Here is a 57,671-nt window from a genome sequence, read left to right as displayed (position 1 = left end):
CATTGGAAACAGCAAGGTTCTATACATCCAATGCCCTCCATAACCTTGAGCGTCTGAAGCGACTGGTTCTTCCAGGCTCGCGGATGGATACCTATCTGACCACCATGTTCGGGGTAAACAGCGTCGACGCCAAGCTTCTCGGCAAAATAGAAAAAGCAATTTCACCGATATGCCGGGCATTGGCCAACCCCACTTGGGGAAAACAGAATGGGGAGCGCTTTGTAGTCGGCCATTTAAAATATCTGGAGGATAGGGCCACAGCCTTTGTGTTCGACGGCTCGGGCGCCAAAAGGATTTATCTCACCCAATTCTTTTTCCACATGGAACTGGGTTGGTATAGATCCGCCGTACCACAGCCCTTCGATGTTGACGCCCATGGTCAAGGAGCGGTCATTATTCACGAGATGTCCCATCTGCTTACGCACACGATCGATATCATCTACCTGGACACCATGAATCCCTTTCTGGATTTGATCTCGACGGTAAGCCACCTCGGACAGAAGAAATACGACGAGCAAAAAGAGTTGCAGGAGGAGGGTCTTTCGCTGGCGACGCCAAAATCCAAGTTGTTTACGGATTGGGATGAGACGACCAACACGTACAAAAGCATTGATCAGTTGCCTGGACACAAGGAGGTCGCCAGGGAAGTCCTGAAAACGATTGGTGCCCGGAACATGGACGCGGCACGGGATGCCTTCCTCGACCCGACTTCTGCAGACAAACGTATCGACGTCATCCTGCGCAACGCCGATTCCATTACGCTGCTGATCTGCGAGTTGGGACGCCAACTCGATCCGAGCCCTCCCCATTGATCTTTTTTTCACGACGCTTATGAGACAGTCCGATGCAGGAGCGAATGCGCATACCTTTCAAACACGAGAAAAACCGGGCAGTTACTGCGCAAACGCCATCATCGCTGTTCTCGACAATGGCTCCCGAGGGTTAGAATGCGGCAAACCAGGAAGAGTCAATGACCGAACGTACACTCTCGGAAGCCGAATACGACGCCATCACCGATGCGGCCGCGCATTGGTGCATGCGTTTGCATGCTGACGACTGCACGGATGCCGAACGGCTGGCGTTCGAGCATTGGCACGACGCTGATCCCCTGCACGCTTTCGAATACGGAGCCATGCTGGAGATCTGGGGCACAGCTGAACACCTGCCGCGCGTCGAGCCTGCGCCTGCTGCTTCGAACCGTCGCCCTCGCACGCGTTGGAGCCAACTGGCCGTCGCCGCCACGGTGCTCGCGCTGGGCGTGCCCTTGGCCGCTTTCACCGGTTGGAACCTGGGCTGGGTGCCGAACACCTATCAACGATTCGAGGCGGGCGCGACCGGACGGCAGGTCACGCTGGACGATGGCAGCCAGGTGGAACTCAACCTGGGCAGCGAACTGGTGTTTGCCAATTACAAGCATGAACGTCGGGTGACGCTGAAAAAGGGCGAAGCTTTTTTTGACGTTAGCCACGACAAGCAGCATCCGTTTATCGTTCGGGCAGGCCAGGGCCAGGTGCGCGTGACCGGTACCCGTTTCAACGTTTGGTTGTATCAGGATCAGGTCAAGGTCACGCTGCTGGAAGGTTCGGTGTGGGTGACCAGCAACAAGGCCTCCAATGCCAACGGGGCGCAGCTGTCGCCCGGCATGCAGGCGAGCTACAAGGCAGGCGACTACCAGCCGCAGGTCCGTGAGGTTTCCGCCAACGATAACTCGCTGGCGTGGCGCAACGGCAAACTGGTCCTCGACAACCTGGCCTTGTCCGACGCGTTGCCGCTGATCAACCGCTACCTCGATCATCCGGTCATGCTGGCCGACAACACCACCGGCACCCTGCGCATCGGCGGGATCTACAACCTCAACGAGGTGAAGAACCTCGTGCCATCGCTGCCCAAGGTGCTGCCGGTCTATCTGACCCAGAACAAGGACGGCAACCTGGTGCTGAACGCTATCGGCCCCCGACCGAGCAAAAACTGAAAAGCCGCGGCCCCTTCGGGTCGCGGCTTTTGTTCATGGTCGCAATTATTGCGTCACGACCCTGCTCACTGGCTCATCCTCACGAATGGTCACTGCCTGATAATGCGGATCGGCCTTGATCTGCTGCTCGGTGAAGGGCAACGCACTCAACTGTCGCTTTGAAAATGCCTGGGTCTGATCCACCGAATAAGGCGATGAAGGATCGCTGGAAAGCGAGAATGCCAGCAATCCCTGGGCCTTGGGACCGTTGCCATCAAACGTCACCACTTGCAGATAACTGCTGCCGCTGACCACCTCCCGCTTACCGTTCGCACCCGGCACGCTCTGGATCGCGTTGTAGATGCCCAACTCGCCAGGTCCGCCATGAATGGGTATGCGACGGTCAGCACGGCTGGCGACCTGAACATCCTGCCATTGGCTGTCAGCCGGAAGTCCGGCTTTTTTCACCGATTCCAGCGATGCGCGCATGGCCTGACGCAACGCCTCGGCAACGGAGGGCCGCTCGACTGCCAGGCCACGCGGGGTATGTTGTGGATCCTTCGGGTCGAACGCCACACGCCAAAGGCCAGGCACCGGCTGCAACGCCTGCATGATCTGTTGGAAATGAACGAAACCCACGCCGGTGTCCAGGCTCGCGGTGCGATCCCAGCGTTTCAGGCGAGTGCACACCTCGGTCAAAGGCAGCGCGTCGGGCCCCAGGTCGGCGGCGCAAAAAGCCAGCAGGTCTGGCATGACCTGATCGGCCAGGTATACCTGATCGTCCATGACCAGACGCTGCAGGTCACTCGCTGTGACCGGTCCCGCCTTGGCCAATTGCGCCAGGCTGTCCAGGGCAAAACGCGCCCGCAGCCCCAGCGGCAGGTCTTGCTGGCTGACGACTGGCGAATAGCCGGACAAGGGCTGCGCGGGGTTGACCAGCCACGCCGAATCGTTGGAATTTTGCACATAGTCGCGACGCAGCAATTGCGGAAGTTTATCCGCTGCGAAGATGCCCTTCTGGGCAGTGCCGGCGTCCACGTCCCAGGCACATTCGCTGCGCGATCCATCCAGTACAATCAGTTTCTGTCCAGCCCTGGGATCGCTGCAGCGGGCGAGTTTATTGGCGTCGACGTTCGGCACCACGGACACGTTCATGTACAGACTTTGTCCCTGATCGTCCACCGCCAGGGTGTTGACCCAGGGGATGCCCTGGATCCGCTGGACCGAATCCTGCAGGTCCTTGAGCGTGACGGCGCGGTTCATCGCGTACCACTGCGCCAGCACCCGGTCGTTTTCCAGGTTGGCATCGCGCAGGCTGTAGGCGAACCGGTTGTCCCAATCCAACTTCCCGGGCCATTGCACGATCGGCCCGAACTGCGAACCGTAGACCACCCGGGAAACCGGCTTGACCTGCCCATCGGCTTGCCTGGCGTCCACCGTGACCGTCTGTTGGCTCATCGGCACGGACTTGCCGTCCAGCAGATAGTGGGTCGGATCCTTGGGATCCAGTTGCAGGCGGTACAGCGTGAAATGCTTGGACGTGTCGACGGTATGGGTCCAGGCCAGGTGCTGGCTGAACCCGATGTTGATCATCGGCAGGCCCGGCAACGCTGCCCCCATGACGTCCAGCTTGCCCGGTATCGTCAGGTGCATCTGATAGAACCGCATGCCTCCCACCCAAGGGAAGTGCGGGTTCGCCAACAACATGCCACGCCCGTTGAATGACCGTTCGCTGCCGATCGCCAGGGCGTTACTGCCGCGCTCCAGGGCAAAGCGTTGTTGGTGTGCCGCCGCAACCGCGAAGCCGGACGTCGAAACGGCCGCCTGCGCGGTGGCCTTGGGCGGCTGCGCGCCGGCCAAGGCCTCGGCGAACTGGCCGACGCCGCCCTCCACCAGCAGGCGCCGGGTCAGCTTGACGAGATCCAGCGCGGTGATCGGCCGAACCCACTCGCTTGCACATTGTTCCGGCAGGCCTTTCGCCTTGCGTTCGGCCAGCGCACGGTTGTAGCCGGCGGCGTAACCTTCGACCAGTTGCTGGACCTGGGGCGTCTGGGCCTGCCAGAAACCGGACACCGCTTGTGGCGTATTGAGCCAGGTGAAGAACAGATCGCTGGCACGGTTTCCCCGCTGCTCGACAGTCACCTGCTCCGGGCCGAAATAGCGCGAGCGCTGCCCATTGACCGTCACGATCTCGTTGGCCAGCAGGCACAGGTTGTCCTGCGCATACGCATACCCGATGCCGTACCCCAACCCCCGCTCATCCTGGGCGCGAATATGCGGCACGCCAAAACTGGTGCGACGAATTTCGGCAGTGGCCTGCCCGGCCTCGCCTCGCGCGCTGACGACGGTACTCAAGCCCAGGGTCAACCCCAGCAAGGCACCGGCGAGACAAAACCTCGATAACTGCCCGGACATTCCCACATTCACTCCTGATCAAAAGCGCTCAAGAACCCGGGCCGTAGAAACCGGCGGCCTGGCCTGAAATACAACGGCGACGTGCTTGAACGCAAAAAGCACCTTCCTTGAGAACGAACCGGATGAAAAAAAATTAACGGCCCGGCGACCCGCCTCTACAGGGAATTGAGCGTGTCCAGGCAATTTTTTCACATCATCCCCTTCATGATTGGCCGCTCTCGTTCGTCCTATTACAGGAGAGCATCCGATCTTTTCTGACAGGCTGGTATGGAGTCTTTTACATGCATAACGCGCAAGTACCCATGGAGGGTAAGCCAGGTTCGTCCCGTGTCACGCCGACCGCGTCCAATGGCGTCTTCGGGTCAGCGGAGCGAGGCAGCAACGAGCAGATCAAGCGCCTGCTCAAGAGCTACGGACTCAGGACGAGCCTGATTCGCCTGAAGGTCATCGACGCCTTGCTCAAGGCCGCCGATGAAAACCGTCGACTGGGTGTGCGAGGTGTTCACAGCCAGTTGTTGGGGTTGGACATTCCCTTGTCCTTCCTGAGCGTGCGCGAAGTCCTGAAGCGCCTGTGCAGCGAGGGCGTGGTCACGCTCAATCTCGATAAAAGCTACAGCTTGCATCACCAGGCCGTGGCCCGGCTCAGCGCCAGGGAATGAGCGGCGCTCAGGACTTGACCTTGCGCCGCATCACGCCGTTGATCACCACGACGATGACTGCCACGGCAATGGCGATGTATTGAAACAGCTGCTCGCTGATCATGCCCTTGCCTTGCATCCAGGACAGTCCGAGCATGATCGCCAGGACGACGACAACCACCAGAATCGAGTATTTCAAACGTTGCGAATGAGTCATTTGCCAGCTTCCTGAAGTAATTCGTTCTGCCTTTCACCCGTTTTCCAGACACCGTCTTGCCAGTGTCACGGGGCGATGCAGCGCCCTATGGTACCGCCGCCCGAGTAACACGCGCGACTGCGGTAGCGGGAAATCATCAACGGCTTCATCGGCCACCTGAATATTTACCATCTCGCTGCGTAATCTTCCTCTGAAGGACGCCTCCTACAAACACAAGCGCACTTTCCCCTGCCAACAAAGGCAAAGGCGTCTTCCGACCGTGCATATCGCCAACGTACTCTCGAAAAAGAAGTGATTTCTTCTTTTTTGAAACCAACGTTGGGAACCCATGCAAACTCAGCCAAGCACTCTTTCACCCCTTCGCCTGGCAGGCTTCTGCCTGGCGATCGCCCTGTTCGAATGCCTCACTTACATGGCCAGCGACCTGGTCATGCCGGCGATGCTCATGGTCACCCAGGACCTCGATGCGTCCCCGGACCAGATTCCCTACGCGTTCAACCTATATCTACTGGGCGGCGTCCTGTTGCCGTGGTTGATCGGCCCCCAGTCGGATCGCCAGGGACGACGCCCCTACATGCTCGTCGGTTGCGCCGGCTTCGTGCTGGCGTGCGCTGCGATCACCCAGGTCAGCAGCATGCACGGCTTCAATGGGCTTCGCCTGATCCAGGGAATGGGCCTGGGCTTCGTGATTGCAGTCAGCTATCCCGCCATCCAGGAAATATTCCCTGAATCCGCTGCCGTGAAAGTCATGGCGTTGCTCGGCAATCTCGCCCTGCTCTCGCCCCTGCTTGGGCCGTTGGCAGGCGGGCTGCTGTTGCAATGGTTGTCCTGGCGCGAACTGTTCATGTTGCTGGCCGGCCTCGGGCTGGTGAGCTGGCTGGCCCTGTGGTGGTTCATGCCTCGGACGATCCATGGGGTGCCCGCCCATGCTCGAGCCTCCAGTGTCGAAGCGTTCGACTTGCGTTCGCTGGTCCGGCGATACGGCGCCCTGCTCGGCCATGTGGGGTTCATGTCGGCCAGCGTCGCACTGGGGCTGATGAGCTTGCCGCTGATTGCCTGGATCGGTCTGTCGCCCCTGCTGCTGATCCAAGGCCAGGGCTTGTCTCCATTGGCGTACGGAATCTGGCAGGTTCCGGTTTTCTCGGCGGTCATCCTCGGTAATTTCATCCTCAATGCGCTGGTGGACCGGGTCGGTGTGCGCCAGGTGCTCCATTACAGCCTGTGGCCCTTCTGTGCCGGTCTGGTCGCGCTGATCGTCGCCAGCCCGTTCACCCTTTCGCTGCCCGTATTGGTCAGTGGCCTGTCGCTGTACGCCATCGGGCTCGGCATGGGCAATGCCGCGCTGTATCGGCTGGCCCTGTTCGCCAGCGACGACAGCAAAGGCCTGGTATCGGCCATGGTCGGGATGATTTCCATCGCGGTCATGAGCGCGACGGGCTCGCTGCTGGCCCTGCTGGGCGCCGGAGCGAGCCTGGAATCCTTCGCGCTGATGGTCGGCATCGCCGGTCTTGGCTGCCTGCTTGCCTTGCGCCTCTTCGCCTCGCGGCCAACCGCCCAAGTCTGAATTCGCTGCTCCAGAGGAATACCCGATGATTCATTTTCCACACGCAGATGCCCTGTGTGCATTGCCCCACCCGTATGCCCTCGATTCGGTTCCCGTGGGCCTGTTCGACAAAGCCATGGCGGAAATCAGCCTCTTCCACAGCCATCACACACCTGGCTATGAACACTGGCTCAACGCCAACGGGCTTTCGGTCGATGACCTCGAACACCTGGCCGACTGGTCGCGCCTGCCACCGATCTACGCCAGCTACTTCAAACAGAGGATGCTGCTCAGCCCCACCGCCGAAGGCGCACTGGAGCTGACATCCTCGGGCACCAGCGGCCAGAAAAGTCGCATGCGCTATGACGAGCGCAGCATGGCCGCGGCCCAAGGCATGGTCGCCAACATCTTCGAACATTACGACTGGTCCACGCCGGACGCGCCATGCAATTACCTGCTGTTCAGTCATGAGCCCGAAGCGGCCAATCGGCTCGGCACCGCGTATACCGACCAGTTCCTGTGCCGATTCGCCCCGGCCAACCGCGTTGCCTACGCGTTACGACGCACCGGAAAAGGTCATGAATTCGACGTGTTCGGCGTTATCAGCGCCCTGCAATCCTTCGCCGAGGAAGGATTGCCGGTGCGGATCTTCGGCTTCCCGGCGCTGCTCTGGCATGTCCTTGAGCGTATGCGTGAAACCGGCATGCAGGACCTCAGGCTCGCGCCCGGCTCGCTGGTCTTCCTGGGCGGCGGCTGGAAAAAACAGGCAGCCGAGGAAATTCCTCGTCAGCTGGTCTATGCACGCATTACCCGCCAATTGGGTATCGAGCCCCAACGCTGCCGCGACGGTTACGGTGCAGTCGAACACGCGGTGCCCTATATCGAATGCGCCCGCCATCGATTCCACGTGCCGGTCTATTCGAAAGTCTTCGTGCGTCACCCTTCGGATTTCAGCGTCCAGCCGTTTGGCGAGCCAGGGCTGCTGTCGTTCGTCTCGCCCTACATCTCGTCAAGTCCCGCCCACGCCGTGGTGATGAGCGATCTGGCGACCCTGCACCCGGCCAACTGCGAGTGTGGCCTGCAAACCCAGTGGTTCGAACTGCATGGCCGGGCCGGCACCCGTGCGAGCCGAAGCTGCGCGATGGCCGCTGCCGAAATGATCAAGGAAAACTGATATGTACCTCATCAACGGTCGGTTGACTGCCGAGCTGACATTCGACGCCGCGCTCGAGCGCTTGCAAGCCCAACTCCCCGCCCTGCTGGAAGCCCCGCCTCGCAGCGAAGAGGTGCTGGGCTGTGCAGCGGCGTTCGTTCAATGGCTGCCCACGGCAGCCGCAGGGCCACTGCTCGACGAGGATCAGCGCCAGGCCCTGGTTGCCTTCTGCGGGCGGCCCGCGCTGGAGCTCAAACTGGAGCGAGAGCTGGGCGCCGACAGCCGCTCGCTGCGGCGAATCGACTACAGCGACGGCTCCTTCGAAAGTTGGCAGCCCCTCGGCCTGGTGGTGCACGTGACGCCGAGCAACTCACCGTTGCTGGGCTTCTGCGCAGCGCTGGAAGGCCTGTTGGCGGGCAACGTGAACTGGTTGCGCCCCAGCACCCGTGATGGCGACCTTACGGCGCGGCTGCTGGCAGCATTCGTCGGGTGCGATGCGAGCGGGCGATTGCGCGACTACCTGGCGGTGTTGCCCGTCCCCTCCCGGGAGGTCGGCCGTATCTTCGCACTGGCCCAGGGCGTCAGCGCATGGGGCGGTGAAACAGCCCTGAAGGCGCTGCGCGAACAGATGCCAAGTGGCTGCCGCTGGATTGACTGGGGTCACCGGATCAGCTTCGCCTACATCACGCCGTTCGCTGCCACCGCACAGACCCTGGATGCCCTGGTTGATGAAGTCTGCCGCCTCGATCAACAAGCCTGTTCCAGCCCGCAATGGCTGTTGGTAGACAGCGATGAGCCTGCGCAGCTACAGGCATTGGGCTGCGCCCTGGCAGATGCCTTCGCACGCCGGACCGGGCACTGGCCCATTCTGGAAGCCACCGCCGCAGAAGCGTGCGAAATCACCACCCGAACGGCACTGGCCCGCCTGGATTACAGCTTCGCGAACGAAACCGGTCAGGTCTGGGCCGGTGACGGCTGGCGCATCCTCTGGGAACACCATCGCGACCTGCAACCCTCTCCGCTGTTTCGAACATTGCTGCTAAGGCCAGTGCCCGAAGCGATGCTCGCTGAAGCCCTGCTGCCATGGCGCAATGTGCTGCAGAGTTGCGCCCTCGTCTGTGAGCCAGGGCGAGCACCTGCGTTGGCGCGCCGCCTGATAAGCGCCGGCGTATCCCGTATCACCTCCACGACCGAGATCCAGCAGGGCTATGACGGCGAGCCCCACGACGGGGTCTATGGATTGCAGCGATTGAGTCGTCGGGTATCGGTCGGCCTTGAAGCCCATGCTGCGAGTCACCGTGTCACGCTGGATGCGCCTGCGGCGGCTTTATCGCCAGGCGCCGGCACGCCGATCATGGACAAGGCCGCGTTCCTCGCCCTGCCCCCGGCCCCTGAAGCGCAACTGTTCTTCCGCTCGGGCGGCAGCAGCGGCGCCCCTGTGCTGTCGCCCTACACCTACCGCGATTTCGATCGCCATATGCGCGCCGCCGCCGACGGGCTGCGCGCGGCGGGCCTTGACCCGGCACAGGATCGGGTCATGAACCTGTTCTACGGCGGCAGCCTGTACGGCGGATTCCTCAGTTTCAGCAAGATCCTGGAACAGATGAACGTCGTGCATTACCCCATGAGTGCGCCACCGGACGATAACTTCGAAGAAATCGCAGCGCTGATCGTCGCTCACCGTATCAACACGCTGGTCGGCATGCCAAGCACCTTGCAGCGATTGTTCTCTTCCCAGCGTGCGGCACTCCAAGGCTACGGCGGCGTTCGGAAAGTCATGTTGGGTGGCGAGCACCTGGGGCAAGAGAGCCGCACGTTGCTCCAGCAATGCGGCGTCACCTGCATTCGTTCGGCGATCTACGGCACCGTGGACGCAGGCCCGCTCGGCCATGCCTGCATCGACAGCAATGACGGCGTGTTCCATCTCATGGACTGCATCCAGTCCCTGGAGATCGTCCATGTAGAACAGGATGCGCCCGTCGGTCCGGGGGAAACCGGTCGCCTGCTGTTCAGCTCCCGCATACGCCAGGCGCGTCCGCTGCAGCGATATGAGGTTGGCGATCTTGGACGCTGGGTGCCCGGCCCCTGCTCGTGTGGCCTGGAGTCGCCGAGATTCGAGCTGCATGAACGCCACGGCCGCCTGATACGCATTGCCACGGAGTTCATCAATACCGGCGAACTGGCCGAACGGGCGCAAGCAGCCGTCCAGATCGTGCTCGACCATGAAAGCAGCGGTTGCGAGCGACTGCTGATTCGTACCGATGGCGACCCCGTCACGGTGCGACGCAACGTGTTGGCAATCGCACCGCTGCGCACGTCAGTCAATGCCACGCTGCTCGTCCTGGATGTCCAGCACTGCCCGCTCGAACATTTCGAACGCAACAAACACAGCGGCAAAGTCCCGCTGGTGATCGACAGCAGAATCCCCACCAGTCGATCTTGCCCGCCAATCAATAAGCCGACCTTAAAGCCTTGAGAAAATCCTGATGAGCGCGTCTTTACCCTACGAGCAATGGCTCGACCATATCCGCACGCATTCGGCGTTCTATAACGCTCAACTGCGTCACCTACCCACGCAGGGTTGTGGATTCAACCAATTGCCGGTCGTCAATCTCGGCGAATATTGGAAAGGCAGTGACGATCTGGATAGCTGGCCAGTGCTGACCGATCACGTGAAGAACGCACTGGTTTTCAAGACCGGGGGTACGACCAGCCAAGGCAAGCTGTCGGTGTATACCCACGCAGAATGGCAACTGATGCTCGATTGTTTTGGCCAGAGCCTGTCTGCCCAACTGGCTGCTGGGGATCGCATCGCCAATCTGTTTTTTTCGGGAGACCTCTACGCCAGCTTCTTGTTTATCCACGGTGCCCTGTGCAGCGTCGACGTCGCGATCACCGAGTTTCCCTTCACCGGCTCGGTGGAACTCGACGTGCTGGCCGATGCCATCACCGCGCACCGCATCAACGTGCTCGTGGGCGTCCCTGCGCATTTGCTGGCCTTCGCCAGCCATCTCATCGCGCAAGGCCGCGTGTTGCCGCAGATCACCACCGTCCTGTTTGGTGGCGAGAATCTCTTCGAGAGCCAAATGCCGAGATTGAAGCGCGTCCTCCCCAATGCGCGCTTCGCGTCCATCGGCTACGCCAGCGTTGACGCCGGCCTGGTGGGCGCCAGCACGCCTGATTGCGGCTTGGGCGAGCACCGGGTGTTCGACCAACACACACGCGTGGAAATTATCGACGACCTGAGTGGCAACGTGATCGAGGGGTGCGGTCAAACGGGGAACCTGGTGGTGACGAACCTCACCCGAACCCTGATGCCCATCATCAAATATCCGGTGGGAGACCGCGCCAGCTGGTGCGAACCTGCCGGCGCCCCGCAGCGCAAGTTCGCCCTCCAGGGACGCAGCGCAGAAAGCCGTCGCGTCCGTGTTGGCGTGCTGTCGCTGTTTCCCGAGGAGATCAGCGACATCACGCGGAGCGTGGCCGGTGGTTCGCAATGGCAACTGATCATCGAGCACACACAGGGCAATGACCGCTTGTTATTCAAGTGGGTAGCCGACGCACAGGCGAACGCAGGCCAGGCTCGATCGCATGCACTGAAAGCCGCGCTGATCGAGCAATATCCAGGCCTCGAACGACTCCATGTCGACGTGCAGATCTGCGACACGAAGGCGCTGGACCGTCATCCCCGTTCCGGCAAGCATCTGTCGATCATCGATCGTCGGGTGTACGGTCCGAAGGCAACGGGGGACGCCGTATGAACAATCTGCTCATCCGACCGTTCCAGCCAGCGGACAGTGTCAGCACTTGCGAGCTGTTCCGCCGGGTATACGGCGATCACTACGTCTCGCCAGACGTCTACATGCCGCAGATGATTTGCCAACATAATTTGCAGGAGCGCTGGCATTCGCTGGTCGCCGTGACGGGGGACCGCGTGGTCGGTCATGCCGCATTGTGCCGACACGCCAAAGCCAGTCTGGACGCGGAACTGGCGCTGGTTGCGGTGGACCCCGACCTGCAGGGCAGACAAATTGCCTCGCGGCTGGGGCAACAATTGCTGGACGGCGCCCGGGCGCTCGGGCTCGCCCGGCTATCGATCAAACAGGTCACGAGCCATCCCTTCAGCCAACGTTTGTCTCGACGGCTGGGATTTGATGACGTCGGCCTGCTACCCGATTTCGTGCCCTCGCCGTTCGCCACGGACCAGGCCGAAACCATTGTGATCGGCTGCCAACGGGTCAGCGGCGGCCTCCCACCGCTACCGCGGCTCCAGTGGCCAGCCCCCTGCCAATGGCTGATGGAGCCGCTGGCATCACGGTTCGGGACCCGCCTCGACGAGGGACCTGCCGGGACACAACCGTTGCGGATCAGCCATCTACCCGGCCGAGTCGACATCGTGGCAGAACGGGTGGACGCCTGCCTCGTCGGGCAGTTGCAACGCCTGCCGCTCCATTGGCCATTGTCGGTACGGCTCGGCCTCGGTCGACACTTTGCCACGGACCATCGCCTGCTGATGACTGCCGGGTTCTTCTTCACCGGGATAATGCCCACTGACACCGCACAAGGTTGGCAGGCGCTGTTCCACCGCCTTGCAGAGCCGCGCCAGCTCCATCTGCAATCGGCCTCCATGCAACGCCTCCACGATGAGTGGCAGGCCCACGCCCAAGCCTGGAAAACCACGCAGGCCAGCTCGGCCGCCTGACGTCACATCCCCTCCCCACTTAAGCTATCGGCAAGGAAGCCGATACAACCTGGTACGCCCATACCAACTGTTTCTGAAAGACGCCCTCGTGCAAGGAACACCCCATGCCCTCATTGCGCACCATTCAGGCCCGCTACACGCTGTTCCTGGTTCTGTTCATCCTGGTGTTGTCCATCCTCACCGTTGTTGGCATCAGCTACCTGGTCGCACCCAAGCTGCGCCACACCGAGGAGCAAGTGGCGTTGAACCGCATTGCCGAGGTCGCCGAGCAGATCCAGGGCGAACTGAACAAAGTCCAAGCCCAACAACGCAGCATCACCCAGACCATTCCATTGCTCGACAGCGACGCCATCGACAAGGTGTTGCCAGGCCTGGTGGATCAATACGGCGAACTGAAAGTGTTTGGCGGCGGGATCTGGCCGTTGCCCAACCAGCGTGCGGAAGGCCGCAGCAAGTTCAGCACCTTCTGGCATCGCGACGCCTCCGGCAAGCTGATCGTCAACACGTTCTGGAACAGCGACGCCGCGCCAAACTATTACGAGCAACCCTGGCACAAGGGCGGCATGGCTACACCGCCTGGCAAATGCGCCTGGGCCGCCGCCTATAAGGACGACGCCAGTGCCGAGCCACGCACCAACTGTGCAATGGCGATCCAGAAGAACGGCGCGCCTTATGGCGTCTCCACCATTGACGTGACCTTGGGTTTCTTCAACGACCTGATTGCCCGCAAGGAAGCTGAACTCAGCGCCGAAATGCTGATCGTCGAAGGCGACGGCAAGATCATCAGCAACAGCTCGCGGATCAGCGGCCCGATCGTGCTCAAGAACATCAGCGAGCTGGCGGCGACCTCACCGTTTGCGGCCCAGGTCAAGGCTGGCCTGGCCAACCGTGACCAACTGCAGCGCGTCGAATTCGACAACAAGGGCGAAGCCAGCACGTTCTTCATGCGGCCCATCGAAGGCTCGCCCTGGTTTCTCGCTACCGCGTTGCCGACCCGCCTGATCACCGCCCAGCGTGATGACGTATTGAACACGCTGAGCCTGCTGCAGATTCCCATGGTGATCCTGCTGGTGCTGATGCAACTGTATGCGATCCGCCAATTGACCCACCGCATGAAGATCCTCAAGGGCAACATCGATGCGCTGTCCACCGGCGACGCCGACCTGACCCGCCGCATCACCATCCGCGCCGAAGACGAACTGGGCGCCATTGGTCACTCGGTCAACAAGTTCATCGCCTACCTGCAAGACATGATCGGCGAAGTCACCCAGGCCACCGGCGCCATGGCCTCGAGCCTGGACAACCTGCAGCAGACTTCGGCCCACACCAGCGAAATCCTCATGCGTCATGCTTCGGAAACCGACCAGACCGTGACAGCGATCACCGAGATGAGCTCCACGGCTGAAAGCGTCGCGCAAAACGCGGCGGAGACGGCAGCGTTCACCCAGCGGGCCAACGAGCATGCCGATCGTTCTCGCGTCGTGGTTGGCGAAGCGTCCAACAGCGTCGTGGCGCTGATCGATGAAGTCGCCAGCGCCACGCGCAAAGTCGAGAACATGCAGCAGGATGCACAACGCATCACCGAGATCCTCGGCGTGATCGGGGCGATTGCCGGGCAGACCAACCTGCTGGCCCTCAACGCCGCCATCGAAGCCGCCCGGGCCGGCGAACAGGGCCGTGGCTTCGCGGTGGTCGCCGACGAAGTCCGCGCCCTCGCGGCCCGCACCCAGGCCAGCACCTCGGAAATCAACGAAATGCTGACCCGCCTGACCCAAGGCGTCAGCTCCTCCGTGTCGGCCATGGAAAATACCCAGGCCAGTTGCCAATCGGCCGCCGACGCCACGTCCCGGGTGAACTCGGGCCTGGACGAAATGGCCGGCTCGGTCAGCCAGATCAACAGCCTCAGCACGCAGATCGCCACCGCCGCCGAGCAACAAAGTGCGGTGACCGAGGAGATCAACCGGAGCATGGTGCAGATTCGACACATGGTGGAAGAACTGGTGGAAAGCGGCTTGGCCAGTGAGCGCAATACCCGGCAGTTGCTGGAGGCCAATGGTCGGGTGAATGCGATTATGGGGCGGTTCAAGGTTCGCTAGAGCGTCCCCACACCCTCCTGGGGTTGGACACGCATCCCGAGTTCACCCCAACCTTTTTGTGGGAGCGAGCTTGCTCGCGAAAGCATCGGATCAGCCTACATCAATGTTGGATGTTCGACGGCTATCGCGAGCAAGCTCGCTCCCGCAGGGTTCTGTTCCGTCTCCAACCTGACAATTCTGTAATCCGTCCCTCAGCCTACCGTCAGGCGCTCGCCGCTAGTCTGTTATCCTTCCAAACTTCGTCGCCAAGAGACCGTTCCCCATGGCCAATCCCCTGCACCTGCTCGCCCTGAGCGCCGTTTTTATCTCCACCCTGGCCCAGGCCGCCGAACCCGTCACCATCGACGTGCACCGCGACGCCAATTGCGGCTGCTGCAAGAAATGGATCTCCCATCTGCAAGCCAACGGTTTCAAGGTCAACGACCATGTCGAGGCCGACATGAGTTCGGTCAAGCAGCGCCTGGGCGTGGCGCCGAACCTGCGCTCCTGCCACACCGCCGAGATCAACGGCAAATTCGTCGAGGGCCACGTGCCGGCCGATCAGGTGCTGGCGATGAGCAAGCGCGATGACTTGCTGGGCGTGGCCGCGCCGGGCATGCCGATGGGCTCGCCGGGCATGGAAATGGATGGCATGGGCGATGCCTATCAAGTGATCGGGCAGAAGAAGGACGGCACGCAAACCGTCGTGGCGGATTATCCAGCCCACTGATGGCTGGCGTTTATGTCGGGCTTTTCCTGACCGCGTTTGGCGCAGCGACCCTGCTGCCGCTGCAATCGGAAGCGCTGTTGGTCGGCCTGGTGCTCAGCGAGCGTCAAGCAGCCTGGCTGCTGATGGGGATCGCGACCTTGGGCAATGTCCTGGGTTCGCTGATGAACTGGTGGCTGGGGACCCGCCTCGAACAGTTCAAGGATCGCCGCTGGTTTCCCGTCAGCCCTTCCCACCTGGACAAGGCGCGTCGGCATTATCAACGCTACGGGTACTGGTCCCTGTTGCTCAGTTGGCTGCCGATCATTGGTGATCCCCTGACACTGGTGGCGGGCGTGATGGGTGAGCCATGGCGACGCTTCCTGTTGATCGTCACCCTCGCCAAGGGCCTGCGTTATGGCGTGCTCGTGCTCGCGACCCTGGGCTGGATGGGTTGAACGTTCCAGCGGTTCGGTTGCCTGTGATTAATGTCGCCATAATCGAGCCGTTCCAGGATCGGCCGGTTGCCTCAAGGAGATTGATCATGCCGCGTTTGACCACCCGCTGGCTGCCCAGCCTGTTCTTGCTCGCTGCCCTGCCGATGTTCGCCCAGGCCGAGACGCCCCCCGAAGGCCCCGCCTATGGGCCGCAGCTCGAAGGTTTCGAGTATCCCTACACGCTCAAGCATTTTTCCCTCCAGTCCCAAGGCAAACCGTTGCAGATGGGCTATATGGACGTGCCTGCCCAAGGCAAGGCCAACGGGCGCAGCGTCGTGCTGATGCATGGCAAGAACTTCTGCGCCGCCACCTGGGGCGACTCGATCAAGGCCCTCAGCGAGGCCGGTTACCGGGTCATCGCCCCGGACCAGATCGGCTTCTGCACCTCCAGCAAACCGGACCATTATCAGTACAGTTTCCAGCAGTTGGCGACCAACACCAACACCCTGCTCAAGGCGCTTGGCGTGCAGAAGGCGATCGTTGTCGGCCACTCCACCGGCGGCATGCTCGCCACCCGCTACGCCTTGCAGTTCCCCGACCAGGTCGAGCGCCTGGCGATGGTCAACCCGATCGGCCTTGAAGACTGGAAAGCCCTCGGCGTGCCCTACCGCACCGTGGACCAATGGTATGAACGCGAGTTGAAACTCAACGCCGAGGGCATTCGCACCTACGAACGCAACACCTACTACGGCGGACGCTGGAAGCCGGAGTTCGACCGTTGGGTAGACATGCTCGCTGGGCTCAACAAGGGACCGGGGCACACGCAAGTCGCCTGGAACTCGGCGCTGATCTACGACATGATCTTCACCCAGCCGGTCTATTACGAATTCAAGAACCTCAAGGCGCCAACGCTGCTGCTGATCGGCACATCCGACACCACGGCAATCGGCAGTGACATTGCCCCGCCGGCCGTAAAAGCCAAGCTTGGCCACTACGAGGTGCTCGGCAAGCAGGTCGCGCAATTGATCCCTCGGTCAACGCTGGTGGAGTTCCCCAACTTGGGGCACGCGCCCCAGATGGAAGAGCCGGATCGGTTCCACAAGGCCCTGCTCGGCTGGCTGGACAAACCCATTCCCTGACGAGGTGTTCCATGGCGGTGCAAATAGCGGTCATCGATGATTGGCAAGGCGTGGCGCAAGACGTGGTGGACTGGTCGCCACTGGACAGCATTGGCCAGGTAACTTTTCTCCACGATTACCCCGCCGATCAAGACACTCTCGTCTCGCGCCTGCAAGGCTTCGATGTCATTTGTGTGATGCGCGAACGGACCCGTTTCGATGAAGCACTGCTGCGTCGCCTGCCCAACCTCAAGCTGTTGCTGACCGGCGGTATGCGCAACGCTGCGCTCGATCTCAAGGCTGCCACGGCGTTGGGAATCCAGGTCTGCGGGACCGACAGCTACAAGCACGCCGCGCCCGAACTGACCTGGGCGCTGGTCATGGCCCTGACGCGCAACCTGGTCCCGGAAGCCAACGCGTTGCGTGCCGGGCTGTGGCAGCAGGGCCTGGGCGGCGATCTGCATGGCAAGACCCTGGCGATCCTTGGCCTCGGCAGCATCGGCACGCGCGTGGCGCAGTTCGGCCAGGTGTTCGGCATGCGGGTAATCGCCTGGAGTGAGAACCTGACCGCCGAACGAGCCGCCGCGGCCGGCGCGACCTATGTCGACAAACAGGCGCTGTTCGAGCAGGCCGATATTCTTTCGATCCACTTGGTGCTCAGCGACCGCACCCGCGGTCTGGTGGATGCCCAGGCGCTGGGCTGGATGAAGCCTGAGGCGCTGCTGGTCAATACCGCTCGCGGGCCGATCGTCGATGAAGCTGCGCTGGTCGAGGCACTTGAGCACAAGCGCCTGGCCGGTGCGGCCCTGGACGTCTTCGCCGAGGAACCGCTGCCATCCGGTCACCCGTTTCGGACCCTGGACAATGTTCTGGCGACACCCCACGTGGGTTATGTCAGCCGACAGAATTACCAGCAGTTCTATGGCCAGATGATCGAGGATTTGCAGGCCTGGGCAGCCGGCAAGCCGATTCGGGTGTTGACCCCCACAATCTGAAAATCCGCTAGTACCCTGTGGGAGCGAGCTTGCTCGCGATAGCGGTGGACCAGTCGCACAATCATGACCTGACACACCGCTATCGCGAGCAAGCTCGCTCCCACAAGGGGGCATGCAAGCGCTCGTCCTGAAAGCCATCAAAACGCCTCCATGCCGCCCGCCCCTTAATGGTGCGCAGCGCCGCTGAACCGCGCACGCGATTGAACCATCGCCCTTCCATACACCCCGACTGTTTCAAACAAGCTGCATTTCGTCGGCTCGAATTCCCCTACGTCGTGTAAGACATTGCCGACAGTTCGCGTGATTGTCCGACAATTCGACGAAGCGAACCGCACCGCTCTAGCTTCTGACCTAGACTGCCGAACCGAGGGGAAAACCGACCGGTCATCCGGAGGAAAAAAAGTCGAAACTTTTCGCAACGGCGACAGGTCAGGTTAGAGGAAGGGCAACAACGGCTGGAGCATTCCTTGCAACGGCCCCCTCACCTGATTCGCTTCGCCGCATTGGGCAGCGCTTTGCTCTCCTTGCGTAGCGCTCGTGCGCCTGGCCGCAGGATTCGGCCAATGAAACAACAGCTCTGGCGCTTGCCGGAAACAGATCGAGAAATAGGAGTTATTTATGATCAGTGCTGCCTTGGAACCACAGCAAGTCCGTTCTCAACTACCGCCGGCGGCCGAATCGCCGACGGCACCGGTGTTGGCCACCGGAGGCAAGGCACTGCTACCTGTCGTTCGACAGAATCCCAATCGCAAGAAAATCCTGTTCGTGACGTCGGAAATCGCCGACCTGGTCAAGACCGGCGGCCTGGGTGACGTCTCCTCCGCCCTGCCCCGCGCCATGGCCGGTCTGCACGACGTGCGGATATTGATCCCCGGCTACCCGCAAGTCATGAACAGCGGCAATCCTATCCATATCATCGGCGAACTGGGTGGCCACGCAGCGCTTCCTCCTTGCAAGATCGGTCGCATGGACATGGCCGACGGCTTGGTGATCTACGTACTGATCTGTCCCGAACTCTACGCTCGCGAAGGTTCTCCTTACGGCGCCAACAACGGTCGCGACTGGCCTGACAACCACATCCGCTTCGCCCGCCTGGGCCTGGCCGCCGCCGACATCGCCGCCAACCTGGCGCAGATCCACTGGTGCCCCGACCTGGTCCACGCCCATGATTGGCCAGCAGGGCTCGCGCCGGCCTATATGCACTGGCGCGGCCAACGCACCCCGACCCTGTTCACCATCCACAACCTGGCGTACCAGGGCGTGGTCAGCCTCGCGTCCTGTCCTGAATTGGGTATCCCGGAACATGCTCTGCAACAGGAGGGCATGGAGTTCTACGGCAAGCTGTCGTTCCTCAAGGCCGGCATGGCCTATTCCAGCCACATCACCACCGTCAGCGCCACCTACGCCCAGGAAATCACTACCCCGGCGTTCGGCTGCGGCCTCGACGGGTTCCTTGCTTCCAAGACTCAACAAGGCCTGCTCAGCGGCATCCCCAACGGCATCGATGAAAGCTGGGATTCGGCCACCGACTCCCACTTGCTGCGCCAGTTTTCCATAGGCGATTGGGATGGCAAGGCCGCCAACGCCGCTCATGTGCGCGATCTGTTCGGCCTGGAGGATTCCACCGGCCCGCTGTTTGCCGTGGTGTCGCGCCTGGTCTATCAGAAAGGCCTGGACCTGACCGAGGCCGTGGCCGAGTTCATCGTCGAGTCCGGTGGGCAGATCGCGATCATCGGTCGTGGCGAGCCGGAAGAAGAACAGGCCATGCGCGAACTGGCGCTGCGCTTCCCCGGGCGCATCGGCGTGCGTATCGGCTTCAACGAGACCGACGCGCGGCGGATGTTCGCCGGCAGCGATTTCCTGCTGATGCCTTCGCGCTACGAGCCCTGCGGCCTGAGCCAGATGTACGCCCAACGCTTCGGCTCGCTGCCCGTTGCACGCAACACCGGCGGGTTGGCGGACACCATCGAGGACGGCATCACTGGTTTCCTGTTCGATGAGTCGACCGTGGACAGCTACAAACAGGCCTTGAGCCGCGCGTTCAAGGTCTTCGAATTCCCCGAACTGCTCAATGCCATGCGCTGCCGCGCGATGTCGGCGCCCTTCAACTGGAGCAAGGCCGTAGAACCCTACGCCGAACTCTATGAACAACTGGTCGCTAAATCATTGGGAAAATCGGCTAGACAATGAGGTAACCGATGCCGTCAAGGATGCCTGAAACCCGGACCCACGGCGCGGTCTTGCTTGATCCAGAGCACACCCGTTTCGCCCTGTGGGCCCCTGATGCGTTTTACGTCAGTGTCGAACTCGACACTGGAGATTCCATACCGATGCTGCCCCAGGCCAATGGCTGGTTCATGATCCAGGCCCGTTGCCCCGCCGGCACTCGCTACCGCTACAACATCGACGGGGAACTGGAAGTGCCTGACCCGGCTTCCCGGTCCCAGGACGGTGATATCGACCGCCACAGCGTGGTGGTCGACCCCCACGCTTATCAATGGCGCCACACCAGTTGGTGCGGTCGCCCCTGGTACGATGCCGTCATCTACGAACTGCACGTCGGCACCCTCGGCGGTTTCGAAGGCGTCGAGCAACAACTCGCTCGCCTGGCCGGGCTTGGCGTGACGGCCATCGAACTGATGCCGCTGGCGCAGTTTCCCGGCGATCGCAATTGGGGCTACGACGGTGTACTGCCCTACGCCCCGCAAGCCTCCTACGGCACGCCGGACCAGCTCAAGCACCTGATCGACAGCGCCCACGGCCATGGGTTGGCCGTCATCCTCGACGTGGTCTACAACCACTTTGGCCCCGACGGCAATTATCTGCATCGCTACGCCAAGGGGTTCTTTCGCGAAGACAAGCACACGCCCTGGGGCGCGGCGATCGATTTCCGGCGCCGCGAGGTCCGCGACTTCTTCATCGACAACGCGCTGATGTGGCTGCTGGAATACCGTTTCGACGGCCTGCGCCTGGACGCCGTGCACGCCATCGAGGACCCCGATTTCCTGCAGGAACTGGCCGCCCAGGTGCGTCAGCAGGTGGACCCGACGCGGCATGTCTGGTTGACCGTCGAGAACGAACACAACCAGGCCAGCCTGCTGGAACAGGGCTATGACGCCCAATGGAACGATGACGGGCATAACGCCCTGCACGTACTGCTCACGGGCGAGACCGACGCCTACTACGCCGACTACGCCGAGCAACCGACGGAAAAACTCGCGCGCTGCCTGAGCCAGGGCTTCGTGTTCCAGGGCCATACCAACCGCCATGGCGAATCCCGTGGGGAACCCAGTGGCCACCTGCCGCCGAGCGCGTTCGTGCTGTTCCTGCAGAACCACGACCAGATCGGCAACCGTGCCCTCGGTGAGCGCTTGCATCAACTGGCCGCGCCACAGGCCCTGCAAGCGGCGACGGCGTTGTTGCTGCTGTCGCCGATGATTCCGTTGATGTTCATGGGCGATGAAGTCGTCGCCGAACAGCCTTTCCTGTTCTTCACCAGCCACCACGGCGAGCTGGCAGAGCTGGTGCGCGAAGGCCGACGCAACGAGTTCAAGGCTTTCAGCGCCTTTGCCGATCCCGAGAAGCGTGCGCGAATCCCTGATCCGAATGCGGCCAGCACCTTCGAGGCCTCTCGACCAACCCTTGAAGCACACCAGCCGGAGCAACTGGCCTGCGAAGCGCTTTATCGCCAATTGCTGAAAATTCGCCGTGAGCAAATCGTCCCGCGCCTGCCCGCTGCCCATGCCTTGGGTGCCGAGGTGCTGGGTCATGGCGCGGTGAGCGCACGCTGGCAACTGGGCGACGGCAGTGTGCTGCGTATCGACCTGAACCTCAGTGACCAAGCCGTCGAACACAGCGCACCTCACGAGGCACAGATTCTTTTCGAACATCCACCGCAGGCCATGGGTCTGTTGCAACAGGGGGTTCTCACACCCCATAGCGCGCTGGTCAGTCTGACGCAAGCGGCCACCTTGCCCACAATTACTGGAGAGCGCCTATGAGCGATGCGCAACTGGAAATCCTCGCCGGCCGAGCGGGCCTGGCGGTGGACTGGATCGATGCCAATGGCCGAGCCCAGAAAGTATCACCGGCCGTGTTGCGCTCGGTCCTGACCGGCCTGGGTCATCCCGCTGGCAGCGCCCAGGAAATCGATGCCAGCCTGCTGCAGTTGCAGGAAGATCAACAGAACCATCGCCTGCCCCCGCTGATCACGGCGGATGTCGGGGTCAATGTCGATTTGAGCCGCTATTTCGAGCCCGGCACGCCTTGCGAAATCCAGCTTGAGGACGGCGCGACACTGAATTCGAAACTCGATGCCGCCGCTGCCCTGCCGGGGATCGTGCCGGTGGGTTACCAACATGTCAGCATCCAGGGCCAGCACTTCACCTTGGCCGTGGCCCCGGCTCGCTGCTACAGCGTGGCGGATGCGGTCGATGACCCGACGCCACGGGCCTGGGGCCTGAGTGCCCAGCTGTATTCGCTGCGCCGCCCGGGTGATGGTGGCTTCGGCGACACCCAGGCCTTGGAAGAGTTGGCGCGGGTGGCCGGCGAACGGGGTGCCGACGCGCTGGCCATCAGCCCGATGCACGCCATGTTCAGCAGCGACACCGGACGCTACAGCCCCTATTCACCGTCCAGCCGACTGTTCCTCAACAGCCTGTACGCCGCGCCGGGCACCATCCTGGGCGAACGTGCACTGCGCACGGCCATCGACGCCACGGGCCTGGCCAACCAGCTGCAAAATCTTGAGCAACAGCCACTGATCGATTGGCCGGTGGCCGCCGAGGCCAAGCAACGGATTCTTCGTGCGCTATACGACGGTTTCAGCCAGGGCGAGCATCCGCTGCACGAGGATTTCAGCAGCTTTCGCCACAGCAGTGGCGAAGCCCTGGAAAACCATTGCCGCTTCGAAGCCCTGCAGGCCGAGCGCGCCGCCCGGGGCGAAAGCCTCGACTGGCGCCAATGGCCGGCAGAATGGCGCGATCCGCGCAGCGCCGCGATCGCCCGTTTCGCCGAAGAAAACGCCGATGAAATCGGCTTCTACGCCTTCTGCCAATGGTTGATTGCCCGCTGCCTGGAACGCGCCCAGAGCGCGGCCAAATCCAGCGGCATGGGCGTCGGCCTGATCGCCGACCTGGCAGTGGGCGCCGACGGTGGCGGCAGCCAGGCCTGGAGCCGGCAAGATGAATTGCTCGCGTCGCTCACCGTCGGCGCACCGCCCGATATCCTCAATCGCTCGGGCCAGGGCTGGGGCATTTCGGCCTTCTCCCCCGAAGGGCTGGTACGCAATGGTTTCCGCGCGTTCATCGAGATGTTGCGGGCCAATTTTGCTCACGCGGGTGGCTTGCGCATCGACCACATCATGGGCCTGCAACGGTTGTGGGTGATCCCCAACGACGCGCCCCCCACCGACGGCGCCTACCTCTATTACCCCATCGATGACCTGCTGCGCCTGTTGGCCCTGGAGTCCCATCGTCACCAGGCCATCGTGCTGGGCGAGGACCTTGGCACCGTGCCCGACGGCCTGCGGGACAAGCTCATCGCTCGCTCCATCCTGGGCATGCGCGTGCTGTTGTTCGAACAGGACAACACCCACTTCAAGCCCATCCTCGACTGGCCGGACAACGCCCTGGCGACGACCAGCACCCATGACCTGCCCACACTCAATGGCTGGTGGCACGGCCATGACATCGATTGGAACGCCCGGCTGGACTTGATCGATTCCCACACCGAGATGGATTGGCGCCGGCACCGCGAGCGTGAACGCGACGGGCTGCGCAACGCGCTGAACCAGGATCCGCAGAATTTTCGCGAGGAACATCGCGAAACCGACCAGGTGCTGGACGCCAGCGTGCGTTTCCTCGGGCATACCCGTGCGCCACTGGTGCTGCTGCCACTCGAAGATGCCCTGGGCGTCGAAGAACAGGCCAACCTGCCCGGCACCACCGACACCCACCCCAACTGGCGGCGGCGCCTGGCTTTGGACAGCCGGGCGCTGCTGGACGACCCGGACGCCGCGCGGCGTCTGGAAATACTCGCCTGCGCGAGACTTCAGGCGAACGAGCGTGACCGATGAACCAGACATTGATTCAACCGCTGCGGGCGACCTTGCGCCTGCAATTTCATAAAGGCTTCACCCTGGACGATGCCATCGCCCAGGTGCCGTACTTCGCTTCCCTGGGCATCAGCCATCTCTATGCTTCGCCGCTGCTCAAAGCCCGCGCCGGGTCCATGCACGGGTACGACGTGGTCGATCCGACCCAGGTCAACCCGGAACTCGGTGGCGAGGCTGCGCTCAGGCGCCTGGTGGCCACCTTGCGCGAGCATCGGATGGGCCTGATCCTCGACATCGTGTCCAATCACATGGCCGTTGGCGGCAATGACAACCCTTGGTGGCTCGACCTGCTGGAATGGGGGCGCCTGAGCCCTTATGGCGAATTCTTCGACATCCAGTGGCATTCACCCGACCCGCTGATGGAAGGCCAGTTGCTGTTGCCTTTCCTGGGCAGTGATTATGGCGTGGCCTTGCAGGAAGGCACCCTGAAACTGCGCTTCGACGCCGGTCAAGGCAGCTTCTTCGTCGAGCACTATGAACACCGCTTTCCCATTTGCCCGATGCAGTACGGCGAGCTGCTCAAACCCTCGGACAATCTGCCGCCGGAACAGGTCGACTCGCTCAGGGCGCTGGCCGAGCGTTTCACCACGCTGAACTACCAGACCGACGCCCATTCCCTGGCCCAGCCCCTGCAACAGGAACTGCGAGACCTGGCTTCCCAGCCGGGTATCCTTGGCGCGATCGAAGACAACCTGCGCGGTTATGATTCGTTGGAGCCCGACGGCTTCGAACGCCTGCATCAGCTACTGGAACGCCAAAGCTACCGCCTCGCCAGTTGGCGCACGGCGGCGGATGACATCAACTGGCGGCGCTTTTTCGATGTCAACGAACTGGGTGGCCTGCGAGTCGAACGCCCGGCGGTTTTCGAGGCGACCCATGCGAAGATCTTCGAGCTGATCGCCGATGGCTTGGTCGACGGCCTGCGGATCGACCACATCGACGGCCTGGCCGACCCTCGCGGTTACTGCCGCAAACTGCGCCGTCGCGTCGACTCGCTTTCGCCCTCGCGGCACCTGCCGATTTTCGTCGAGAAGATCCTCGGCGATGACGAAACGCTGCGCCGCGACTGGAAGGTCGACGGCAGCACCGGCTATGAGTTCATGAACCAGATTTCGCTGCTGCAGCATGACCCGGCCGGTGCCGAGCGCCTCGCCGAATTCTGGAGCCGACACAGCGAACGGCCCGCGCACTTCATCGAAGAAGCCCGCCTGGCCCGCCAGCAGATTCTCAACGGTTCCCTGGCCGGGGATTTCGAGAGCGTCGCCCAGGCCTTGCTGCAAGTGGCCCGGGACGACGTAATGACCCGCGACCTGACCCTCGGCGCGATTCGCCGGGCGTTGCAGGAATTGATCGTGCATTTCCCGGTGTATCGCACCTATATCAGCCCCTTGGGTCGCTCCGCCGAGGACGAGGTATTTTTCCAGAAGGCCCTTGAAGGCGCCCGGCAAACCCTCAGCGAAGCCGACTGGCCCGTACTCGATTGCCTGGCCAACTGGCTCGGCGGCATGCCTTGGCGCCAACGCCCGAGGGGGAGCCAGCGTAAACGCCTGCGGCATGCCTGCGTGCGCTTCCAGCAACTGACCTCGCCAGCCGCCGCCAAGGCGGTCGAGGACACCGCGCTCTATCGCTCGGCGGCGCTGCTGTCACGCAACGACGTGGGCTACAACACCGAGCGGTTCAGCGCGCCGACGCAAGAATTTCACGATGCTTGCATCGAGCGGCTGAAACATTTCCCCGACAACCTGATCACCACCGCCACCCACGACCACAAGCGCGGCGAGGACACCCGTGCCCGGCTGGCGGTGATCAGCGAACGTCCCGACTGGTACACCACGTGCGTGGAGCAATGGCGCATCCTCTCGCCGTCGCTGCACAGCGACCCCGCGGCGCCGTCGGCCGGCGATGAAATGATCCTCTACCAGGCGCTGCTCGGCAGTTGGCCCCTGGACCTCGACCTGCAGGATCAGAAAGCCCTGGGCGACTACGCCGAACGCCTGTGGCAGTGGCAACGCAAGGCGTTACGCGAGGCCAAGCTGCAAAGCAGTTGGGCGGCGGTCAACGATGCCTACGAGCAAGCCACCCAGATGTTCCTTGAACGGCTATTGCTGTGCGATGAAGGCCTGCCGTTGCGTTGCGCCATCGCCGAAGCCGTCCAGGTCATTGCTCCGGCAGGCGCCCTCAACAGTCTGGCGCAAACTTTGCTGCGCATGACCGTGCCCGGCGTGCCGGACCTGTACCAGGGCAACGAGTTCTGGGATTTCAGCCTGGTGGATCCCGATAACCGTCGCCCGGTGGATTTCACGGCCCGCCGCGAGGCGATGCAGGCCGACAGTTCACCCGTGGCGCTGCTGCGCGACTGGCGTGACGGTCGGATCAAGCAGGCGCTGATCGCGCGCACGCTGGCCCTGCGGTCCGAGTACTCGCAACTGTTCCGCCAGGGCAGCTACCAGCCGCTGTCGGTGCTAGGCGAACACGCCGGGCGAATACTGGCCTTCATGCGCGAGCACAAGCAGCAACGGGCAATCGTGGTGGTACCGATTCACACGGCCAGCCTGCTGGAAAACAGTGCCCTGCCCCAGGTCACTGCATCGGACTGGGGCGATACCCGCGTGTCGTTACCGTTTGCCGCCGAGGACGAAAAACTGAAGGGACTTTTTGCAAGCGCAACAGTCACACCCCAAAGGGAGCTGATGGTCAGCGCCGCGCTGGGGGATTTCCCGGTCAATGTCTTTATCCAATCTTGAGTCAAGTCAGGAGCACTGCGATGAGTACCGACGATAAACGCATTCGTGAATTTGCCTACCAGATCTGGGAGTCCGAGGGTAAGCCCGCCGGGCAGGAAAAGCGTCACTGGGAGATGGCGCGCAAACTGGCGGAAGCCGAAGCCCTGGCACCGAGCAAACCGCCCAAGGCTGCGAGCAAGACCGCCGCCAGCAAAACGGATGGCGCCAAGCCCGCCGCGGCCAAGAGCCCCGCTGCCAAGGCCGCCACGAAAAGCACGACGCCCAAGGCCAAACCTGCTGCGAAACCTTCCGCAGCAACCGCTGCGGTGGTCCCGCCTGCTGACAAGGCCCCAGCGAAAAAGCCACGAGCGGCGCGCAAACCACCAGCGGTCTGATCCTCCGAACTCATCGTTTTCAATCCTGTCCTTCTTTCAACGAAGGGGCTCGCCTGTGGCCTGGGGATTCGTCTCCTCGCCACAAGCATCGGGCACCACCCTGCCCCACGTGCACCGCATTACCGAATCTGTCTTTTGCAGGAGCAACTATGACCCGTCCAAAGAAAACCACGCCGCCGCCCGTTATCGAGGCCTCGCGGATTCGTGAAGGGCTGCCGTTTCCGCTCGGCGCGACCTGGGATGGCCTGGGGGTCAATTTCGCGTTGTTCTCAGCCAACGCCACAAAGGTCGAACTGTGTATTTTCGACGACGCCGGCGAAGTCGAGCTCGAGCGTATCGAACTGCCGGAATACACCGATGAGATCTACCACGGGTATCTGCCAGACGCGCATCCCGGGCTTATCTACGGTTATCGGGTCTATGGCCCTTATGACCCAGAGAATGGCCATCGCTTCAATCCCAACAAGTTGCTGATCGACCCCTATGCCAAACAATTGGTTGGCGAGCTGAAGTGGTCTGAAGCGCTGTTCGGCTACACCATCGGCCACCCGGACGGCGACCTCAGTTTCGATGAGCGCGACAGCGCCCCGTTCGTGCCCAAGTGCAAGGTCATCGACCCGGCCCATACCTGGGGCCATGATCACCGGGTCACCGTGCCTTGGGACAAGACCATCCTGTATGAAACCCACGTGCGCGGCTTCACCATGCGCCACCCTTCGGTGCCGGAGAACTTGCGAGGCACGTTCGCCGGCCTGATGGTCGACGATGTGCTCGAACACATTCGCAAGCTGGGCGTTTCCTCGGTGGAGCTGTTGCCCATCCACGCCTTCGTCAACGACCAGCACCTGCTGCACAAAGGCATGACCAACTATTGGGGCTACAACAGCATTGCCTTCTTTGCCCCGGACCCACGTTACCTGGCCAGCGGCAAGATCGCCGAGTTCAAGGAGCTGGTCGCGCACATGCACGAGGCCAACCTCGAAGTCATTCTCGACGTGGTCTACAACCACACCGCCGAGGGCAATGAACAGGGCCCGACCCTGTCCATGCGCGGCATCGACAATGCCTCGTACTACCGGCTGATGCCCGACGACAAACGCTACTACATCAACGACTCCGGCACCGGCAACACGCTGGACCTGAGCCACCCCTGCGTGTTGCAGATGGTCACCGACTCCCTGCGCTATTGGGCCACGGAAATGCATGTAGACGGTTTCCGCTTCGACCTGGCGACCATCCTCGGCCGTTACCACGACGGCTTCGACGAGCGCCACAGTTTCCTCGTTGCCTGTCGACAGGACCCCGTGCTGCGCCAGGTGAAAATGATCGCCGAGCCTTGGGATTGCGGTCCTGGCGGCTATCAGGTCGGACGTTTCCCGCCGGGCTGGGTCGAGTGGAACGACAAATTCCGCGACACCGTGCGCGCCTTCTGGAAAGGCGACGACGGCCAACTTGCCGACTTCGCCAGCCGCATGACTGCTTCGGGCGAGATGTTCAACCAGCGTGGGCGCCGGCCATACGCCTCGGTGAACTTCGTGACCGCCCACGATGGTTTCACGTTGCATGACCTGGTGTCCTACAACGATAAACACAACGAAGCCAACGACGAGAACAATCAGGACGGCAGCAACAACAACCTGTCCTGGAACCACGGCGTGGAGGGTCCGACGGACGATCCGCAGATCAACGCCCTGCGCCATCGGCAGATGCGCAATTTCTTCTCGACCTTGCTGCTGGCCCAAGGCACACCGATGATCGTCGCCGGGGACGAATTTGCCCGCACCCAGCATGGCAACAACAACGCTTACTGCCAGGACAGCGAGATCGGCTGGGTCAACTGGGACCTTAGCCAGGATGGCGAGGCGCTGCTCAAGTTCGTCAAGCGCTTGATCAAGCTGCGCCTGACCTATCCGATCCTGCGGCGCGGACGCTTTCTCGTGGGCAACTACAACGAGGACATCGGCGTCAAGGACGTCACCTGGCTGGCCCCGGATGGCAGCGAGATGACCATCGAGCAATGGCAGGACAGCCACGGTCGCTGCCTGGGCATGCTGATGGACGGACGCGCCCAGGAAACCGGCATCCGCCGCAAAGGGGGCGACGCCACGTTGCTGCTGGTGGTCAATGCGCACCATGACATCGTCAATTTCCGCCTGCCTGAGGTACCTGAAGGCAGTTTCTGGACCTGCATGGTGGACACCAACCAACCCTTGGTGCGCGGCCAGGAGCGCTTTGAATTTGATTGCGAATATTCAGTGACCGGACGTTCGTTATTGTTGTTCGAATTGCAACGCGAAGAAGAGGACTAAGCGCAGGCGATACACGGCGACAAGACGGCGGAAACCGCAAGGACGCGATTTCTGTCGCAATGCAGCGCAGTTCGAACGCAAAAAATGCAGTTCAGATACACATTCCGACGCGACGAATCCGTCAGCATGGTCAATACTTTCCCTGCGCGAAGCTCCAGGACTCGGATCAGCGCAAATCACAGTCAGGCCCTTACGGGCAACAATGGGCGGCCGGCCCACTGTGTGACTGCACGATTGAACACGACAAGGACGTACTCCGATGAAACCAGCCTCTCACTCGCAAGGCCGGCAGCACCCGCAGATATGGAACAGCTCGCCGCAACTGGCCGACATTCCCATCATCAGTACCCAGACCTTGATCCCATCAGGCGCCCGCGCGGTCATCCTGGCTCCGCACCCCGGCGATGAGGTCGGTGCCTGCGGTGGCCTGCTCCAATTGCTGAGCAACCTGGGCCAATCCATGCTGTTGATCTCGGTCACCGACGGCCTCCCAAGCCCTCCCGGCTCGCCATTATGGTCCGATGAAAGACTGCGCACATTTCGCCCGCATCCCCAGGAAAGCGTGGATGCCCTGCACCGCCTGGGCGTACCGTCCCACGGGCTGCAGTGGGTGCGCGGCGGTTTTCCAGAGAAAGGCCTGGCCGAACATGAAGCGCAACTGAGCGCATTCATCCGTCATCACCTGCGACCCGGCGACGTGGTATTCAGCACCTGGCGCATGGATGGCGACAGCGACCACGAGACGGTCGGCCGCGCCGGAGCCCAGGCCGCCGACAATATCGGCGCGGCCTTCAATGAGCTGCCCGTATGGGCCTGGCATTGGCCCGTCCGCGAGCAGAACAAGATTCCTTGGCACCGAGCGCGCAAGTTACGCCTGGACGTCTGGACCACCGCACGCAAACGTCACGCCATGCATGCCTACACCAGCCAACTGAACGGCGAGCCCGCCAACGGCATCGCACCGCTCGTGCCGCGGGTCATCCTCGACCGCATGGGCATGCCCTATGAAATCGTCTTCATCTGAACCCTGGAACCTGTGGGAGCGAGCTTGCTCGCGATAGCGGTAGTTCAGTCGAATGAGAGGCTGGCTGGGCTATCGCGATCGTCGGAACGACGCCTGGAGCAAGCTCGCTCCCACCTCAATGCTGTTCACTTAAGAAAAATGATGGACCCGTGGCGAGGGAGCTTGCTCCCGCTCGGCTGCGAAGCAGTCGTAAACCGGCGGGTGCGGTGTGTCTGATACGCCGCAATTGGCAGGTTTTGGGGCCGCTTCGCCGCCCAGCGGGAGCAAGCTCCCTCGCCACTGGTTTGTCTATTGCCTTAAGTGAACAGCATTGCGCTCCCACCTGGTTGTTGTCGTTCACAAAGCCATGCCCATCAAGAATTCCGGAACTGCCGCAGCCGCCGTCAGTCGCATGAACAGAGACGTCTGATTCAGGAGTGAACGTGACTCGCGATCCCGACTGGCGGGCCGAAGAATCAGTACCGCTGGGAGCGCCCGCGGCGATTCATCGACTGCGTGTTCTGACGGTGAATACACACAAGGGCTTCACTGCCCTGAACCGCCGCTTCATCTTGCCCGAGCTGCGCGAAGCAGTGCGCAGCACAGGCGCTGACCTGGTGTTCCTGCAGGAGGTGCTGGGCGAACACGATCGTCATGCCACGCGTTATGACAATTGGCCCCAGACATCCCAATACGAATTCCTGGCCGACAGCATGTGGAGCGACTTTGCCTACGGCCGGAACGCCGTATACCCCGATGGCCATCACGGCAATGCGTTGCTTTCCAAGTACCCGATCCGCCAGTTCCGCAACCTCGACGTGTCGATCACAGGCCCCGAGCGGCGTGGGCTGCTGCATTGTGTGCTGGACGTACCGGGCCACGCCGAAGTCCACGGCATCTGCGTGCACCTGAGCCTGCTGGAGAGTCATCGCCAATTGCAGCTCAAGTTGCTCTGCAAGCTCCTCGACTCCCTGCCGGAAGACGCTCCGGTCATCATCGCTGGCGATTTCAACGACTGGCAATTGCGCGGCAACGTCACCCTCGCCCGTCGCCAATACCTGCATGAGGCCTTCGAACAGCACCACGGGCGCCCCGCCCGGACCTACCCGGCCCGATTCCCCCTGCTGCGCCTGGACCGGATATACCTGCGCAACGCCACCAGCCACGCCCCGCAAATACTTGGCAACAAACCTTGGACGCACCTGAGCGATCATCTTCCATTGTCGGTGGAAGTCCATCTGTAGCGGCCAGGCCTGAGCGCATCCACCTGTAAGATCTGACAGTAGCGACCCTCTTCATTCGTTGTTAGCGTGCTTTGCATACAGCGAGCGTTGCCGGGTCCTGTGTGCCATCTGTCGTGCAACCCATGCTGAAACCGGCATGCCATGGATGCCCATGCAGAGGGATAGCACATGAGTCGGCGCGATCGGCATTTCAATCGCTTGTTGAATGTCTTGTGGGTGGCAGCTCCGCTCCTGCTGCCCGTCTCATCCACCATGGCGGCTTGCACGCTGGTACCCACGGCAGGCGACGACACCTATGTTTGCGACAGCGCACCCGCCGCCGTGGGCCTGACTGACCTGTCGGGAAACAACGACCTGACCGTCTCAGGCAGCGGCCTTATCCAGGGCGACGTTACCTTCGACGCCGGAAACGACCGTGTTCTGATCAATGCCAACGGCGTGATCGACGGTGACGTCGAGCAAGGTTCAGAAGAAGACGCGTTCGAAATGAACGGCGGCCGAATTCTGTCCCTGTCACAGGGCGATGGCATTGACAGGTTCCTGATGACGGGCGGCACTATCGTCGACGCCTTCGAAGACGGCGACGTTGCCAAGATGACCGGTGGCACCATCGGGCGAGTGAACATGAAGCTGGATGACAACGTCTTTGACATGTCGGGCGGGAATATCATTGGCAATCTGGTGACGGGGTTTGGTCAGGACACCATCATCGTGTCGGGAGGACGCATCGGGGGCAACATCAGTGTCAGCGATGGCAACGACAGCATCAGCGTGAGCGGTGGTGAGATCGTGGGTGAAGTTCGCACCAGCCTTGGCAATGACCGATTGGAGTGGAGCGGCGGCCTGATCCACTCGGCCGTTTTGATGGGCGCCGGTAATGACACAGCCTCGTTGCGCACCCTCGATGAGGCAGCGTTGATGGTTACGCCACGGGTAGACGGCGGGTTGGGCCAGGACGCCCTTGCGCTGGAGGGCACCACTTCAAGCATGGGCGCCCGCTATGTCAACTTTGAAACCATCAAGCTTTCCCAGGGCTCGCGCCTGGACCTGGGCGATACGCTTGTTCTGGGCGACAGCACGACGGGCACGGGGGTGGTTGAAATCGACAGCAGCAGCGTGCTGACAGCGACTCAAGGCATCATCGCGCCGTTCTCTGCTGGGCAGATGACCACACTCGACAACGCCGGGACAATTGATCTTGCCAGCGGTAACACCCGCACCAACGATACCCTCACCGTGCAAGGCAATTACGCAGGCAACGGCGGTCAGTTGCGCCTGCAAACAGTGCTAGGGGCCGATGACTCACCGAGCGACAAACTGATCGTCAACGGTGGCACGCTCACCGGCAGCACGGCCATTACCATCACGAACCTGGGGGGCGCCGGAGCCGTGACTGCCCAGGACGGCATCGAGCTCGTCCGGGCACAGGGTGGTGCCGTCAGCGACAGCAGTGCCTTCTCCTTGGCGCAATCAGTCTCGGCGGGGGCGTTCGATTACCGCCTGTTCAAGGGTGGCATGACCGGCAACGCCAACAATTGGTACCTGCGCTCAACGGTAGTGGCCGGCCCGGTGGCCGCGCCCAGCCCAACGCTGCCGCCCTTGCCAGTCGCCGTACCAGGCGCCGCGCCGATTCCGCTGTATCGCCCGGAAGTACCGACCTGGTCGGTATTGCCTCCGGCGGCGGCGCAACTGACCCTGATGGCCCTGGGCACGTTCCACGATCGCCAGGGCGATCAACGTCTGCTGACGGAAACTGGCACGTTTGGCGCAGGTTGGGGCAGAGCCTATGGAAAGGACCTCGACCAGACCTGGGCAGGCACGGTGACACCGCGCTTCGACGGCTCCATCAAGGGCTTTCAGGTGGGTAATGACTTATACGCTGCGCCGACCTCCGACGGCCAGACCCAGCGCATCGGCTTCTTTGTCGGGCATACGGAGTTGAACGGCAACGTCGACGGCTTCAACCTCGGCTTCAAAGGTCGACGCGCCGGCAAGGTCGAACTCGACGGCGACAGCTACGGGCTCTACTGGACGTTGATCGATCCATCCGGCGGCTATCTCGATGCGGTGGTGATGGGCACTCGCTTGAATGGCGATAACCGCTCCGAACGCGGGCTAAAAATCGATAATCGCGGGCATGCCTTGACCCTGTCGGCGGAGTCTGGCTATCCGTTTGCGGTTTCACGTGACTGGGTCCTTGAGCCCCAGGCCCAGATCATTCATCAGAAAATCACCCTGGGCACGCAGGACGACGGGATTTCCAAGGTCAAGTTCGATTCCGACAGCACCTGGACCGCACGCCTCGGCGCGCGACTCAAAGGCTCTTATCGAGTCAGCGACATGCCCGTCGAACCTTATCTGCGGGCGAACATCTGGCACACCTTTTCAGGCACCGATACGGTAACTTTCGACGGTGCCCAACGCATCGAGACCGAACAGCGGGCCTCCACGGCGGATCTGGGCGTTGGCGTTATCGTTAGCCTGGCAACCTCGGTCAGTGCCTATGCGGGTGTGGACTACAGCAACAATCTGGACAGCAACCAACAACGCAGCGTGGCTGGGAATGTTGGTGTGCGGATTAGTTGGTGAGGCGAAACGACGAGGATTTGACGCCCAGAATAGGTCGATTTTATAACCGTAAAATCATTGGGTTAGCGCTAGGTGATTTCACTCTGCCATTTGTCGGCCAATTTCTTGACGTGACCGCAACGGTCCTCTTGACTACAACGTACTACCCCCGGAACACAGTCAGGGGCAGGCCTCTGGAACCCGCCATCGCGGGCCGCCAGAGGTTTGCCTCATCCCATTCGGTCGCCCCTCATTCGGGGTAGGAGAGACGCCCTAAGCGAGAAATGCATGCGATTGCAAGGCAGACCCCCATGAAAACGTCCCCCCGCCCACAGGAATTCAAAACCACCTTCTGCACCGTCTCGACTTCCTTGTTGCTGTGCTCGTCGATGCAAGTACAGGCCGAACTGGAAGATCCCCTCACAGCCCCCTGGTATGGCCGGACGCCCACCGGCAGCCAGGCGAGCAATGACCCCGTCCCTGGCAAAAGCCCCGCGCTGTTCACCTTGCGAAACGTCAGCGGCCACACCCAACGCATGGGTCTGATCAGTGGCCAGAGCCAGCTCACAGCCAATAGCAGCGGGATGCTCGTGCCCCCTGCGCTGGCCGAGCCGGGCCAGGATTCCCTGAGTCTGAAGGGTGAAAACCTTGGCGCTTATTGGAGCCTGACCGGACCCGCCGGCTGGCACGTCGACCTGAGCGCAAGCGGTGGACGGGTCAATGGCTTCAGCCTGAATGAACAGGGCCTGCGCCAAGCCACCGAGGGCAGTGCCGTCACACTGTCGGTTGAAGGTGGATTTCCCATCGGCATCAGTGACAACTGGGTGGTCGAGCCCCAGGCACAGTTGATCAATCAACGCGTCAGCCTGGATACGCCCTCCAGTGAAAAGAGTGACAGCAATGAATTGAGCACCTGGAGCGGTCGCGTCGGCGCCCGGCTCAAAGGCAACTATCAAGTCAACGGCCTGGGCGTCGAGCCCTACGTGCGCACGAACCTCTGGCACACGGTCCAGAGCGCCGGCACCCTGACCCTGGACAAGGTCGACAAGATCAGCAGCAGCCGCAAATCTTCCACCGTTGAAGTGGGCTTGGGCCTGGTCGCCCGGGTGACGCCGGTGGTAAGCCTGTATGTCAGCGCCGACTACAGCAGTGACGTCGATGACAACGACCTCAACGGCGTCATCGCCAGCCTGGGCGTGCGGATGCGTTGGTAAACGTCCGCCTTTCTCTTCGATGCATTCCCTGCGAGGGAGCAGGCAGCCCGGCCGCCCGCCCCTTGCCGCTTCGAAAACACCTCCATTAAGGCGTATAACGCTAAAAGCGCTGCAGACTGTCAGCCCATGGCTCATTTCATTGATGGAGTAACGATATGACCACAGCCAACCTACTTTCCGATCTATTCCCCAGCGCCACCGATATTCCGCCGGCCTACCGTCTCGGTGACCCGGTCGAACAACGGGAATACCTGGTCGACGGCGTACTGAGAACCTGGCAAGGTCCCCTGGCCACCGTGCGCAGCCCGGTTTACCTGGCAAGCCCCGGTGGCGATGAGCAGGTCATCCTCGGCAGCACACCGCTGCTGGATGCCGAGACAGCACTCACCGCGCTCGACGCCGCCGTCCGGGCCTATGATCGCGGCCAAGGCACATGGCAGACGATGCGCGTCGCCGAACGCATCCGTCATGTCGAAAGCTTCCTGGCGCGCATGCGCGAACAACGTGAAGCCGTGGTCAAGCTACTGATGTGGGAGATCGGCAAGAACCTGAAGGACTCCCAGAAAGAATTCGACCGCACCTGCGACTACATCGTCGACACCATCAATGCCCTCAAGGAACTGGACCGTCGCTCCAGCCGCTTCGAACTGGAACAGGACACTCTTGGACAGATCCGACGCGTCCCCCTGGGCGTTGCCCTGTGCATGGGCCCTTACAACTATCCACTGAACGAAACCTTTACCACGCTGATTCCCGCGCTGATCATGGGCAACACCGTGGTATTCAAGCCGGCCAAGCTTGGCGTGCTGCTGATCCGTCCGTTGCTGGAAGCCTTCCGCGACAGCTTTCCGGCCGGGGTCATCAATGTGATCTACGGCAGTGGGCGAGAAACCGTCAGCGCGCTGATGGCCAGTGGCAAGATCGACATCTTCGCGTTCATCGGCACCAACAAAGCCGCCAGCGACCTCAAGAAACTTCATCCGCGCCCACATCGCCTGCGTGCCGCCCTTGGGCTGGATGCAAAAAATCCCGGCCTGGTGCTGCGTGATGTCGACCTGGATAACGCCGTCAGCGAGGCGCTGACCGGTTCGCTGTCATTCAACGGCCAACGCTGCACGGCACTGAAGATTCTGTTTGTTCACGAAGATGTCGCCCCGGCGTTCATCGAGAAATTCAATGCCAAGCTCGCCGCCTTGAAACCCGGGATGCCTTGGGAAGATGGCGTGGCCCTGACACCGTTACCGGAAGCCGGCAAGGTCGATTACTTGCATTCGCTGGTGGCCGATGCGATCGCCAAAGGCGCGGGTGTCATGAACCAGCACGGCGGAGAATCCAGGGCTTCGTTCTTCTATCCGGCCGTGCTCTACCCGGTGAACACGGCGATGCGGGTCTATCACGAAGAACAGTTCGGCCCGGTGGTGCCCATCGTGCCGTACCGCGACCTCAACACCGTGGTCGACTACGTACTGGAGTCGGACTTCGGCCAGCAACTGAGCATCTTCGGCACCAACCCGGCCGAAGTCGGCAAGCTGGTGGACACCTTTGCCAACCAGGTCGGGCGCATCAACATCAACGCCCAGTGCCAGCGCGGCCCCGACACCTTCCCGTTCAATGGCCGGAAAAACTCCGCCGAAGGCACGTTGTCAGTGCACGATGCCCTGCGCACCTTTTCGATCCGCACATTGGTGGCGACCAAGTTCCAGGAGAACAACAAGGCATTGATCAGCGACATCATCCGGGAACGGGATTCAAACTTCCTGACCACCGATTACATCTTCTGACGCGCCTCCATTGTTCAGGACAGGGCTGCGCGGCGCCACTTGAGGCCCCAGCCCTGCTGCATGCCGGCAGCCGCCAGCAGGATCGCCGCCACGCCCAGCCATTGCAGCGGTTCGAGACGATGGCCGAAGGCGAACCAGTCGACGAAGATCGCCGCGATCGGGTAGATAAAGGACAGCGCGCCCGTCACGGCAGTCGGCAACCGTTGGATCGCGCTGTACAGCAGCACGTACATCACGCCCGTGTGAATCATGCCCAAGGCCACCAGGCTGGCCCAGGCTTCTGGCTGCTGCGGCAGCGCCGAGAAATTCGCCCATGGCGCCAGCAGCAATACCCCGGTGCTCACCTGGATCAGCGCGATCAGGTGCGGTGGCGTGCCCGTCAAGCGCTTGATGATCAGCGCCGCGATGGCGTACAACAGTGCCGCCCCAAGCGCCAAGGCAATACCCACCAGATAATTCCCGCCCCCCTGCCCTTGTTCGCCATGGGCGCTGACGATCGCCAGCATCCCGAGAAACGAAACCGCCAGCCAGAACAGTTTCTGCGCCGTGATTTTCTCCCCCAGGAACAACGCCGCCAGCCCCACCAACATGAATGGCTGGACGTTGTACACCGCCGTACCGATAGCAATCGAAGCGCGGGAATAGGACGCGAACAACAAGACCCAGTTACCGACGATTGCCACGCCGCTGAGCACCGCCAGCAGGAAAGTCGTGCGTGTCAGAATGTCCCGGCGCAAGAAGCCAAGGCCCGCGCAAATCAACAGCAGCGTGCCGGCGCCAAACACGCAACGCCAGAACACCACATCCAGCACAGGCTGGCCCGAGACCAGCACGAACCAGCCTATGGTTCCGGAAATCAGCATGGCGGCGGTCATTTCGAGCGAACCGCGGCGTAAGGTCTTGTCCATCTTCGGGCTCCTTCGTCAAGTGAGCACAGTATGCCCATCCACCGGGCCGCTTCTCCATGGCTTGGAAAAGGCTAAACTGGCTTTCCACCTTTTTTATCAAGGCAGCTTCACGTATTTGCCTAACGGAGCCGAAATGACTGACGACATCGATCAAATCCTCATCAGCGCCTTGATGGAAGACTCCCGGCGTTCGCTCAAGGCCTTGGCGAACCTGAGCGGCCTGTCGTCCCCCAGCGTAGCCGAGCGCCTGCGACGACTCGAAGAACGTGGCGTGCTCAGGGGCTACACGGTTGAGGTCGATCCGAAGTGTTTTGGTTATCAGCTACAGGCCATCGTGCGGATTCGTCCGCTGGCGGGGCAGTTGCAGGAGGTGGAGCGACAGATCCAGGCCATCGGTGAATTTACCGAGTGCGACAAGGTGACGGGCGAGGACTGTTTCATCGCACGGCTGCATGTACGATCGATGGAACAGTTGGATGTGTTGCTGGACAAGTTGAATGTGCTTGCGGAGACCAATACGGCAATTGTCAAGAAGACGCCGGTGAAGCGGCGATTGCCGCCGATGGAGTGAGCTTCGTTGGTGGTGGCCGACCTGGTTCCCCTGTGGGAGCGAGCTTGCTCGCGAAGGCGATGTAACAGCCAATGATGATGTTGGATGTACTGGCCTCTTCGCGAGCAAGCTCGCTCCCACAGGGTTCTTTGGTCCATGTCAGTGTTGTGGCTAATGAAAATCCAGTGTGGAGCTTGCTCGGATAGCAGTGGCGCAGCCACAGGTGGCAGATGCCCCAGTTCTTGCTCTGCTTTCGACTTTGATTTTGATCTTGATCTTGATCTTTGCGCCCCGTTAAACCACGCTGGCCGGAGTGAGGGAACACCGAGCCTAAGCGAGGTGCCGAGTGGTGGGGCAAAGCCTTTTTGGTTACTTTTTTGGCGTCTGAAAAAAGTGACCCGCTGTAAGAGCGGAACCGCCAGCAGCCGATACCGAAGAAACGGATATGCACACAAACCACCACACCAAAAAAAACGGCGCCCTCCTTTCGGAAAAGCGCCGTCTCTCAAGTCAACAGCTCACCAGGCAATCTGGCAATATCAGTCATCACGCCCCATCAACCCGAACAACTGCAGCAAGCTGACAAACAGGTTGTAGATCGATACATACAGGCTGATGGTCGCCATGATGTAGTTACGCTCGCCGCCATGAATGATCGCGCTGGTCTGGTAAAGGATGCAGACCGACGAGAACAGCACGAAGCCGGCGCTGATCGCCAGTTGCAGGCCGCTGATCTGGAAGAAGAAGCTGGCCACTACCGCACCCAGCAACACGAAGAAACCAGCAGTGATGAAACCGCTCAGGAAGCTCATGTCCTTGCGGGAGATCAGCACGTAGGCCGACAGGCCGCCAAACACCAGGGCGGTCATGGCGAACGCCGAGCTGACCACTTCGGCGCCGCCCTGCATTTGCAGGTAGCGATTGAGGATCGGGCCGAGCAGGAAGCCCATGAAACCGGTCAGGGCGAAAGCCGAAACCAGGCCCCAGGCCGAATCACGAAGCTTGTTGGTGAGGAAGAAAAGGCCGTAGAAACCGATCAGCACAACGAAGATGTTCGGGTAACCGACACGCATCTGTTGTGCGACGTAGGCCATCACACCGCTGAAAGCGAGCGTGAGTGCCAACAGGCCATAAGTGTTGCGCAGGACGCGGCTAACTTCTAGCTGCTCAGCCTGCACGCTGTTGTTCACTGCGTAATCCTGTTCGCGCATGGCGACACTCCTCCGGTTTTGAAACATTCAGTGGCAAGGATCATAACAGACGCTCTGTAACAAGCTACGTAGAGAGTTTGACAGTGTGTTTCATTCGGGTATTATGGCGCCCGCAACGCAATACGGAGGTGTGGCCGAGTGGTTTAAGGCAACGGTCTTGAAAACCGTCGACTGTAACAGGTCCATGAGTTCGAATCCCATCGCCTCCGCCATATTTGAATGTTAAAGCCCTGACTTGTCAGGGCTTTTTCGTGTCTGGCGTTTGAAAAAACAGTGACGGTCTTCACAAAGGAAACAGTGCATGCCATCTCCTAAACCACTCAAGGAAAGTAAAGTGACCAGTAAAACCATCGGTTCGATCAGCGCAGCCATTATCGGCGTGGCCCTGTTGTGTGTCTTCTTTGGCAGTTGGTACACGGTTGATGAAACCGAGCGCGGCGTGCTCCTGCGTAACGGCGCACTGGTCGGGGTGGTTGAGCCGGGGCTGTCGTTCAAGACGCCCTTTATCGAATCGGTCCGCCTGATCAGTACCCAGAGCCAGGTCACGTCGTACGACGATCTGCAGGCCTACAGCAAGGATCAGCAATCAGCTGAGCTCAAGGTGTCCGTGTCGTGGCACATTGCGCCTTCCGATGTGGCGAAGGTCTACACCCAGTTCAAGGACCTGGAAGGTATTCGCGACCGGATGATCAGCCGGCAGGTGCCGACACAGGTGGAGAACGTGTTCGGCAAGTTCAACGCCGTCGCCGCTGTGCAGAACCGGGTCCAGTTGGTCAATGATATTTCCGCTGCGATCAAATCGACGATTACCGGGCCGGTGATCATCGACAGCGTCCAGGTTGAAAACATCGATTTCAGCGACGCCTATGAAAAAGCCATCGAAGCGCGCATGGCAGCGGAAGTCCAAGTGAAGACTCGCGAGCAACAACTCGCAACGGAACAGGTCCAGGCCCAGATTCGCGTGACCCAGGCCCAGGCGGAGGCCGATTCGCAAGTGGCCCAGGCCAAGGCGGACGCCCTGGCCACCGAGCTTCGCGGCAAGGCTGAAGCCGAGGCGATCAAGGCTCGTGCCCAGGCGCTGGCCAGCAACCAGAACTTGGTTGAGCTGACCAAGGCCGAGCGCTGGAACGGCGAATTGCCGACCACCATGCTGCCAAACAGCGCACTGCCTTTTATCGATCTGAAATAAGTTGCATCGGCGCGGTCAATTCTGGCCGCGCCTCCGCTACCCTGCCTGCGCAACGCAGCCGAACAAACATCGCCCCCTCGTTGGTTGACGCTACACTTTGCTCACTGACGACCAGACGTTTACCGTTAGCAGGGAGCTCAACGTGTACCCAGGCAAAAAACCAACGCAACGCTTGCGCAATACTCCTCCCTCCGCTCTTCGTACCAATAACCGCTTTTCACTCCCCCACCCGGCATCTGCTCCGGCAGCCGTCCTGGACAGGAGAAACACGTGACCATTCTTATCAGGAAATACAAATGGCCCGCCCTGTTGGCTGCGGCGCTGGTTGTTTTCTCGGCATTGATATTCTTTTTGATCAAGTCGTATACGTACGATTCATCGACCTATTTCGAATCGCGCGATTTCATCCGCCAGCTCAAACAGGCCGACGCCAACTGGAATGTGAAAATTCTCAGGAAGAAGATCGGCGTCAACAACAACCTGTCCCTGGCCCCACCGCCTGAAGCACAAAGTCGTTGGGAGCAATTGGAACGGCTTAACAACTCGGGCCCCTTGGCATCGCTTTGGGCATCACGCCGGCAGGGTTATGTAGAAGCCGTCCAGAACAAGCGCCTGCTGGTAGAGCAGTTCGAACAACACAACGCCAACCTACGCAAGTCCCTGGATGAACTCCCAACCGTCGAGGATGAGATTCAAACCTTGCTGCAGGACAAGAAGTCCGGCAGCGAAGCAACTCGCCTGACCATTGCCTCCAGTGTGCTCGACCTGGCTCTGACCACCTCGGAATACGCGCTTTACGTGACGTCGGATAAAGCTAGGGAAGTGCAGGCTCAATTAAGCGAACTCGAACGTGCGATTGAGCAACTGCCCGCCTCCTACCGACCCGTTTTTGTCTCCCTGACACAGCACGCCAACACCGTCATCCAGGAACAGCCGCTAGTCAACGACCTGCTGGACCGCATCAGCGTGATTCCGGTAGCCCAGGAGCTGGACAGCATCAATGAACTGCTGAACGAAACCCAGCGCCGGACGGCCGCGACAGACCGCCAATACCATATGTACCTCGCCGTGTGCGCCAGCCTGATGGCGCTTCTGATGATCTACCTGGCCGTACGGCTGGTGCGCAGCTATTCAGTCATCAATCAGATCAACCATGAACTTCAAACCGCCAACGACCGGCTGGAAGAGCGCGTGCAAGAGCGAACCCGCGAGCTGAAGGAGGCCGAGCGGGAGTTGGTGGACGCGGCGCGCATGGCAGGCATGGCCGAGATCGCCACCAACGTGTTGCACAATGTCGGCAACGTCCTCAACAGCGTGAATATTTCGGCAGAGCTGGTGACGCGCAAGTTGAAGAACAGTAAGACGCAGGGCTTGGGGAAAGCCGTCAGGATGATGAATGAACATGCCACAGACTTGGGCCAGTTCATCACCGAGGACGAAAAAGGCAAGTTGTTGCCTCGCTATTTCAATGAGCTGGTGGATTCCATTGCCAACGAGCAAGTGCAACTTATTGAAGAGCTGGCGCAGCTGACCAAGAGCATCGACCACATCAAGGAAATCGTTACGACACAACAAACCTATGCCGGTGCTGCCCGGCTGATCGAACCGCTGAAGGTCAGCGACCTGTTCGAAGATGCGCTACGCATGAACTCGGGCGCGCTGAGTCGACACCATGTCACGGTGATCAAGGATTATCAGGACAGCCCGCTGATCATGGGCGATAAACACCGCTTGCTGCTGATCCTGATCAACCTGATCAGCAACGCCAAGTTCGCCATGTCTCATGTCGATCATCCACGGGAAATGACACTGGGCATCCGCATCGTCGACCCGACGACATTGCACATCAGCGTCAAGGATCGCGGCGAAGGCATCGCGCCGGAGAACCAGGCCCGGATCTTCAATCACGGCTTCACCACCCGCAAGGACGGCCATGGGTTCGGGTTGCATAGCTGTGCGTTGGCCGCCGTGGAAATGGATGGCCGCCTCTACGTCCACAGTGATGGGCCAGGGCAAGGCGCCCTGTTTACGCTCGAAATTCCGCTGGAATTGGCGGACGCTTGAACAGCTAGGCTGCGCGGCGGGCATTGATGCTCGCCGTGCAGCCGTTGCACCTGGCTACTGGATGTTCCCAGGGCGCACGCGACGTGGCCTCCTGGTCGGCAACGCGGCGGCATAGGCCAGCGCCTCTTCGCGCGTAGCAAAGGAACCCAGCCGGTCAGCCTGGGTGCACACCTTCCAGGGGCCACTGTTTACGCTGAGCACGTCATAGCCATTGATGTGCATTTTCGTCAACATTGCAGTACTCATAGACCTAACCTCCTTGGGAAAACGGGGTTGCGTTGCCTACCTTACTACCGGTTGACACAGGTCGGCCGACCGAGCGTCGCAATTCACGCTCAAGGAGGAAGCGCTCAAACGCCTCAATGGGAATCCGAATCCCACAGCCAGTCCCATAAACCCGGCAGATGCACCGGTTGGGACGTGTCCCTGACCGTGCGGGCCATGGCCGCCCGTTCCAGCATCCGCTGGTCGTCGTAAAAGGGTTTGGCATCGGTTTTCAAGCCGGTGAGCCTCGCGCTGTCGAGCAGAATCTCCAGGTACTCCCGAGTGTGACGAGCGGTGTACCGGTTGAGATCATGGAAGGTCACGACGACTGGAATCACCCCATCGACCACAGGCAACTGTCCGTCAGCGATACGCTCGCGTACTTCCGAGAGCTGGCGCGTCAGGTTCATCCGTCGTCGCGGACTCAGGGTGATGCCCCAGACCTTGCCGTCGTTGGCGCTCAGGTCTGTCAGCAATATGTGCATTCCATGACGTTGGTAGGCGGCGAAGGTGCGTTTGTCGTAGCTCCAGAACGGCGGCCGCACCAGGCTGGGCGGCGCGCCCGTGACCGCAGCGATATCGCCTTCGCCGTTATCGAGGGACTGCTCCAACTCGTCAGGATCGAGGAATCGATGGTTGGTGTGCCAATGCGTGGCCGTATGAAAGCCAAGGACATGCCCTTCCAAGTGCTCACGGCGCATGATCGAGCGGCCAATTTCACTGCCGCCGGCTCGCGGCCCTCGCGTCTGGACAAAAAATACCGCCTTGATCCCAGGCTGGACCGGGTTCTGCGCCAAGGCATCCAGTACCTCGTCGCTCGGGTTCCATAAAGATGATGCGCTGGGGCCGTCATCGAATGTCAGCAGGAAACGGATGGGAGGTTGCGCACGCAAGCGTTGTTCGGTCTGCGCGGTCAGTTCGATGGGCGGGCCGATGCAACCCGACAGGCCACTGGCGAGAAGCGCCACGATCAGCGCCCAGGCGATGTTTTTCATGTCTTGCCTTTATTCAGTGCCACATTGCGTCGCCTTAGATCCCTGGCACCGGTGCTTTCAAGCTCACCTTGGAGAAGGTTACCCGGGTTTGGTTCCACACCGTGAGCACGGTTGTTCTGCAACGCGCGACGCCTTTCTGTCACCCCCGGCCTTGACCGTCTGGAAATCCGATGGAATTTTCCGAACGCCTCCGTATCCATCCGTATAGGATCAATTAGGGAGGATTTATGGGCGGTCCATCGCTTTACATCATCGACTACATGCTCCATGGCGAGCCCAAGTCTTTCATCATTCGCGCGGAAGTGATGAATAACTCCGAAGCTTGGCATTGGGCCAGTTGCGACGCGGGTGTTGGGCGCATACCCAAATTCGGCAGGGAGAAGGTCAAGCGGGTTTCCAAACCCATGGCAGAGAAATATGGCATTACCGATGTGCGCTGGCGAGCCTCCGTCGCGCCATCCTGGATCAAGGAGTCTGGCTGAATCAAATAAGGTTCCCGGCGCACCGACTGTCCAGTCGTGCGCCGGATTCTTCGACAGACCGCAAATAACTCAACTACGCTTAACTTCAGCATGAGCCGTCATGACCGACGGGCGTCGTGCTGCCCTTTTTTTCAAACTTGAATGGAGGTGTGACATGTCCGAAAAAGAGTCCATCACCACCCTGCTCACCTTACTGGAATCGCGCCAGGCGCGACTGACAGCAGCCTGCAAGGAAATCGCCGACTGGGTCGACCACCAGGGCGGACACCCCGCCGCAGTGCGCATCCGCGACCGACTCAATGACATCGAAAAAGATGCCCCTTCGATCCAGAGCGCCTTGTCTTCCCTCAAGCCTGCGGAACGGCCACTGCCCAAGTTTCGCTGATGCGCCATACCGGTTCCCCCTGAACTCCACCGGTTGAAACCCGATGGAACAACGGCATTCCTTTGCCCCTCGATATTGATAGGTATCGATGCAACAGCCGTCAAAAGGGAGAACCACCATGAATGCCAGAGTCCTGCTGCTCATCGCCTGCGCCTGCCCTGCCACCGTCATGGCGCAAGGGTGTGAGGTCCTTAGCCGATCCCAAAGCCAGGCAGTACCGGAAATCGAAACCCGCAGTTGTTATGAATACAAGGGCGTGCCTTCGCAAGCCATTGGCTGGTCGTGCAGCAACGAAAGCAAGGGTACGTTGAGCACTGAAAAGAAACCGGTCGAACGTTGCGCCGACGGCTATGTGGCCACCTGCCAAGCCAGGTTGACCCAAGAAGCCCTGGCCAACCCACACTCCACCAGCAAGGATCCAAGCGCCGGCTCGGCGAATATTCCGGACAATGCGCAGGTCACTTGGTACTACTACGACGCGCAAAAGCTCCAGCAAGCCCGGAAGGATTGCGAGACCACCGGCGGCCAATGGAAAAACCGCTGACCGGGTGGCTCGCTTCGCCTGCGTCAGCCCTTGCTGTGCTCCGGCGATGAAGGCGGATTCTTGACACCTCGCGGCCCGGCCACTCCCCAGATGATCAAGCCCACTACAGGCAAGATGATCAGAAGCAGTGCCCAGCCTGCCTTGGTGCCAGCCGCCTTGTCGCTCCGAAAGACGCTGACGATTGCCCAAAGATCCACAAGCAACAGCAACACCGCGACGGCAATCCAGAAATAACTGGCTAGTTCAGACATGGCCTTAATCCTCTTGTCAGTCTATGGATTAGGCATGGCCGCCGTAGGTCCGTTCAAAGAATCTGCCCTGCTGATTGCGGTGACGATCGTGCAGCTACAAGCGCTCGTTCAGGTAGTCGACCCATTGCTCATAGGCCTCGTGTTGACGCCGAACCGCCTCATCCCAGGCGGTCCCGGACATTTGATGGATACAGATCAGCGCCATCATTTCTGACGTCGCTGCATCGAGCTCGACCAAGAGCTCATGGGATTTGACTTTGAAATCTTCAACGGTGGTCATCTCTCCTCGCTCCCCCACGACGGGGCCGGCCAGTCCACCCAACATTGATGCGTTTTTTCGGCGCTGATTCATTTTTGGCGATGATCGGTCATTGGCGCAGCCTTTCCTCCCCGTCCCCCGAACTCCCCCGAACCGTTCGCGAAATAAACGCAGCCTTTTCCCATGGGCCGCGTTCCTACGGTCATGGGGTAACAAAATCTTTGTTGAACACTTGAATCGAGCAAGGCTCAAATATTGCAGTAATATTGCAATTTAATGACAGTCGAGGTTGGGCGAGGCATGAAAATTCGAGCGACCGTCATCTGTGAAGAAGATCGCCACATCCTGCTGGTGCGTAAACCCGAGCGTCGCTGGGCCCTGCCCGGCGGCACCGTCGAGCGCGGCGAGACCCATGCCGATGCCGCACTCAGGGAGCTGGCGGAAGAAACCGGGCTGAGCGCCGAAAACCTGCTTTACCTGATGCAGTTCAATGAAGGCGGCACCGAACATCACGTGTTCGAAGCTTCAGTCAACGACTCGACAGCGGCCAGGCCACAGAACGAAATCAGCGACTGCGTGTGGCACCCGCTGGAGGCCATCGCCCAGCTGCAGATGAAAAAAGGAATGCGGGAGATACTTGAGGCGTTTCGACGCAGGCTATAGACGTCGTAAAGCACCTTCAGTCATTGCGGACCATCGCCCAATTGCGGATCAGAAACAAACAAGGGTTTGCATCAGCTTTCGCCCGCAAACCCTTGATTTTAGATGGTGCCCGAAGCCGGAATCGAACCGGCACGCCCTTACGAGCGGGGGATTTTAAGTCCCATGCGTCTACCAGTTTCGCCATTCGGGCGGTAGCGCGGTAAAGCCGCATGAAACTGGCAAATAGTATCTGACAGGCTCGCGGCGGGTACAACAGAGGGGGAAATATATACATCCATCCCCTGTGAAGCAAGGTCGCCATTGCCCTTTTCAAGACAAAACCTTTCATTGCTCCGCAAATAAAAAAGCTCTGTAGATCATGGATCTACAGAGCTTTTTAAAAGTGGAGGCCGAAGTCGGAATCGAACCGGCGTAGGTGGATTTGCAATCCACTGCATAACCATTTTGCTATTCGGCCTCAATACGCCCAATGCAATGAAACCACATCAGACGGATAGGAACTTATCCGGATACAGCCGCCAATAGCGAGCTATCTCCTTGAAAACATTGAAGTTTTTTACGCCTCGATGCATTCGATGGGCGCAATTATGTACTCATTTGCCTAGGCTGACAACCCCTTGATTTCAAAAAAAATTTGCCTGGCAATCAACCTGATGGCTGTTTTTCCTGGCAACGCAACAAGCCAAAACCAGTCCCCTGTCCAGCTCATCGGCAAACCACCGACCCCAACGGAACAACCGCCTTTTACCTTGGTTCATCCCTTATGTCGTCCCTGGATCAGTAAGGAGAACCATCATGACTGAACGCCCAAAACTGGTGGCGAGCCGAGCTCCGGTACCCACGCCTTCCCACCCTAATCTCGGCACGCCGGAGCGACTGGTGTCGCTGGCGGCCGGCTCATTGCTGATTGCCAACGGTCTTCGCCAGGGAGGACTCAAGGGCTTGCCGCAATTGCTGCTGGGTGCGTGCGCCACCTGGCGCGCCTATTCCGGCACCTGCAGGATCAAGCGGGCCATGACCCACAGCCCCTTCGAGCAGACGTTCGAGCAGGATCGCGATTGGGACGGCAGCAAGGTGATTTCCCGCAGTATCACGATTGGCAAGCCCAGGGAGGCGGTGTATGCGTTCTGCAGCGATCCGGCCAATCTTGGCGCGCTGATGCCGTGGATCGACACCATCGAGCAGACCGGCGAACGGACCTATCGCTGGGTCGCCCATGGCCCGATGGACAAGACGCTGCATTGTGACCTCGAACAGTGCGAGCCCAAGGAAGGCCGCAAGCTGCATTGGATCGCCGGCCCGGACAGACGCTTCAAGCACGACATCCAGATGCATTTCAGCGATGCGCCGGCCGGTCGTGGTACGCAGGTCAAAGTCATCGTGGCATGCGAGACGCCCCTCGGCGCGGCCGGCTATGCACTCGCCGCCGCCATCTCGCGGTTCTCCGATAAAGCCCTGTTGAACGTGTTGCGCAGCATAAAACAGCAGTTGGAAACGGGCGAAATCAGCACCAACAAGATGCGCGATCCGCAGACGAAGGATTTCCTCTTCGTACATCCGGCCTCCAGCGCGACGCGAGCACCGGCCAATGACTCACCCACTGACAAATCCGAACTCAATGGAGGTACCGTCTGATGCGCGCACTGACTTGGCAAGGCCCCAACAAGCTACAAGTCGAGACCGTCGACGATCCGTCCATTCTCAACCCCCGCGATGCCATCGTGCGGGTGATCCTGTCCTCGGTGTGCGGCTCGGATTTGCATCTGTTGGGCGGCTACGTGCCGACCATGCAGGCCGGCGACATCATCGGGCACGAATTCATGGGCGAAGTGGTGGAAACCGGCTCGGCTGTCACGCAAATCAAGAAAGGCGACCGGGTCGTCACGGTGTCGATTGTCGGCTGTGGCGAATGCGAGCACTGTCAACGCTCGGACTTCTCCTGCTGCGACAACTCCAATCCAAACCCCACCGCAACGGACATTGCCTACGGCCAGCCGGCTTGCGGCATCATCGGCTACAGCCATGCATTCGGCGGTTATGCCGGCAGCCACGCCACTTATATCCGGGTACCTTTCGCCGACGTCAACCTGTTCACCATTCCAGAGGGCGTCAGCGACGAACAGGCCGTGTTCGTCTCCGACGCGGTGCCCACGGGCTTTTTCGCAGCCGATAACGCGGACATCCAGCCCGGCGATACGGTCGCGGTCTGGGGGTGTGGCGGGGTTGGGTTGATGGCGATGTCCAGCGCCTATCTGTTGGGCGCCGAACGGGTAATCGCCATCGACCGCTTCCCCGATCGCTTGCGCCTGGCCGAGGAAAAGGCCGGCGCCATCGCCCTGAACTACGAGACCACGGACATACACGCCGCCCTGCTGGAACTGACCGGCGGCCGAGGTCCGGATCGCTGCATCGATTGCGTCGGCATGGAAGCCCACGGCACCGAAGTCGATTACTTCTACGACAAGACCAAACAGATGCTGCGCCTGCACACCGAGCGCGGGACGGTGTTGCGCCAGTCAATCCGCGCCTGCCGCAAGGGTGGGACAGTGTCGGTGGTCGGGGTGTATGGCGGCTTGCTGGATAAATTCCCGATGGGGGCGATCGTCAACAAATCGCTGACCCTGCGCTCCGGCCAGCAACCGGGGCAGCGTTATGTGAAGCGGCTGTTCGAGCACATCCAGAAAGGCGAACTGGACCCCTCCTATCTCCTGACTCACCCCATGGGCCTGGAACAATCGGTGGAGGGTTATGCAATGTTCAAGGAGAAACGCCAGGATTGTTTGCGAGCAGTTTTTCGGCCGGAGTGAAATCAATCCAGTGGCGAGGAAGCTTGCTCCCTCGCCACTGGGTTAGCTTATACGCATCGGTTGATGCATTTTTTTCTTGCCCGGATCGGCGCACTGTCGGATAAGACACAGCCTTAGCCGCCTTGCGAGTCTGCCCATGTCCCACGCCGGTATCCCCCAGGGTTCCAGTGTCCGTTTGCTGGTCTATCTGTTATTTGCGATTCAACTGGTTTCCATGGGTGCGATGGAAATGAGCGGTCCCTTCTGGCCCGTTCACCTGCGCCAAATGACGACCAACGACGCACTGTTCAGTTTCGCCAGCACGGCGGTGTATGTAGGGCCGATGCTGGGCATCATCCTGACCAGTGCGTTGTGGGGCCGTATCGGTGATCGGCATGGGCACAAGCTGATGATGATCCGTGCGCTGGTGGGCCTGTCGTTGACCCAGCTTGGATTGGCGTTGGCCGACGATATCTGGATCATCCTGATCCTGCGCTTCCTGCAAGGCGCATTCGCCGGCTATATCGCCCCCGCCCAGGCCTATGGTGTGAGCATCGAAGCGCCCTCGCGGCGGGCCAGGCTCTTCGCCATCCTGCAGATATCCACCAACGTTGGCTCGTTGTTGGGCGCGGTCGTCGGCGGGTTGATCCTGGACCACGCGACATTTTTCTGGATCAACCTCGTGGCTTCGGTCCTGTGCGCCATTTGTGCCGTAGTCGCCACACTGGCGTTGCCCCACGTGCCCCCCGCCAAGTCACCGGCCACCGTGCCCGACCAACCCAAGCCCTCGCGTCCCGGGGTCTCCAGCCCGGCAATCGCATCGTTGCTGGGGATCATGGGCCTTCTGCTGCTCGCACGCATGCTGCCGCAGACGTCCTTCTCGCTGTACGTGGTGTCGACTTTCAACGTCAGCAATGCCATGACCGGGCTTTGCTACGGTTTGCTGGCGCTGGGATTCATCCTCTTCGCTACGTCATGGTCACGTTACTTCGAGCAGCGCAATCCGGCGCAGACGCCACGCGCCATGACCGGCATCGTGATGTCTTGCATCGTTGCAACCGCCGTGGCCGGCCTGACTCGCCAGCCGGTAATCTTCGCCCTCGCCTATTTCATCTGGGGTCTGCTATTGGGCGCGACCACACCGGTGCTGACCGCGCTCATTTCCAAAAGCGCCGACAACAGCCGCCAGGGACATGTGCTTGGACTGGCACAGAGCGTTTCGCAGACCGCATCCATTATCGGCATCTCCCTCGGCGCATTGCTCAGTCAGGTTTATGGCCTGGAATACACATATCTCTATGTCTGTCTTGCCTATGCGATGGCACTGCCTCCCTTGATCCTGCTGCGCTATAGACCGGCAAAGATGCTCGGCGAGCCCCCCGAATAACGATGCGAGGCCAAAATTCCATCGCGCCCAAGATCGACCTTGCGCGGTGATGAACGACTCCACTACTATTGGGAATAATTCTCACTATCACAAAATATAAACAGCCATGAGCGATACAGGGTCAGCGGTCAATGATTGTCACCTGCGCACCGTCGCAGACCTCTATAGCGGCCATCATGGCTGGTTGTACGCCAGGCTTTATAGAAAGCTTGGCAACGCGCTGGACGCCGCCGACCTGGCGCACGACACCTTCATTCGCATTCTCGCCTCCAAAGTGGCAGTGATCGAAGAGCCGCGGGCGTACTTGAGTTGTGTTGCCGGCGGCATCCTCGTCAATTGGTTCCAGCGCAAGGCACTTGAGCGCGCCTATCTCCAGGCACTGGCATCATTGCCGGAGCCTGAGGTGCCATCCCCCGAACGACGCTTGCTGGTACTTGAGGCACTGCATGAAATCGACGCCATGCTCGATACCCTGCCGACTCACGTAAAACGCGCCTTTCTTCTGTCGCAGATCAATGGATTGAAATACGACGACATCGCCACGCAGCTCGGCGTCTCGCTGATCACTGTCAAGCGCTACATGAAACAGGCATTCCTGCACTGCCTGACGTTGGTGGATTGAATGCCGTCCCATGACCGCCACGCCCTCGACCCGTCCATCCTCGACGAAGCCGCCGACTGGCTTATGCGCCTGAGCGAGGGCAGCGTCAGCGACTCCGAGCGCCAGGAATGGGAGCATTGGCGAAACAGCAGCCCGACGCACCGCCAGGCCTGGGCCCGTGCCGAACTATTGCTGAGCAAGCTGCAGGGCTTGCCCCCGGCGCTGGCGATGCCGTCGCTGGACCGGCCGAGCCATCCTGGACGCCGTGCCGCCATGGGCAAACTCGCCGCCCTGCTTGCGCTGGCGCCCTTGACTTGGGGCAGTTGGAAGCTCAACGACTGGCAGCAATGGACCGCCGACTACCGCGCCCCGGTGGGCGAGCGTCGCGATTTGACCCTGACCGACGGCACTCACGTCACGTTGAATACCGACACCGCAATCGACGTGTATTTCGACGATCGCCAGCGTTTGCTGCTCTTGCGTCGCGGCGAAATACTGGTCCAGACAGCCGCAGATCCCTCACCTGTCGCCCGACCGTTCCTGGTGCAAACCAACGAAGGCAGGATGCAAGCGCTTGGAACGCGCTTCAGCGTTCGCGAAGAAACCGGGCACACCCGCCTCGCCGTGCTGGAGGGCACGGTGCGCATTCAAGTCAAGGGAATTGGCGAACAGGTCGTGCAGGCCGGCCAACGCAGCGGCTTCAGCGCATTGGGTTTCGACGCCCCCACACCCGTCGACAAATCGGTGTTGGCCTGGACCCAGGGCATGCTGATGGCTGACAACATGCGCCTGGCGGACTTCGTGAACGAACTGAGCCGTTATCGCAGTGGCGTCCTGCGTTGCGACCCGGCGATTGCCAACCTGCGGATATCCGGCGCCTTTCCGGTCAACGACAGCCGGCGCACCCTGAACATGCTTGCCCAGACCTACCCCATCAACGTGAGCTCCCGCCTGGGCGATTACTGGGTCATGCTGGCGCCGGCGTGAGCGCTGGAAAAAATAATCGTGCGAGGGTGATACTTTTTTCGATCCTGGCTGGCTTAGAGAGCAAACCCTCTGAACAGGATCACCCCGCCATGCCCGTTGCCCGCCCCCTGCGTTCGGATCGCAAGCTGACCCTGGCGATTCGCAGTGCCATGCTCAGCGTCGCACTTTGTACCCTGAGCCCCGGGGTCTGGGCGGCACCGGGCGCGCCGCTGGACAGCGTCGCCAGCCAGTCCTACAACATCCAGCCCGGCCCCTTGGGCGCCACGTTGTCGGCGTTCGCCGTACAGGCCGGTATCGCCCTGTCATTCGAGCCTTCCCTCACGCAAGGGTTGAACAGCCCCGGCCTGTCCGGCCAGTTCACCGCCCGTGAAGCGTTCGATCGGCTGCTGGCTGGCAGCGGCCTGGATCTGGTCCTACGGGACGATGGCAGCTATACCTTGCAAAAAAGCGCCGGCGACGGTGAGCTGGCGCTGGCGCAGACCACGATCAATGCCGCCGAAGTGCGCCCCGGTGATTTGCCGGCCGCCTATAGCGGTGGCCAGGTTGCCCGTGGCGGCCGGGTTGGCCTGCTGGGCAACAAGGACTTGATGGACACGCCCTTCAGCGTCAGCAACTACACATCGACCCTGATGAAGGACCAGCAGGCCGTCACCGCCGCCGACGTGCTGGAGCGCGATTCCTCGGTGCGCTCCACCGGCCAGACCGGCGGCATCGTCGATTCGTTCTTCATCCGCGGCTTCCCGGTGGGCGAAGGCAACCTGGGCGAGCTGGCGTTCGACGGCGTGTATGGCGTGGCACCGAACTACCGAGTGTTCACCGAGTACGCCGAACGCATCGAAGTCATCAAGGGCCCGGCCGCCCTGCTGTATGGCATGTCGCCCAACAGCGGCGTCGGTGGCGTGATCAACATCGTGCCCAAGCGCTCCCTGGAGCAGGACCTGACTCGCGTGACGGCCAGCTACGCAATGGATACCCAGGCCGGTGGGCATGTCGACATCAGTCGTCGGTTCGGCGAGGAACGTCGTTTCGGCGTGCGCGTCAACGCCAGCCTGCAGGGCGACGACACCGCGATTGACAAGCAGTCCCGGGACGTCGGCATCGGTGCCATCTCGCTGGACTATCAGGGCGACCGATTCAGGACCAGCCTGGACCTGATCAGCCAGGAAGAACAATGGGACGCCCCCTCGCGGCCGTTCAACATTGCGCGCGGCGTCGAGGTGCCTTCGGCGGCCAACGGGCGCAGCAACGTGACCCAGGATTGGGCCTGGTCCAAGACTCGCGACAAATCGGCCTTGCTCAGCGGCGAATATGATGTGAACGACAACCTGACCGTGTTTGGCCACGCCGGTGGCGGCAAGTCCGATGTGGCGCGGCTGTCGGACCAGACACCGACGATCCTCAACAGCGCCGGAGACACCCGCTCGACACCGGGCTATTACAAGTTCGAGGTGGAGCGTTACACCGTCGATGCCGGCGCCCGGGCCCGGTTCGAAACCGGCGCGATCAGCCACAGTGCGACCTTGCAGGCCAGCCGTTATCGTGACGAATTGCGACGAGGGATCAACTCAGGCGCCCCGCTCTTTTCGAATATCTACCACCCGGTGGAGCGCGACAAACCGTCCATTGCCTCGCCCGACGTGTCGAAGATTTCCGATACCGAACTGTCTGGCATGGCGCTGGCCGATACCCTGTCGATCCTGGATGAACGGGTCCAGGTGACACTGGGCCTGCGTAAGCAACGGGTCGAATCACACAATTACAACAGCGTCACCGGCGCACGCACCTCGCCCTCCTACGACGAAAGCGAAACCACGCCCTTGTTCGGCGCAGTGATCAAGCCCTGGGAACATGTGTCGTTCTACTACAACTACATCGAGGGCCTGAGCAAGGGCGACACCGCGCCGGCCAACGCCAGCAATTCGGGGGAAGTCTTCAAGCCCTACATCTCGCGTCAGCAGGAGGTCGGGGTCAAGGTCGACTACGGCACGTTCACCTCGACCCTGGCGCTATTCCAGATCAAGAAGCCCGCCGGCGAATTGACCAATGGCTTGGCCGGTAGCGTGTATTCCGTCCAGGGCGAGCAGCGTAACCGCGGCATCGAACTGAATATGTTCGGTGAACTGCGCGAGGGTACGCGGCTGTTGGGCGGCGTCACCCTGCTCGACGGCGAACTCACCAAAAGCGGGACCGCCGCCAATCGTGGCAACAAACCGGTGGGCGTACCCGAAGTCCAGGCCAACCTCTGGGCCGAATGGGACACGCCCTGGGTCCAGGGCATGACGCTGACCAGCGGCGCGATCTACACCGGCAGCCAGTACGTCGATCAGGCCAATACCCAGGAACTCGACCCGTGGACCCGCTTTGATGCCGGCGCGCGTTACAGCACCGTGCTCGATGGCCGGCCAACCACGTTCCGCGCCACGGTACAAAACGTCTTCGACCGCGAGTACTGGTCCGGCGTGGCGTCCTACGGCGCGTTCTCCCAAGGCGCGCCACGCACGCTGTTGCTGTCGGCGACTGTCGACTTCTGATCGAGACCCGCCCCGCCAGCGCGTGCACCGCTGGCGGGACGGTCCCTGACAAGGTTCAAACCATGCTGATTCCACCCATGACGCGTTCGACGCTCACCGCCTGGCTGCTTGGCGCCGCGACCTTGCTGCTGAGCGGCTTTGGTTTTTCGGACACCTCGCCCGTCACCAAGACCACTGTCACCGACTTGCTTGGCCGCCAGGTCCAGGTACGCATTCCCGTGCGCCGGGTCATCCTTGGCGAAGGCCGCCAGTTGTACCTGGTGGCGGCGCTGGACACCGATAATCCAATCCGCCGAATCGTCGGCTGGCGCAAGGACCTCATCCAGTCCGACCCGGACACCTACGGCGCTTACCTGCGGCGCTTTCCGGCCATTGCCAAGGTCCCGACGTTTGGTGGTTTCGAAGACGGCACCTTCGACATCGAGCAAGCGATCAGCCAGCAACCGGACGTGATCGTGCTGAACATCGAGGCCCAGCACGCCACCGAAGATGCGCGCTACATCGAGAAGCTCGATGCGCTTGGCATTCCGGTGGTCTACGTGGACTTTCGCAACAACCCGATGCAGAACACCGAGCCGACCATGCGTCTGTTCGGGCGACTGTTCGGCGAAGAGGCGCGCGCCGAGGCATTCATCACCTTTCGCAACCAGCAGATCCGGCGCGTCACCGATGTTATCCAGGCCCGCCAGCCGCCTCGACCCAAAGTGTTCATCGAGCGCATCGGCGGCTACACGGACGATTGCTGCCTGAGTTTCGGCAATGAGAACTTCGGCCGCTTCGTCGAACTGGCCGGCGGCCGCAACATCGCCAGTCCGATCATTCCCAATACTTTCGGCCAGTTGAATGCCGAGCAGGTGGTCGTCGCCAACCCGGAACAAGTGGTGGTCACCAGTGCCAACTGGGAGGCCTTCGCCCCAGGCGGACACTGGGTCGGCGTCGGGCCAGGCGCCGACCTGGTCGAAGCGCGGCGCAAGTTGCAGTGGTACACCCAGCGCCCTGCCTATGCCGGGATCAAGGCCCAGCAAACCCAGGGGTTCCACGCCATCTGGCACCAGTTCTACAACAGTCCGTACCAGTTCATCGCCATCCAGCAACTGGCCAAGTGGTTCCACCCGGACCTGTTCGCCGAACTCGACCCGGACGCGACGTTCCGCGAGTTCCACGAACGGTTCCTGTCCGTGCCCTACGAGCCCGGCTACTTCGTCAGCCTCAAGCCAGCGCAGGCACAACCATGAACGGCCGAATCGATGACATCGCCCTGGGTACGATTTATCGCGAGCAGGTCTGGCGCAAGCGCCTGATCCTGGTCGGCCTGGCGGTGTTGCTGCTGTTCAGCGTGTTATTGGACCTGGCCCTCGGCCCGGCCAGCTACAGCCTGGTTGAGGTGCTGGGCGCGCTGTTTTCCCCTGACGCGGCGGCGCCCCAGGTGCGCGTGGTGATGTGGGACATTCGCCTGCCGGTGGCGCTGATGGCCGTGGCCGTCGGCGCCGCTTTGTCCCTGGCCGGCGCGCAGATGCAGACCATCCTCAACAATCCGCTGGCAAGCCCCTTCACCTTGGGCATCTCGGCGGCGGCCAGTTTTGGTGCGGCGTTAGGACTGGCATTCGGCGTGGCCCTGGTCCCGGTGATCGCCCAGTACATGGTGCCGCTCAATGCCTTCGTGATGGCGATGCTGTCTGCATTGCTGATCCACGTGCTGAGCTTGCGTCGCGGCATGACCAGCGAAACCATCGTGCTGCTGGGCATCGCGCTGGTGTTCACTTTCAATGCCCTGCTGGCGCTGGTGCAGTTCTTCGCCACAGAGCAGGCCGTGGCCGCCGTGGTGTTCTGGACAATGGGTAGCCTGACCAAGGCTACGTGGCCGAAACTCGGTGTGATCTGCCTGGTGATCCTGGTCACCTTGCCGGTTTTCGCACGCCGCGCCTGGGCCATGACCGCCCTGAGGCTGGGGGACGAGAAAGCCGCGAGCTTCGGCGTCAATGTGCGCAAGTTGCGTTTGCAGACGCTGATCATGGTCAGCCTGCTGGCGGCATTTCCCGTGGCGTTTGTCGGCACCATCGGCTTCATCGGCCTCGTCGGCCCGCACATCGCGCGAATGCTCATCGGCGAAGACCAGCGCTTCTTCCTCCCCGCCTCGCTGCTGACCGGTGCGCTGATCCTGTCAGCGAGTTCGGTGGTGAGCAAGACCTTGATACCGGGCGCGATCTTCCCCATCGGCGTGGTCACGTCGTTGATCGGCGTGCCGTTTTTCATCTCTCTGATTCTGGGCGGCAGGAAAAACTCATGGTAACGATCGAGCTGGCAGGGGTCGG

48 protein-coding genes and 3 tRNA genes (2 of these 51 running past the window's edge) are annotated in these 57,671 nt (G+C 61.1%); 41 read left to right on the top strand and 10 right to left on the bottom strand.

From position 1 onward, the window contains the following. Positions 1 to 812 carry the 3' portion of a dermonecrotic toxin domain-containing protein gene (locus tag Q7C33_RS13905; protein ID WP_407683568.1) on the top strand. Its footprint begins 3,991 nt before the window's first position, so 812 of the gene's 4,803 nt are visible here — the last part of the coding sequence; its start codon lies off the left edge, out of view; the stop codon is at positions 810 to 812. Positions 813 to 970: 158 nt separating this feature from the next. Next, positions 971 to 1,972, top strand: coding sequence for a FecR family protein (locus Q7C33_RS13900; RefSeq protein WP_407683567.1), 1,002 nt, complete (start codon positions 971 to 973; stop codon positions 1,970 to 1,972). Between the two features lie 45 nt (positions 1,973 to 2,017). On the opposite strand, the gene pvdQ is transcribed toward Q7C33_RS13900, so the two are convergent. Next, the gene (gene pvdQ / locus Q7C33_RS13895) at positions 2,018 to 4,366 is read right to left on the bottom strand and encodes a bifunctional acylase PvdQ (RefSeq protein ID WP_407683566.1); all 2,349 of its coding nucleotides are present in this window, start codon (positions 4,364 to 4,366) and stop codon (positions 2,018 to 2,020) included. A 281-nt stretch (positions 4,367 to 4,647) separates the two neighbouring features. Here pvdQ and Q7C33_RS13890 point away from each other — a divergent pair, with 281 nt between their 5' ends. Then, positions 4,648 to 5,025, top strand: coding sequence for a fe2+ zn2+ uptake regulation protein (locus Q7C33_RS13890; RefSeq protein ID WP_323154633.1), 378 nt, complete (start codon positions 4,648 to 4,650; stop codon positions 5,023 to 5,025). Between the two features lie 7 nt (positions 5,026 to 5,032). On the opposite strand, the gene Q7C33_RS13885 is transcribed toward Q7C33_RS13890, so the two are convergent. Next, complete coding sequence (locus Q7C33_RS13885; protein ID WP_030142732.1) at positions 5,033 to 5,221, bottom strand: hypothetical protein; 189 nt, start codon at positions 5,219 to 5,221, stop codon at positions 5,033 to 5,035. Between the two features lie 328 nt (positions 5,222 to 5,549). Between Q7C33_RS13885 and Q7C33_RS13880 the strand changes: the two genes are divergently transcribed. From Q7C33_RS13880 to Q7C33_RS13780, 21 genes are all read left to right on the top strand, one after another. Next, complete coding sequence (locus Q7C33_RS13880) at positions 5,550 to 6,785, top strand: MFS transporter (protein WP_407683565.1); 1,236 nt, start codon at positions 5,550 to 5,552, stop codon at positions 6,783 to 6,785. 25 nt (positions 6,786 to 6,810) lie between these two features. Continuing rightward, entirely contained in the window at positions 6,811 to 7,938 is a 1,128-nt protein-coding gene (locus Q7C33_RS13875) for a LuxE/PaaK family acyltransferase (protein WP_030142734.1), read from the top strand. Position 7,939: 1 nt separating this feature from the next. Beyond that, on the top strand, positions 7,940 to 10,393 hold the full coding sequence (locus Q7C33_RS13870) for an acyl-CoA reductase (protein WP_407683564.1): 2,454 nt from the start codon (positions 7,940 to 7,942) through the stop codon (positions 10,391 to 10,393). Positions 10,394 to 10,403: 10 nt separating this feature from the next. Continuing rightward, the gene (locus tag Q7C33_RS13865) at positions 10,404 to 11,678 is read left to right on the top strand and encodes a phenylacetate--CoA ligase family protein (protein ID WP_407683563.1); all 1,275 of its coding nucleotides are present in this window, start codon (positions 10,404 to 10,406) and stop codon (positions 11,676 to 11,678) included. After that, positions 11,675 to 12,619, top strand: coding sequence for a GNAT family N-acetyltransferase (locus Q7C33_RS13860; RefSeq protein ID WP_323154629.1), 945 nt, complete (start codon positions 11,675 to 11,677; stop codon positions 12,617 to 12,619). Before Q7C33_RS13865 ends, Q7C33_RS13860 begins: the two co-directional genes overlap by 4 nt. 104 nt (positions 12,620 to 12,723) lie before the next feature. Further along, positions 12,724 to 14,715 (top strand): methyl-accepting chemotaxis protein, encoded by a 1,992-nt coding sequence (locus tag Q7C33_RS13855; protein ID WP_407683562.1) that lies wholly within the window; start codon positions 12,724 to 12,726, stop codon positions 14,713 to 14,715. A gap of 262 nt (positions 14,716 to 14,977) precedes the next feature. Further along, the gene (locus Q7C33_RS13850; RefSeq protein ID WP_198796972.1) at positions 14,978 to 15,424 is read left to right on the top strand and encodes a DUF411 domain-containing protein; all 447 of its coding nucleotides are present in this window, start codon (positions 14,978 to 14,980) and stop codon (positions 15,422 to 15,424) included. Continuing rightward, the gene (locus Q7C33_RS13845; RefSeq protein ID WP_258650802.1) at positions 15,424 to 15,858 is read left to right on the top strand and encodes a YqaA family protein; all 435 of its coding nucleotides are present in this window, start codon (positions 15,424 to 15,426) and stop codon (positions 15,856 to 15,858) included. Before Q7C33_RS13850 ends, Q7C33_RS13845 begins: the two co-directional genes overlap by 1 nt. 86 nt (positions 15,859 to 15,944) lie before the next feature. Then, positions 15,945 to 16,976, top strand: coding sequence for an alpha/beta fold hydrolase (locus Q7C33_RS13840; RefSeq protein ID WP_030142741.1), 1,032 nt, complete (start codon positions 15,945 to 15,947; stop codon positions 16,974 to 16,976). Between the two features lie 11 nt (positions 16,977 to 16,987). Further along, positions 16,988 to 17,950 carry a D-2-hydroxyacid dehydrogenase family protein gene (locus Q7C33_RS13835; RefSeq protein ID WP_407683561.1) on the top strand — a complete coding sequence of 321 codons (963 nt, stop codon included), beginning with the start codon at positions 16,988 to 16,990 and terminating at the stop codon, positions 17,948 to 17,950. A gap of 618 nt (positions 17,951 to 18,568) precedes the next feature. Further along, positions 18,569 to 20,140, top strand: a complete 1,572-nt coding sequence (gene glgA, locus Q7C33_RS13830; RefSeq protein ID WP_407683560.1) for a glycogen synthase GlgA — start codon at positions 18,569 to 18,571, stop codon at positions 20,138 to 20,140. 8 nt (positions 20,141 to 20,148) lie between these two features. Next, a complete protein-coding gene (gene treZ / locus Q7C33_RS13825) occupies positions 20,149 to 21,951 on the top strand; it encodes a malto-oligosyltrehalose trehalohydrolase (protein WP_407683559.1) in 1,803 nt (600 codons plus the stop codon). After that, positions 21,948 to 24,026: a 4-alpha-glucanotransferase gene (gene malQ, locus Q7C33_RS13820; RefSeq protein WP_030142745.1), complete on the top strand. Its 2,079-nt coding sequence runs from the start codon at positions 21,948 to 21,950 to the stop codon at positions 24,024 to 24,026. Before treZ ends, malQ begins: the two co-directional genes overlap by 4 nt. After that, the gene (locus tag Q7C33_RS13815) at positions 24,023 to 26,809 is read left to right on the top strand and encodes a malto-oligosyltrehalose synthase (RefSeq protein WP_407683558.1); all 2,787 of its coding nucleotides are present in this window, start codon (positions 24,023 to 24,025) and stop codon (positions 26,807 to 26,809) included. The genes malQ and Q7C33_RS13815 overlap by 4 nt, the downstream gene beginning before the upstream one ends. A gap of 20 nt (positions 26,810 to 26,829) precedes the next feature. After that, a complete protein-coding gene (locus Q7C33_RS13810) occupies positions 26,830 to 27,183 on the top strand; it encodes a DUF2934 domain-containing protein (RefSeq protein ID WP_030142747.1) in 354 nt (117 codons plus the stop codon). 149 nt (positions 27,184 to 27,332) lie between these two features. Further along, positions 27,333 to 29,492: a glycogen debranching protein GlgX gene (gene glgX / locus Q7C33_RS13805; protein ID WP_030142748.1), complete on the top strand. Its 2,160-nt coding sequence runs from the start codon at positions 27,333 to 27,335 to the stop codon at positions 29,490 to 29,492. Between the two features lie 259 nt (positions 29,493 to 29,751). Further along, entirely contained in the window at positions 29,752 to 30,516 is a 765-nt protein-coding gene (locus Q7C33_RS13800) for a PIG-L deacetylase family protein (RefSeq protein WP_334597508.1), read from the top strand. Positions 30,517 to 30,938: 422 nt separating this feature from the next. After that, the gene (locus tag Q7C33_RS13795; RefSeq protein ID WP_030142750.1) at positions 30,939 to 31,739 is read left to right on the top strand and encodes an endonuclease/exonuclease/phosphatase family protein; all 801 of its coding nucleotides are present in this window, start codon (positions 30,939 to 30,941) and stop codon (positions 31,737 to 31,739) included. 168 nt (positions 31,740 to 31,907) lie between these two features. Next, positions 31,908 to 34,328 (top strand): autotransporter family protein, encoded by a 2,421-nt coding sequence (locus Q7C33_RS13790; protein WP_407683557.1) that lies wholly within the window; start codon positions 31,908 to 31,910, stop codon positions 34,326 to 34,328. A 290-nt stretch (positions 34,329 to 34,618) separates the two neighbouring features. Further along, positions 34,619 to 35,521, top strand: a complete 903-nt coding sequence (locus tag Q7C33_RS13785) for an autotransporter domain-containing protein (protein ID WP_030142752.1) — start codon at positions 34,619 to 34,621, stop codon at positions 35,519 to 35,521. Positions 35,522 to 35,676: 155 nt separating this feature from the next. Then, complete coding sequence (locus Q7C33_RS13780; protein ID WP_407683556.1) at positions 35,677 to 37,302, top strand: NADP-dependent glyceraldehyde-3-phosphate dehydrogenase; 1,626 nt, start codon at positions 35,677 to 35,679, stop codon at positions 37,300 to 37,302. A gap of 14 nt (positions 37,303 to 37,316) precedes the next feature. Here Q7C33_RS13780 and Q7C33_RS13775 read toward each other — a convergent pair whose 3' ends face one another. Next, positions 37,317 to 38,210, bottom strand: coding sequence for a DMT family transporter (locus Q7C33_RS13775; protein ID WP_258650790.1), 894 nt, complete (start codon positions 38,208 to 38,210; stop codon positions 37,317 to 37,319). Between the two features lie 133 nt (positions 38,211 to 38,343). Between Q7C33_RS13775 and Q7C33_RS13770 the strand changes: the two genes are divergently transcribed. After that, positions 38,344 to 38,781, top strand: coding sequence for an Lrp/AsnC family transcriptional regulator (locus Q7C33_RS13770; protein ID WP_030142755.1), 438 nt, complete (start codon positions 38,344 to 38,346; stop codon positions 38,779 to 38,781). A 518-nt stretch (positions 38,782 to 39,299) separates the two neighbouring features. On the opposite strand, the gene Q7C33_RS13765 is transcribed toward Q7C33_RS13770, so the two are convergent. Beyond that, positions 39,300 to 39,971, bottom strand: coding sequence for a Bax inhibitor-1/YccA family protein (locus tag Q7C33_RS13765; protein ID WP_030142533.1), 672 nt, complete (start codon positions 39,969 to 39,971; stop codon positions 39,300 to 39,302). Positions 39,972 to 40,095: 124 nt separating this feature from the next. Here Q7C33_RS13765 and Q7C33_RS13760 point away from each other — a divergent pair. From Q7C33_RS13760 to Q7C33_RS13750, 3 genes are all read left to right on the top strand, one after another. Further along, a tRNA-Ser gene (locus tag Q7C33_RS13760) sits at positions 40,096 to 40,183 on the top strand. A gap of 122 nt (positions 40,184 to 40,305) precedes the next feature. Beyond that, positions 40,306 to 41,160, top strand: a complete 855-nt coding sequence (locus Q7C33_RS13755) for a prohibitin family protein (protein WP_030142534.1) — start codon at positions 40,306 to 40,308, stop codon at positions 41,158 to 41,160. Positions 41,161 to 41,430: 270 nt separating this feature from the next. Further along, complete coding sequence (locus Q7C33_RS13750) at positions 41,431 to 43,224, top strand: DAHL domain-containing protein (protein WP_407683555.1); 1,794 nt, start codon at positions 41,431 to 41,433, stop codon at positions 43,222 to 43,224. Positions 43,225 to 43,278: 54 nt separating this feature from the next. On the opposite strand, the gene Q7C33_RS13745 is transcribed toward Q7C33_RS13750, so the two are convergent. Continuing rightward, positions 43,279 to 43,470, bottom strand: coding sequence for a DUF2188 domain-containing protein (locus Q7C33_RS13745; protein ID WP_249875065.1), 192 nt, complete (start codon positions 43,468 to 43,470; stop codon positions 43,279 to 43,281). Positions 43,471 to 43,583: 113 nt separating this feature from the next. Continuing rightward, on the bottom strand, positions 43,584 to 44,483 hold the full coding sequence (locus tag Q7C33_RS13740; protein WP_030142537.1) for a polysaccharide deacetylase family protein: 900 nt from the start codon (positions 44,481 to 44,483) through the stop codon (positions 43,584 to 43,586). Between the two features lie 227 nt (positions 44,484 to 44,710). Between Q7C33_RS13740 and Q7C33_RS13735 the strand changes: the two genes are divergently transcribed. From Q7C33_RS13735 to Q7C33_RS13725, 3 genes are all read left to right on the top strand, one after another. Beyond that, positions 44,711 to 44,965 carry a DUF6555 family protein gene (locus Q7C33_RS13735; protein ID WP_003181556.1) on the top strand — a complete coding sequence of 85 codons (255 nt, stop codon included), beginning with the start codon at positions 44,711 to 44,713 and terminating at the stop codon, positions 44,963 to 44,965. A 154-nt stretch (positions 44,966 to 45,119) separates the two neighbouring features. Continuing rightward, on the top strand, positions 45,120 to 45,350 hold the full coding sequence (locus Q7C33_RS13730) for a hypothetical protein (RefSeq protein ID WP_181290176.1): 231 nt from the start codon (positions 45,120 to 45,122) through the stop codon (positions 45,348 to 45,350). A 118-nt stretch (positions 45,351 to 45,468) separates the two neighbouring features. Beyond that, on the top strand, positions 45,469 to 45,894 hold the full coding sequence (locus Q7C33_RS13725; RefSeq protein WP_407683554.1) for a hypothetical protein: 426 nt from the start codon (positions 45,469 to 45,471) through the stop codon (positions 45,892 to 45,894). A 23-nt stretch (positions 45,895 to 45,917) separates the two neighbouring features. Here Q7C33_RS13725 and Q7C33_RS13720 read toward each other — a convergent pair whose 3' ends face one another. Further along, a complete protein-coding gene (locus tag Q7C33_RS13720) occupies positions 45,918 to 46,145 on the bottom strand; it encodes a PLD nuclease N-terminal domain-containing protein (RefSeq protein ID WP_198796984.1) in 228 nt (75 codons plus the stop codon). Between the two features lie 94 nt (positions 46,146 to 46,239). Then, a complete protein-coding gene (locus Q7C33_RS13715) occupies positions 46,240 to 46,425 on the bottom strand; it encodes a hypothetical protein (protein WP_030142541.1) in 186 nt (61 codons plus the stop codon). A 279-nt stretch (positions 46,426 to 46,704) separates the two neighbouring features. Between Q7C33_RS13715 and Q7C33_RS13710 the strand changes: the two genes are divergently transcribed. Continuing rightward, positions 46,705 to 47,067 (top strand): NUDIX hydrolase, encoded by a 363-nt coding sequence (locus Q7C33_RS13710; RefSeq protein ID WP_323154616.1) that lies wholly within the window; start codon positions 46,705 to 46,707, stop codon positions 47,065 to 47,067. A gap of 103 nt (positions 47,068 to 47,170) precedes the next feature. On the opposite strand, the gene Q7C33_RS13705 is transcribed toward Q7C33_RS13710, so the two are convergent. Together Q7C33_RS13705 and Q7C33_RS13700 are read right to left on the bottom strand one after the other, a co-directional pair. Beyond that, positions 47,171 to 47,257: transfer RNA gene (locus Q7C33_RS13705), tRNA-Leu, on the bottom strand. Positions 47,258 to 47,450: 193 nt separating this feature from the next. Beyond that, positions 47,451 to 47,524 (bottom strand) — tRNA-Cys (locus tag Q7C33_RS13700). Between the two features lie 338 nt (positions 47,525 to 47,862). Here Q7C33_RS13700 and Q7C33_RS13695 point away from each other — a divergent pair. The 9 genes from Q7C33_RS13695 to Q7C33_RS13655 all read left to right on the top strand — a co-directional run. Continuing rightward, entirely contained in the window at positions 47,863 to 48,702 is an 840-nt protein-coding gene (locus tag Q7C33_RS13695) for an SRPBCC family protein (RefSeq protein ID WP_080628632.1), read from the top strand. After that, a complete protein-coding gene (locus Q7C33_RS13690; protein ID WP_217861800.1) occupies positions 48,702 to 49,874 on the top strand; it encodes a zinc-dependent alcohol dehydrogenase in 1,173 nt (390 codons plus the stop codon). The genes Q7C33_RS13695 and Q7C33_RS13690 overlap by 1 nt, the downstream gene beginning before the upstream one ends. 136 nt (positions 49,875 to 50,010) lie before the next feature. After that, positions 50,011 to 51,240 (top strand): MFS transporter, encoded by a 1,230-nt coding sequence (locus Q7C33_RS13685; RefSeq protein ID WP_407683553.1) that lies wholly within the window; start codon positions 50,011 to 50,013, stop codon positions 51,238 to 51,240. A 106-nt stretch (positions 51,241 to 51,346) separates the two neighbouring features. After that, positions 51,347 to 51,862 carry a sigma-70 family RNA polymerase sigma factor gene (locus Q7C33_RS13680; RefSeq protein ID WP_198796988.1) on the top strand — a complete coding sequence of 172 codons (516 nt, stop codon included), beginning with the start codon at positions 51,347 to 51,349 and terminating at the stop codon, positions 51,860 to 51,862. Then, complete coding sequence (locus Q7C33_RS13675; RefSeq protein WP_407683552.1) at positions 51,863 to 52,828, top strand: FecR domain-containing protein; 966 nt, start codon at positions 51,863 to 51,865, stop codon at positions 52,826 to 52,828. A gap of 89 nt (positions 52,829 to 52,917) precedes the next feature. Further along, the gene (locus Q7C33_RS13670; protein WP_407683551.1) at positions 52,918 to 55,359 is read left to right on the top strand and encodes a TonB-dependent siderophore receptor; all 2,442 of its coding nucleotides are present in this window, start codon (positions 52,918 to 52,920) and stop codon (positions 55,357 to 55,359) included. 62 nt (positions 55,360 to 55,421) lie between these two features. Then, positions 55,422 to 56,594 (top strand): ABC transporter substrate-binding protein, encoded by a 1,173-nt coding sequence (locus Q7C33_RS13665; protein ID WP_407683550.1) that lies wholly within the window; start codon positions 55,422 to 55,424, stop codon positions 56,592 to 56,594. Then, the gene (locus tag Q7C33_RS13660; protein WP_217861797.1) at positions 56,591 to 57,649 is read left to right on the top strand and encodes a FecCD family ABC transporter permease; all 1,059 of its coding nucleotides are present in this window, start codon (positions 56,591 to 56,593) and stop codon (positions 57,647 to 57,649) included. The genes Q7C33_RS13665 and Q7C33_RS13660 overlap by 4 nt, the downstream gene beginning before the upstream one ends. Then, positions 57,643 to 57,671, top strand: partial view of an ABC transporter ATP-binding protein gene (locus Q7C33_RS13655; RefSeq protein WP_407683549.1) — the beginning only. 727 nt of this gene lie beyond the right edge of the window; the window shows 29 of its 756 coding nt (coding positions 1-29); the start codon lies at positions 57,643 to 57,645; its stop codon lies beyond the right edge, outside the window. The genes Q7C33_RS13660 and Q7C33_RS13655 overlap by 7 nt, the downstream gene beginning before the upstream one ends.

It is taken from the genome of Pseudomonas sp. BP11-1-1, assembly GCF_052112105.1.
Classification (GTDB): Bacteria; Pseudomonadota; Gammaproteobacteria; order Pseudomonadales; family Pseudomonadaceae; genus Aquipseudomonas; species Aquipseudomonas alvandae.
This window is presented reverse-complemented; position numbering and strand designations above follow the sequence as displayed.

Excerpts from the sequence above, each read along its gene's own strand:
- Q7C33_RS13725 (WP_407683554.1), top strand. The coding sequence starts at position 45,469 with ATGAATGCCAGAGTCCTGCTGCTCATCGCCTGCGCCTGCCCTGCCACC.
- Q7C33_RS13900 (WP_407683567.1), top strand. The coding sequence starts at position 971 with ATGACCGAACGTACACTCTCGGAAGCCGAATACGACGCCATCACCGAT.
- malQ (WP_030142745.1), top strand. The coding sequence starts at position 21,948 with ATGAGCGATGCGCAACTGGAAATCCTCGCCGGCCGAGCGGGCCTGGCG.
- Q7C33_RS13735 (WP_003181556.1), top strand. The coding sequence starts at position 44,711 with ATGGGCGGTCCATCGCTTTACATCATCGACTACATGCTCCATGGCGAG.
- Q7C33_RS13835 (WP_407683561.1), top strand. The coding sequence starts at position 16,988 with ATGGCGGTGCAAATAGCGGTCATCGATGATTGGCAAGGCGTGGCGCAA.
- Q7C33_RS13720 (WP_198796984.1), bottom strand. The coding sequence starts at position 46,145 with ATGTCTGAACTAGCCAGTTATTTCTGGATTGCCGTCGCGGTGTTGCTG.
- Q7C33_RS13845 (WP_258650802.1), top strand. The coding sequence starts at position 15,424 with ATGGCTGGCGTTTATGTCGGGCTTTTCCTGACCGCGTTTGGCGCAGCG.
- Q7C33_RS13810 (WP_030142747.1), top strand. The coding sequence starts at position 26,830 with ATGAGTACCGACGATAAACGCATTCGTGAATTTGCCTACCAGATCTGG.
- Q7C33_RS13680 (WP_198796988.1), top strand. The coding sequence starts at position 51,347 with ATGAGCGATACAGGGTCAGCGGTCAATGATTGTCACCTGCGCACCGTC.
- Q7C33_RS13690 (WP_217861800.1), top strand. The coding sequence starts at position 48,702 with ATGCGCGCACTGACTTGGCAAGGCCCCAACAAGCTACAAGTCGAGACC.
- Q7C33_RS13765 (WP_030142533.1), bottom strand. The coding sequence starts at position 39,971 with ATGCGCGAACAGGATTACGCAGTGAACAACAGCGTGCAGGCTGAGCAG.
- Q7C33_RS13860 (WP_323154629.1), top strand. The coding sequence starts at position 11,675 with ATGAACAATCTGCTCATCCGACCGTTCCAGCCAGCGGACAGTGTCAGC.
- Q7C33_RS13800 (WP_334597508.1), top strand. The coding sequence starts at position 29,752 with ATGAAACCAGCCTCTCACTCGCAAGGCCGGCAGCACCCGCAGATATGG.
- pvdQ (WP_407683566.1), bottom strand. The coding sequence starts at position 4,366 with ATGTCCGGGCAGTTATCGAGGTTTTGTCTCGCCGGTGCCTTGCTGGGG.
- Q7C33_RS13875 (WP_030142734.1), top strand. The coding sequence starts at position 6,811 with ATGATTCATTTTCCACACGCAGATGCCCTGTGTGCATTGCCCCACCCG.
- Q7C33_RS13685 (WP_407683553.1), top strand. The coding sequence starts at position 50,011 with ATGTCCCACGCCGGTATCCCCCAGGGTTCCAGTGTCCGTTTGCTGGTC.
- Q7C33_RS13840 (WP_030142741.1), top strand. The coding sequence starts at position 15,945 with ATGCCGCGTTTGACCACCCGCTGGCTGCCCAGCCTGTTCTTGCTCGCT.
- glgX (WP_030142748.1), top strand. The coding sequence starts at position 27,333 with ATGACCCGTCCAAAGAAAACCACGCCGCCGCCCGTTATCGAGGCCTCG.
- Q7C33_RS13730 (WP_181290176.1), top strand. The coding sequence starts at position 45,120 with ATGTCCGAAAAAGAGTCCATCACCACCCTGCTCACCTTACTGGAATCG.
- Q7C33_RS13885 (WP_030142732.1), bottom strand. The coding sequence starts at position 5,221 with ATGACTCATTCGCAACGTTTGAAATACTCGATTCTGGTGGTTGTCGTC.
- Q7C33_RS13870 (WP_407683564.1), top strand. The coding sequence starts at position 7,940 with ATGTACCTCATCAACGGTCGGTTGACTGCCGAGCTGACATTCGACGCC.
- Q7C33_RS13815 (WP_407683558.1), top strand. The coding sequence starts at position 24,023 with ATGAACCAGACATTGATTCAACCGCTGCGGGCGACCTTGCGCCTGCAA.
- treZ (WP_407683559.1), top strand. The coding sequence starts at position 20,149 with ATGCCGTCAAGGATGCCTGAAACCCGGACCCACGGCGCGGTCTTGCTT.
- Q7C33_RS13675 (WP_407683552.1), top strand. The coding sequence starts at position 51,863 with ATGCCGTCCCATGACCGCCACGCCCTCGACCCGTCCATCCTCGACGAA.
- Q7C33_RS13695 (WP_080628632.1), top strand. The coding sequence starts at position 47,863 with ATGACTGAACGCCCAAAACTGGTGGCGAGCCGAGCTCCGGTACCCACG.
- Q7C33_RS13880 (WP_407683565.1), top strand. The coding sequence starts at position 5,550 with ATGCAAACTCAGCCAAGCACTCTTTCACCCCTTCGCCTGGCAGGCTTC.
- Q7C33_RS13865 (WP_407683563.1), top strand. The coding sequence starts at position 10,404 with ATGAGCGCGTCTTTACCCTACGAGCAATGGCTCGACCATATCCGCACG.
- Q7C33_RS13670 (WP_407683551.1), top strand. The coding sequence starts at position 52,918 with ATGCCCGTTGCCCGCCCCCTGCGTTCGGATCGCAAGCTGACCCTGGCG.
- Q7C33_RS13660 (WP_217861797.1), top strand. The coding sequence starts at position 56,591 with ATGAACGGCCGAATCGATGACATCGCCCTGGGTACGATTTATCGCGAG.
- Q7C33_RS13890 (WP_323154633.1), top strand. The coding sequence starts at position 4,648 with ATGCATAACGCGCAAGTACCCATGGAGGGTAAGCCAGGTTCGTCCCGT.
- glgA (WP_407683560.1), top strand. The coding sequence starts at position 18,569 with ATGATCAGTGCTGCCTTGGAACCACAGCAAGTCCGTTCTCAACTACCG.
- Q7C33_RS13745 (WP_249875065.1), bottom strand. The coding sequence starts at position 43,470 with ATGAGTACTGCAATGTTGACGAAAATGCACATCAATGGCTATGACGTG.
- Q7C33_RS13710 (WP_323154616.1), top strand. The coding sequence starts at position 46,705 with ATGAAAATTCGAGCGACCGTCATCTGTGAAGAAGATCGCCACATCCTG.
- Q7C33_RS13775 (WP_258650790.1), bottom strand. The coding sequence starts at position 38,210 with ATGGACAAGACCTTACGCCGCGGTTCGCTCGAAATGACCGCCGCCATG.
- Q7C33_RS13665 (WP_407683550.1), top strand. The coding sequence starts at position 55,422 with ATGCTGATTCCACCCATGACGCGTTCGACGCTCACCGCCTGGCTGCTT.
- Q7C33_RS13740 (WP_030142537.1), bottom strand. The coding sequence starts at position 44,483 with ATGAAAAACATCGCCTGGGCGCTGATCGTGGCGCTTCTCGCCAGTGGC.
- Q7C33_RS13855 (WP_407683562.1), top strand. The coding sequence starts at position 12,724 with ATGCCCTCATTGCGCACCATTCAGGCCCGCTACACGCTGTTCCTGGTT.
- Q7C33_RS13785 (WP_030142752.1), top strand. The coding sequence starts at position 34,619 with ATGAAAACGTCCCCCCGCCCACAGGAATTCAAAACCACCTTCTGCACC.
- Q7C33_RS13715 (WP_030142541.1), bottom strand. The coding sequence starts at position 46,425 with ATGACCACCGTTGAAGATTTCAAAGTCAAATCCCATGAGCTCTTGGTC.
- Q7C33_RS13780 (WP_407683556.1), top strand. The coding sequence starts at position 35,677 with ATGACCACAGCCAACCTACTTTCCGATCTATTCCCCAGCGCCACCGAT.
- Q7C33_RS13770 (WP_030142755.1), top strand. The coding sequence starts at position 38,344 with ATGACTGACGACATCGATCAAATCCTCATCAGCGCCTTGATGGAAGAC.
- Q7C33_RS13790 (WP_407683557.1), top strand. The coding sequence starts at position 31,908 with ATGAGTCGGCGCGATCGGCATTTCAATCGCTTGTTGAATGTCTTGTGG.
- Q7C33_RS13850 (WP_198796972.1), top strand. The coding sequence starts at position 14,978 with ATGGCCAATCCCCTGCACCTGCTCGCCCTGAGCGCCGTTTTTATCTCC.